Here is a 55,685-nt window from a genome sequence, read left to right as displayed (position 1 = left end):
GATGCCGCGCTCGCTGCTCGGGCGGATGTTGCTGCTGACGTTGCTCGCGGTGCTGTTCGCGCAGACCTTGTCGAGCGTGATCTGGGTCTCGCAACTGCGCGCTACGCAGCTCGAAGGCCTGGTCACCAGCGCCCGCAGCCTTGCCCATTCGATGACCGCCAGCGTCAGTTACTTCCGCTCGTTGCCGGTGGCTTATCGGCCGTTGGTGCTCGATCAATTGCGCAGCATGGGCGGCACGCGATTCGTGGTGACGCTCAACGACAAGCCACTGGGCATGGATGTGCTACCGGTGACGCCGCGTAAAGCGGCGGTGATGAAAGCGGTCGACGAAGTGCTGCGTCAGACGCTCGGCAATGACACGGATATTTCGGTGACCTTTGTCAGCCCCGAAGATCTGCGGATTTTCAACGCCGGGCTGAAGCTTGATGAGCTGCCGCGCTCTTGGGCGCATTACGCGTTGACTCTGGAACCGGTGAACCCACCCGTGCTGGTCACGCAGATTCAAATGGCCCCGGGCGAATGGCTGTACATCGCCTCGCTGTTGCCGGAGCCGTACACCAGTCTTGAAGAGCAAGGCCTGCCATCGCAGCAGGTGTGGTTCATCGTTCTCACCAGCGGATTCTTGCTGCTGTTCATCGGCCTGCTGGTGCATTGGCAGAGCCGGCCGCTCAAGCGTCTGGCGCGGGCGGCGCGGGATTTGTCGCTGGGTGCCGACGTCGAGCCAGTGGCCGAGGGCGGCGGCAGTGAAGTGGTGGAAGTGGGCCGCGCCTTCAACACCATGCGCGAGCGCATCAGCCGTTACCTGACCGAGCGCAGCCAGTTGTTCAGCGCGATCTCCCATGACCTGCGCACGCCGATTACCCGATTGCGCTTGCGCGTCGAATTGCTTGAAGACGAACAGCTGCAGGCCAAGTTCGGCCGTGATCTGGATGAGTTGGAACTGCTGGTCAAAGGCGCGCTGCAATGTGTGAAGGACACCGACATCCACGAGAACATCGAGCCGGTGGACTTGAACCACGTGCTCGACTGTCTGGTGGAGCCGTATCTGGCGCCGCACGGCAATGGCCGCGTGACGCAGCAGGGCAAGGCGCTGGCGGCTTATCCGGGCAAACCGCTGGCGTTGAAGCGCTGCATCGGTAACCTGATCGACAATGCGTTGAAGTACGGGCAAAACGCGCATTTGCACATCGACGACGATGAGCGCGCGTTTGTTCTGCACGTCGACGATGAAGGGCCGGGTGTTCCAGAGCAGCGGCTGGAGCAAGTGTTCGAACCGCACTTCCGTCTGGCGGGGCAGCAGCAGGGTTATGGCTTGGGGTTGGGCATCGCGCGCAATATTGCCCACAGCCATGGTGGGGAAGTGACGCTGCAGAATCTGCGTGAGGGTGGGTTGCGGGTGACCCTGCAATTGCCGCGTTCGGCGGATTGAGTCAAAGGCTTTTCCTCACCCTAGCCCTCTCCCAGGGGGAGAGGGGACCGATCGCGTTGTTCATTCGAATTGCGCCGACCTGATGCATTGAGTCGATTATGGATTCGGTACAGCTCTTTCAGGTCGGCGCAACTCTTCAGCATTCTGCGATCGGCCCCCTCTCCCTACGGGCGGTCCGACGTTTCGGGAGGGCTGGGGTGAGGGTCGCTCTTTGTCACCGCTCAGTGACAAACCCCGCCCCCTTCGTTACAAGACCTCCCCAGCCCGTTGTTTAGACTCCCCCGCAGTCATAACAACAAAAAAGGCCACCCATGGATCTCTTCCAACCCGGCTTCAGCAGTTGGCTGAACGCCCCTGCCCACCAGCAATGGCTCGCCGCCGAAGGCCTGCGCCTGCTGGATTTCGCCAAGGCATCGAAACTGCCTGAAGGCTTCGGCAACCTCGACGAACGCGGCCGTCTGCCAGCGAACGCACAAGCCGAAACGATGAACACCGCGCGCATGACCCACAGCTTCGCCATGGCTCACATTCAGGGCCTGCCGGGTTTCGCCGAGCTGGTCGATCACGGCATCGCCGCCCTGCGCGGGCCGTTGCGTGACGCCCTGCACGGTGGCTGGTTTGCGGTCGCCGAACACCGCGATGACAACACCGGCAAGAACGCCTACCTGCATGCCTTTGTCGCACTCGCCGCCAGCTCTGCGGTGGTCGCACAACGTCCTGGCGCCCAGGCGTTGCTGGATGACGCCGTCGACATCATCGACACGTATTTCTGGAGCGAAGAAGAGGGCGCCATGCGCGAATTCTTCAATCGCGACTGGAGCGAAGAAGAAGCCTATCGCGGCGCCAACAGCAACATGCACGCGACCGAAGCGTTCCTTGCGCTGGCCGATGTCACTGAAGATCCGCGCTGGTTGATTCGCGCGCAACGCATCGTCGAACGCGTCATTCACGGGCACGCCGCCGCCAACGGTTACATGGTCATCGAGCACTTCGACCGCGACTGGCAGCCACTACGCGAATACAACCACGACAATCCCGCTGACGGCTTCCGCCCTTACGGCACCACGCCGGGCCACGGTTTCGAATGGGCGCGGCTGCTGCTGCACCTCGAAGCTGCGCGGGTGCAAGCCGGCATGCTCACGCCCGGTTGGCTCGCCACCGATGCGCAAAAACTGTTCGAGAACAATTGCCGCAACGGTTGGGATGTCGATGGTCTGCCGGGCATCGTCTACACCCTCGACTGGGACAACAAAGCCGTCGTTCGCCATCGCCTGCATTGGACGCACGCCGAGGCCAGTGCCGCTGCCAGCGCCTTGCTCAAACGCACCGGCGATGCGCAATACGAAACCTGGTACCGGCTGTTCTGGGAATTCTGCGAAGTGAATTTCATCGACCGTTGCAACGGTAGCTGGCATCACGAACTCAACCCGCAAAACCTGCCAAGTGCCGATATCTGGCCGGGCAAACCCGATCTGTATCACGCCTGGCAAGCCGTGCTGATCCCTCGTCTACCCTTGTCACCGAGTATGGCAACGGCTCTGGCGCAGTTGTCCCAGAGCGTTGTCATGTGACCAATCATGTAACCATGTAGTGACATTCGCGCGTCCCTTCGTTACCTGCGAAGGGAAACGTCCTGTTTAAACTCCTGTGCAGCGCAAGCACCAGACTTGCATGCATAACAACAAGAAAGGTACATCTCAGATGAATGCGATTTCTCGCCTCGCTACTGTCATTTCTGTCGCCTCCCTGTTCCCGCTCGCAATTCTGCCTCTCAGTGTTTCTGCTGCCGAATCCAAAGGTTCGGTCGAAGTCGTGCATTGGTGGACGTCCGGTGGCGAAAAAGCTGCCGTTGATGTGCTCAAGGCCCAAGTCGAAAAAGACGGTTTCACCTGGAAAGACGGCGCTGTCGCCGGTGGTGGCGGTGCAACGGCCATGACCGTGCTGAAAAGCCGTGCCGTTGCCGGCAACCCGCCTGGCGTAGCCCAGATCAAAGGCCCGGACATCCAGGAATGGGCGTCGACCGGTCTGCTCGACACTGACGTGTTGAAAGACGTCGCCAAGTCGGAAAAGTGGGACAGCCTGCTCGACAAGAAAGTCTCCGATACTGTGAAGTACGACGGTGATTACGTGGCCGTGCCGGTGAATATTCACCGCGTGAACTGGCTGTGGATCAACCCGGAAGTGTTCAAGAAAGCCGGGATCACCAAGAACCCGACCACCCTCGAAGAATTCTACGCCGCTGGCGACAAGCTGAAGGCTGCGGGCTTCATTCCGCTGGCTCACGGCGGTCAGCCTTGGCAGGACAGCACCGTGTTCGAAGCCGTGGTGCTTTCGGTCATGGGTGTCGATGGTTACAAGAAAGCCCTGGTTGATCTGGACAACGCCGCGCTGACCGGCCCGGAAATGGTCAAGGCACTGACCGAGCTGAAGAAAGTCGCGACCTACATGGACGCCGATGGCAAAGGTCAGGACTGGAACCTGGAAGCGGCCAAGGTCATCAACGGCAAGGCCGGCATGCAGATCATGGGTGACTGGGCCAAGTCCGAATGGACCGCCGCCAAGAAAGTCGCCGGCAAGGATTACGAGTGCGTAGCCTTCCCGGGCACCGACAAGGCGTTCACCTACAACATCGACTCGCTGGCCGTGTTCAAGCAGAAGGACGCAGGCACTGCGGCCGGTCAGCAGGACATCGCCAAAGTCGTGCTGGGTGAAAACTTCCAGAAAGTCTTCAGCATCAACAAAGGCTCGATCCCGGTGCGCAACGACATGTTGAACAACATGGACAAGCTCGGTTTCGACTCCTGCGCACAGACTGCTGCCAAAGACTTCCTGGCGGACGCCAAGTCCGGCGGCTTGCAGCCAAGCATGGCGCACAACATGGCGACCACGCTGGCGGTGCAAGGCGCGTTCTTTGATGTGGTGACCAACTACATCAACGACCCGAAAGCCGACCCGGCCGACACCGCCAAGAAACTGGGCGCAGCGATCAAGTCGTCCAAATAAGCGTCGGTAGCGCAGGCTTCTCCTGTGGGAGCGAGCCTGCTCGCGAAGGCGTCGTGTCAGTTGCTCCATCCGTCGACTGACACACCGTTTTCGCGAGCAGGCTCGCTCCCACAAGGGATCTCACTGTAGTTTTTATTCCCTGTACTGGATTTCCCCATGAGTTCTGTTGCTGTGTTCAGCAAGGCCTCGCCGTTCGATGCATTGCAACGCTGGCTGCCAAAACTGGTGCTGGCGCCGAGCATGTTCATCGTGCTGGTGGGCTTCTATGGCTACATCCTGTGGACGTTCGTGCTGTCGTTCACCACCTCGACGTTCCTGCCCAACTACAAATGGGCCGGTCTGGCGCAATACGCGCGGTTGTTCGACAACGATCGCTGGTGGGTCGCGAGCAAGAACCTCGCAGTGTTCGGCGGCATGTTCATCGGTATTACCTTGGTGATTGGCGTGTTGCTGGCGGTGTTCCTCGACCAGCGCATCCGTCGCGAAGGCTTTATCCGCACCATTTACCTGTACCCGATGGCGCTCTCGATGATCGTTACCGGTACCGCCTGGAAATGGCTGCTCAACCCGGGCATGGGCCTGGACAAATTGTTGCGTGACTGGGGCTGGGAAGGCTTCCGTCTCGATTGGCTGATCGACCCGGATCGCGTGGTTTACTGCCTGGTGATCGCCGCTGTCTGGCAAGCCTCGGGCTTCATCATGGCGATGTTCCTCGCCGGCCTGCGTGGCGTTGATCAATCGATTATCCGCGCTGCACAGATCGATGGCGCGAGCATGCCGACGATCTACTGGAAAGTGGTGCTGCCAAGCCTGCGTCCGGTGTTCTTCAGTGCAGTGATGATTCTGGCGCACATCGCGATCAAGAGCTTCGACCTGGTCGCGGCGATGACCGCTGGTGGCCCGGGTTATTCCTCCGACCTGCCGGCGATGTTCATGTATTCCTTCACCTTCAGTCGCGGCCAGATGGGCATGGGCTCGGCCAGTGCGATTCTGATGCTCGGCGCGATCCTCGCGATCATCGTGCCTTACCTGTATTCCGAGCTGAGGACCAAGCGCAATGACTAGTCTCGCCGCCAAACCTGCTATCAGCCTGAGTCGCATCGCGATCTACGCGGTGCTGATCATCGCCGTACTGCTTTATCTGGTGCCGCTGGTGGTCATGTTGCTGACCAGCTTCAAGACCCCGGAAGACATCAGCACCGGCAACCTGCTGAGCTGGCCGACCGTGGTCAGCGGCATCGGCTGGGTCAAGGCCTGGGCCACGGTTGACGGTTACTTCTGGAACTCGATCAAGATCACCGTTCCGGCCGTAATCATCTCCACCGCCATCGGTGCATTGAACGGTTATGTGCTGTCGTTCTGGCGCTTCCGTGGTTCGCAGTTGTTCTTCGGTCTGCTGTTGTTCGGCTGCTTCCTGCCGTTCCAGACCGTGCTGCTGCCGGCCTCGTTCACCCTCGGCAAGATGGGCCTGGCGAGCACCACCACCGGTCTGGTGTTTATCCACGTGGTTTACGGTCTGGCGTTCACCACGCTGTTCTTCCGTAACTATTACGTGAGCATTCCGGATGCGCTGGTGAAAGCCGCACGCCTCGACGGCGCAGGTTTCTTCACGATTTTCCGCCGCATCATTCTGCCGATGTCGACGCCGATCATCATGGTTTGCCTGATCTGGCAGTTCACCCAGATCTGGAACGACTTCCTGTTCGGTGTGGTGTTCTCCAGCGGTGATTCGCAACCGATCACGGTGGCGCTGAACAACCTGGTCAACACCAGCACCGGCGCCAAGGAATACAACGTTGATATGGCAGCGGCGATGATCGCCGGCCTGCCGACCCTGCTGGTCTATGTGGTCGCAGGCAAGTATTTCGTGCGCGGGCTGACAGCCGGCGCAGTCAAGGGGTAATCATGGCAACGCTCGAACTTCGCAACGTCAACAAGACCTACGGTGCCGGCCTGCCGGACACCCTGAAGAACATCGAACTGTCGATCAAGGACGGTGAATTCCTGATCCTCGTCGGCCCGTCGGGCTGCGGCAAGTCGACCCTGATGAACTGCATCGCCGGTCTGGAAACCATCACCGGCGGCGCGATCATGATCGGCGATCAGGACGTCAGCGGCATGAGCCCGAAGGATCGCGACATCGCCATGGTGTTCCAGTCCTACGCGCTGTACCCGACCATGAGCGTGCGCGAGAACATCGAATTCGGCCTGAAGATCCGCAAGATGCCGCAGTCGGCGATCGACGAAGAGGTCGCGCGCGTCGCCAAGCTGTTGCAGATCGAACACCTGCTGAACCGTAAGCCGGGTCAACTCTCCGGTGGTCAGCAACAGCGTGTAGCGATGGGCCGTGCCCTGGCGCGGCGACCGAAGATTTATCTGTTCGACGAACCGTTGTCCAACCTCGACGCCAAGCTGCGCGTCGAGATGCGCACCGAAATGAAACTGATGCACCAGCGCCTGAAAACCACCACGGTCTACGTGACCCACGACCAGATCGAAGCAATGACCCTGGGCGACAAGGTGGCGGTGATGAAGGACGGCATCATTCAGCAGTTCGGCACGCCAAAAGAGATCTATAACGACCCGGCCAACCTGTTCGTGGCGAGCTTCATCGGTTCGCCGCCGATGAACTTCATCCCGCTGCGTCTGCAGCGCAAGGACGGTCGTCTGCTGGCGCTGCTCGACAGCGGTCAGGCGCGTTGCGAGTTACCGATGAGCATGCAGGACGCCGGGCTCGAAGATCGCGAAGTGATCCTCGGTCTGCGTCCTGAACAGATCGTTTTGGCGAACGGCGAGGGCAATGGCTTGCCGAGCATTCGCGCCGAAGTACAGGTGACCGAACCGACCGGTCCGGACACCCTGGTGTTCGTCAACCTCAATGACACCAAAGTCTGCTGCCGTCTGGCGCCGGATGTGGCGCCGCAGGTGGGCGAGAACCTGACACTGCAATTCGATCCATCGAAAGTGCTGTTGTTTGATGCCAACACCGGTGAGCGCCTCGGCACTGCCGGTCAACCACAGACCGATGCGCGGTCTGCGAACGTCGCCCAGTTCAAGGGGCGCTGAGGAACAAATGTGGGAGCGAGCCTGCTCGCGAAAGCGGTCTGACATCCAGCATTGATGTCCCCTGTTACACCGCATTCGCGAGCAGGCTCGCTCCCACAAAGGAGCACGCGGTGGATTGCCTGTAATCCATCGCACTGTATGTAAACCGCGTTAGATAAAAACAGTTAATAACAATAAAGACGAGGATGTAGGGATGAAAAAGAAACACGTCAATGCCCGGTTGATCTGCCAAGTGTCGGCTGCGGCGGCCTTGGTGCTGGCCGGTAACGCCATGGCGGCGGATGCCTTCAGTTCCGATTCGAAATGGATGACCGGCGACTGGGGTGGCGAGCGTACCAAGCTGATCGAGCAGGGTATCGACATCAAGGCTGACTACGTTGGGGAAGTCGGTGGCAACCTGCACGGTGGCTACAACGACGACAAGACTGCGCGTTACGCTGACCAGTTCGGTCTGGGCGTGGCACTCGATCTGCAAAAGCTGTGGGGCTGGGATAACACTCAGGCGAAGATCCAGCTGACCAACCGTAACGGTTACAACATCTCCAACGACCGCGTTGGCGATCCGCGTGCCGGCACCTTGAGTTCGTCGCAAGAAGTTTACGGCCGTGGCCACATGGTGCGTCTGACCCAGTTGTGGATTCAGCACCAGTTCTTCGACAACAAACTCGACGTCAAGGCCGGTTACTTCGGTGAAGGCGAAGACTTCAACACCTTCCCGTGCGACTTCCAGAACCTCGCGTTCTGCGGTTCGCAAGTGGGTAACTGGGCGACCAACATCTGGTACAACTGGCCGGTCAGCCAGGCCGCGATCCGTGTGAAGTACAACATCAACGACGAGCTTTACGCGCAGATCGGTGCGTACAACCAGAACCCGTCGCAGTTGGAACACGGCAACGGCTTCAAGCTCAGTGGCAGCGGCACCAAAGGTACCGTTCTTCCGGTCGAGCTGGTCTGGTCGCCGAAGGTCAACAGCCTGCCAGGCGAATACCGTGTGGGTTACTACAAGAGCACGGCCGATGCCGACGACGTTCGTGAAGACGTCAACGGTTTCGACGCAGCCACCACTGGTGATGCCTACAAAACCCACAGCAGCAAAAGCGGCTACTGGTTTGTGGCGCAACAGCAACTCACCAGCCACAACGGTGATGCTTCTCGCGGTCTGAATATTGCCGCCAACGCCACGTTCCACGACAAGGACACCAACTTCATCGACAACTACCAGTCGGTGATGTTTGTCTACAAAGGCCCGTTCGACGCGCGTCCGAAGGATGACGTCGGTATTGGCGCGGCGCGTATCCACGTTAACGATGACGTGAAGAAAAACGCCGAACTGCTGAACGCTTCCAACGGGGTTTCGGACTACGACAATCCGGTGTTCTCGCCGATTCGTGAAACCGAATACAACTACGAGATCAACTACGGCTTCCACGTCACCAACTGGCTGACCGTACGTCCTAACCTGCAATACATCACTCACCCGGGTGGTGTGGATGAAGTGGACAACGCTTTGGTCGCTGGCCTGAAAATTCAGTCTACGTTCTAACGCGTCTGCGATAAGCTCCTCTCTATGTGCGCATATTTGCGGACAGCCCAGGCTGTCCGCTTTTTTTTGGGGGCTGGCGCAGCCCGTAACAGATGAATTCGGAACCGTGGCAAATGCATGAGCATCCGCTACAACGCTTCTTCAAATCCTTGCGTGAACAACCGGTGTTCGCCTGGGAGCGCTATCAGATGCGCGACGTGTTGGTGATCGATCACCCGCTGTGTCAGGCGGTGTTCAGTCGTCAGGGCGCACAGTTGCTGCACTTTCAGCCGCGTGGGCAAAAGCCGTGGTTGTGGTGCGCGGCGAAGTGGCCGCACGTGGGTGCCATTCGCGGTGGCGTGCCGGTGTGCTGGCCGTGGTATGGCCGTCATCCCAGCGAAAACGCCTGGCCATCGCATGGTTGGGCGCGCTTGCTCGACTGGAAGTTGCTCGACAGCAGCAGCGCCGAAGACGGCGTGCGCCTGCATTGGCAATTGCAGCTGTGCGACTGGCAGGTCGACCTGCACGCGCATTTGGGCGAACGCATGGAATTACGCCTGAGTACCGAGCATCAGGACGACATGCCATGCCAGTTGAGCCAGGCTTTGCACGCTTACTGGCGTATTGGTGATGTCGGTGAGATAGCGCTGTCTGGGCTTGAAGGGGCGCAGGGCTATGACCAGTTGAACCGGCAGATTTGTCAGCAGGAAGGCGAGTTGCGAGTGGATGGCGGCTGTCAGCGGGTGTTCCAGCATGACGGTGAATTGCAACTGAAAGATCACGCCTGGCAGCGCGAGTTGTGCATTGATACCGGTGACAGTGCGGATACGGTGGTCTGGCATCCGGGCGCGCGGCCGTTGTTGGGCGTGACGTGGGATGAGATTTCGGAGTTTGTCTGCGTGGAAGCGGCGGCGGGTGGGACTGACAGCCTGCATTTAGCGCCGGGGGAGAAGGCGCATTTGAGTTTGCAGGCGTGGGCGGCGGCTTGAGTGTGTCAAGTACACCGCTACCCTCACCCTAGCCCTCTCCCAGAGGGAGAGGGGACTGATTGCGGGATATTGGAGAGTTTCACCGAAATGAAAGATCGGCTGTGAATCCATAATCGACTCGGTCTCTCAGGTCGATGCATGACGGAAGACACGTCGGTCGGCCCCCTCTCCCTCCGGGAGAGGGCTGGGGTGAGGGTGCTTTTGATCTTTAGTTGAATTCATCCCCAACCGGATACCGGCTCGCATTCAAACTCTCTTTGATCTTGCGCAGATGCGGCTGGAAATCCACCCCGCGACGCAAGGTCATCCCCGTCGCCAACACATCCAGCACGGTCAACTGAATGATCCGCGATGTCATCGGCATATAGATGTCAGTGTCTTCCGGCAACGGAATATTCAGGCTCAAGGTACTCGCCTTGGCCAGCGGCGAATTCTCCGCCGTCAAACCCAACACCGAAGCACCGTTCTCCCGAGCAATACGCGCCACTTCGACCAGCTCACGCGTACGCCCGGTGTAGGAAATGATCACGAACAACTCACCGGTGTGCGCCACCGAGGCAATCATCCGCTGCATCAACACATCGGCATGCGCGGTCACCGCCAGGTTGAAGCGGAAGAACTTGTGCTGCGCATCCAGTGCCACCGGTGCCGAAGCGCCGAGGCCGAAGAAGTGGATCTGCCGCGCCTGAATCAACAGGTCGACGGCGCGGCTGATCAGGTTCGGGTCCAGCGCCTGACAAGCACTGTCCAGCGAGGCAATGGCACTGCCGAAAATCTTTTGCGTGTACGCCTCTGGATTGTCGTCGGCCTCGACCGCGCGGCTGACATACGCCGCGCCACTGGCCAGACTCTGCGCCAGTTGCAGTTTGAGTTCGGGATAGCCGCTGACACCGAACGAACGGCAGAAACGGTTGACCGTCGGTTCGCTCACCGAGGCTGCCTGGGCGAGGGCGGCGATGCTGAAGCGGGTGGCCTGCTGCGGGTTGAGCAGGATCACCTCGGCGACTTTGCGTTCGGCCTTGTTCAGGTCTTCAAGGCGACTCTGGATCTGTTCCAGTAAATTTCGCACGCGGTCCATATGGAATTCCTAATTCACCTGCGCAAAGGTGCGCCGGGCTATGCAAATTGGGCCTTTGATATGGCCCGTAACGGTGGCCTATCCTACTGATGCGTCCGAGCGACCACCACTCGGAATCTGTATTTTGCGAAAATGTTGTGGTTATTACTACATTTTCCCTTGAGTGATGCCTTGAAAAAAGGTATTTGTAGCTTAACTTGATAAAAGAACAAACATCATGCCTTCGATTACGGTTGAACCGTGCACCTTTGCCTTGTTCGGCGCGCTTGGCGATCTAGCCCTGCGCAAGCTGTTTCCTGCCCTTTATCACCTCGATGGCGCCGATCTGTTGCACGAGGACACGCGCATCATCGCGTTGGCCCGTGAAGAAGGTTCCGAGCAACAGCACATGGCGTTCATCGCCGCCGAACTGCGTCGTTATGTGGGCAAAGAGCTGGACGAGGCCGTCGCTGAGCGTTTTCTCGCACGCCTGACCTACCTGCACGTCGACTTCCTCAAATCCGAAGATTACGTGGCGCTGGCCGAACTGGCTGGCAGCACGCAACGCATGATTGCCTACTTCGCCACCCCTGCGGCGGTGTACGGCGCGATCTGCGAGAACCTGGCGAAAGTCGGTCTGGCGGAAAACACCCGCGTGGTGCTGGAAAAACCGATCGGCTCTGACCTCGAATCGTCGCGCAAAGTGAATGACGCCGTGGCGCAGTTCTTCCCGGAGAACCGCACCTACCGCATCGATCACTATCTGGGCAAAGAAACCGTTCAGAACCTGATCGCCCTGCGTTTCGCCAACAGCCTGTTCGAAACCCAGTGGAACCAGAATTACATCTCCCACGTGGAAATCACCGTGGCCGAGAAGGTTGGTATCGAAGGCCGCTGGGGCTACTTCGACAAGGCCGGCCAGTTGCGCGACATGATCCAGAATCACCTGTTACAGCTGCTGTGCCTGATTGCCATGGACCCGCCGGCCGACCTCTCCGCCGACAGCATCCGCGACGAAAAGGTAAAAGTGCTCAAGGCCCTGGCGCCGATCAGTCCGGAAGGCCTGACCACGCAGGTCGTGCGTGGCCAGTACATTGCCGGCCACAGCGAAGGCAAATCCGTACCGGGTTACCTCGAAGAGCCGAATTCCAATACCCAGAGCGACACCGAAACCTTCGTCGCTTTGCGTGCCGATATCCGCAACTGGCGCTGGGCCGGCGTGCCGTTCTACCTGCGCACCGGCAAACGCATGCCGCAAAAACTGTCGCAGATCGTCATCCACTTCAAGGAACCGTCGCACTACATCTTCGCCCCTGAGCAGCGTTTGCAGATCAGCAACAAACTGATCATTCGTCTGCAACCGGACGAAGGCATTTCCTTGCGCGTGATGACCAAAGAGCAGGGCCTGGACAAAGGCATGCAACTGCGCAGCGGCCCGCTGCAACTGAATTTCTCCGACACCTGGCGTAGCGCGCGGATTCCCGATGCCTACGAGCGGTTGTTGCTGGAAGTGATGAACGGCAATCAGAACCTGTTTGTCCGTAAAGATGAAATCGAAGCCGCGTGGAAGTGGTGTGACCAACTGATCGCCGGGTGGAAAAAATCCGGTGACGCGCCCAAGCCGTATGCGGCGGGGTCGTGGGGGCCGATGAGCTCCATTGCATTGATCACGCGGGACGGGAGGTCGTGGTATGGCGATATCTGATGTGCAACTGCCTGCGGGCGTGAATGCCCACGAATTCAAAAGCCCGGTGTTGTTGGCCGAAGGTCTGGCGCTGAACGTGGCCAAGCAATTGAGCGAAGCCATTGCTGCACGCGGCAACGCGGTGCTGGTGGTGTCTGGCGGTCGTAGCCCGGTGGCGTTTTTCCAGCACCTGGCCAAGCAGGAACTGGACTGGTCGAAGGTCGTCGTGACCCTCGCCGACGAGCGCTGGGTACCGGTTGAACATGCCGACAGTAATGCCGGTCTGCTCAAGCAGTATCTGCTCAAAGGCCCGGCGGCCAAGGCGCAGTTCCTCAGCCTGTATAGCGCGGCGGCCAACGTCGAGCAGGCTGCTGAACAGGCTGATCGCTTGCTTGCCGAATTGCCGCCGATTGACGTGCTGGTATTGGGCATGGGTGATGACGGCCACACGGCGTCGCTGTTCCCCGACAGCCCGAACCTCGCCGAAGCGCTGCAGGCTGATGGCACGCGTCGTTGCTGGCCGATGCTGGCGCCAAGCGTGCCGCGTCAGCGTCTGACCATGAGCCGTGCGCTGCTGGCCTCGGCCAAACACAAGATTCTGTCGATTTCCGGTCAGTCGAAACTGACCACCCTGAATGCCGCACTGGCATCCGACGTCGCCGCCATGCCGGTGCGCGCGTTTCTGCAACCTACGTTAGAGATTTACTGGTGCCCATGAGCCAAGGAACAGCCGCTATGACAACCCCATCCCCGACCGTTTCCATGGCGGACAAAGTTGCCCTGATCGATAGCCTCTGCGCCAAGGCGCGGATCCTGCCGGTGATCACCATCGCTCGCGAACAGGACGTGCTGCCACTGGCTGACGCTCTGGCTGCCGGTGGCCTCACCGCGCTGGAAGTGACCCTGCGTTCGCAGTTTGGCCTCAAGGCCATCCAGATCCTGCGCGACCAGCGTCCGGAATTGATGACCGGTGCCGGCACCGTGCTCGATCGCAACATGCTCGCGGCTGCCGAAGCCGCTGGCTCGCAGTTCATCGTCACCCCAGGCATCACCCGTGACCTGCTCGAAGCCAGTGTCGACAGCCCGATTCCGCTGTTGCCGGGCATCAGCAACGCCTCCGGCATCATGGAAGGCTACGGTCTGGGTTATCGCCGCTTCAAGCTGTTCCCGGCTGAAGTCAGCGGTGGCGTGGCGGCAATCAAAGCCCTCGGCGGTCCGTTCGGCGAAGTGAAATTCTGCCCGACTGGCGGCGTCGGCCCGGCCAACATCAAGAGCTACATGGCGCTGAAAAACGTCATGTGCGTGGGCGGTAGCTGGATGCTTGATCCGGAGTGGATTAAGAACGGCGACTGGGCCCGTATTCAGGAATGCACCGCTGAGGCACTGGCGCTGCTGGACTGATTGTTACCAGACACTTCGTTGTGTGTTCTACGGCTTTACGGTGCGCTTGGTCGGTGCACCGTTTTTTTTTGCCTTGAAGAAAGTGTCAGGACATCACGCGATACATAGTTACCGCACAGCCGCGTTTGCGTGGCGCTAATCTGCGTTCATCTTACGGAAGAGAGAACGCCTCATGGACGACCATCAATCTTTAGCTTTATCAGACAACGCTCTGCACCCACGGCAGTTGCCCGTGGTTGGCAGTTTCGATTGGCACAACAGCCAGGGCAAGGTGCGCAACATCAGCGCGGGCATCGAAGGCTTGCCTCTTCTATTGCGGCTGGCCCTGGTCGATGCCATGACCGGCGAGCCGGTCAGTGGCGCCGTGGTCCGCATCGAGCAGCACATTGGCACCGACACACTGTGCGGCAGTCAGTCGACCGACAGTAAAGGCATCGTTCGTTTCACCAGCCTTTATCCGGATCGGCAAGCTGCCTTTTCATGCATCGCTCTGAGCGTCGCCATCGCCAATGACGATCAACAGCCGCAGCTGTACCAAGAGGCCTGGGCGGGGCGCCTGCATCTGCCCTGTGCCTGCAATTGCACAGCCACTGATAACGATGCCGTTCGGCTGGCGTTGCGGCCGATCACAGACGATGGCCCGGAGGACGGCTACTTCGGCAACCTGACGATCGGCGTCGACACCTTTGCACTGTCATCGCAGATCGGCGTGGCGGGCTATGACAAATACCTGATCACGGTGTTTTAGCGCAGCTCGTTCAGCGCCCGCACCAGTAACTGCATGTCGGCAGCGGTGGTGGTCAGCCCCGGTGTAATGCGGATGCTCGGCCCGCTGGCTGCGCCATGGCGCACCACGGTGAACAGGTTGTAGTCGTTGAGCAGATGTTCGGCCATCGCCTGTTGATCGTCGTGCCGAGTGAAGCGCATGGATGTGATGCCGCAATACAGCCGAGGGTCGTCTGGCGTCATCACTTCGATGCCCGGCAAGTGCCGCACCGCGCTGACCCAGAGGTTGCGCAGATAATTGAGGCGAGCACCTTTGGCCGGAGCGCCGCCGAGGGAACGGTGCTCTTCGAACACCAGCGGCAAAGTCATCAGCGCCGGAATGTTGGGCGTGCTGTACGAAGTGCGCGCACGGATGTCATTGCCCGGGTAATGCATTTCGCCCATGTCCGGATCAATGTCGGCCAGGCGGTGTGGCGCGATATAGAGGAAGCCGAGGGTGAGCGGTGCGCCGATCCATTTGTGCAGGTTGTATCCGGCGAAAGCGATGCCGAGGGCATCAAGATCGAACTCGATCTGACCGAGTGCATGGGCGCCGTCGAGGATGACATCGACGCCATGCTCTTTGGCCAGCGCGGCGATGGCTTGCACTGGCATGACCAGACCGGTGCGGTGAGTGACGTGAGTCAGGGCCATCAGCTTGATTTGCGGATGACCGACGAAGGCTTCGCGGTAAGTCTCCACCAGGCTGTCGTAGCTCGCCGGGTGCGCGTGAGCAATCTCGATCACCTCGGCGCCGCGCTGCCTGGCGAGCCAGCGCATGGCGCCTTTGACCGTGTCGTATTCCAGATCGCTGATCAGCACCTGATCGCCCGGTTGCAAGCGGTTGTAGTTGCGAATCAGCGACTGCAGACCTTCGGTGGCATTGCGGGTGAACGCCACACTCTGCGCACGCACGCCAATCAACTCGGCCAGTTGTGCGCGGATATCGAGGTTGTCGTGCTGCTCGAAACGCTGGCGCACGTACACCGAATTGCTGGTGTTGATCAGCTCGATGTTGCGCTGGTATTCCTCGATCACCGTGCGCGACATGCGCCCGAAATAACCGTTTTCCAGGTTCACGGGACCGGGTTGAACGTCGTAGCGATCGGCGAACGTTCGCCAAAAGGCTTCGTCACGGGCGCGGCGGGTGTTATCGGGCATGGTCGGCTGACTCTAGAGAGGAGGGCGCTTCAGTGGCGCGGGGCAGGTTTGCCGTGTTTGGCGCGCAGCGGTTCGAGCAGGTCCGAGAGGCCGTTATGGTCGATCTCCTGCATCAGCGCGAGCAAGCCACCGAGTTCGCCGTGAGGGAAACCTTCGCGGGCAAACCAGTTCAGGTATGGGCCTGGCAGGTCGGCAATGATCCGGCCCTTGTACTTGCCGAAGGGCATTTCGCGGGTGATCAGCAGTTCGAGTTTTTCGGGATTCATCAGTGAGATCGTCTGGCTTCAAATCAGCTTGGAAAATACAGGCATTCTGCATGCAGGCCAAATGACAGATCATGCAAATAACCGTGATGCAGATAGTTCACTTATCTTTAACTGGCTGATTTATAAGTGTTTTTTAAAAATAAAAAAGCTGGCATGCACACTGCAATATCCCTTGCATCTTCAACCAATCGCAAGGAATTGAAAAATGACCGACATGAATAAAGAAGCCATCTCTGTACTCAATGACCTGATTGAAACCAGCAAGGACGGTCAGGAAGGGTTCAAGACTTGCGCTGAAGACATCAAGCACCCAGAACTGAAAACCCTGTTTGTAACTCGCTCCGCTGATTGCGCCACCGCTGCAGCAGAACTGCAAGCCGAAGTTCGCAAGCTGGGCGGCGATCCGGAAACTTCCACCAGCGTCAGCGGTGACCTGCACCGTCGCTGGGTCGACGTCAAAGCCATGTTCACCGGCAAAGACGAAGAGGCTGTGCTGAACGAAGCAGAGCGCGGTGAAGACCATGCGCTGAAGGCTTACAAAGAAGCCCTCGAGAAAATCAGCAAGCATAATCTGGTGGGTATTCGTGATCTGGTTGAACGCCAATACCACGGCGTACAACGCAACCACGACCAGGTGAAAGCCCTGCGTAACCAGGCTCGCGCTCGTTCGTAAGCGTTTGCCGGTTATAAAAAACGCCAGCTAGTCTGGCGTTTTTTTGTGTCTGGGGGAAAGCCAAAGCAAGAGCCCCTCACCCTAGCCCTCTCCCGGAGGGAGAGGGAACTGATCGTGGTGTTCTTTCGAGGTACGCCGACCTGAAATATCCAGTCGAACTCAAGATCTGAAAACCACGGAGATCGGCTCCCTTTCCCCCTCGCCCCTCTGGGGGGAGAGGGCTGGGGTGAGGGGGAAGCTCTCACTGACACCCCACCAATCAATCAGCCAATGCTGATCGGCGGCAAAGTCGGCAACGTCACCGTCTGCTGCTTACGCGGCGCCAGAATCTCAGCCTCGCCATCCACCACCAGCTCATCACGCTGGTTGAATACACGAGTGGCAATGCGCACGCGAAACTTCGGCAGCTTCTCGAGAATTTCCAGGCGCACGGTCAGCGTGTCACCGATCTTCACCGGTTTCTGAAAGCTCATCTGCTGACCGATATAAATAGTGCCCGGCCCAGGCAGCTCGCAGGCAACGGCGGCACTGATCAGCGCGCCACTGAACATACCGTGGGCGATACGCTCCTTGAACATGCTGGCGGCAGCGAACTCGGCGTCCAGGTGCACCGGGTTGTGGTCGCCCGACATCGCGGCGAACAGCTGGATGTCGCGCTCTTCGACGGTCTTGCTGTAGCTGGCGGTCTGGCCGACTTCGAGGGCTTCGTAAGGGATGTTGGTAACCTGGGTCATCGGTCTCGATTCCTGTGACGGATTCAGTGAATCCACAAAAAATTATTCGCTGCGATGAGGGCGCGGATGGCTCAAGGCCTGATCGATCCAGGCCAGCACATCAGCGATCACTTCGTCGCGGTTGGTTTCGTTGAACAATTCGTGCCGTGCCTGCGGGTAGATCTTCAGTTGCAGGTGCTGGCTGCCGGCGGTGCGCAAGGCATTGGCCAGATCTGTCAGACGCTTGCCTTCACTCACCGGATCACATTCGCCGCCGATTACCAGCAGTGGCAGGCCCGGGTCGATCTGCGCGAGATTGGACGCTTTGCTGATCTGCTGCAAGCCGCCGAGCAGGTCGATCCACAGTTGATTGGTGCAGCGAAAGCCACACAGTGGGTCGTTGGCGTACAGGTCGACCTCGGCCGGGTCGCGGCTCAGCCAGTCGAACGGTGTGCGCGCCGGTTTGAACTTGTTATTGAACGAGCCGAACGACAGCCACTCGATCAGCGCACTGCGACCCTTGCCACCCTGACGCAGTTTTTCCAGGCGAGCGATCTGCCGCGCAGCGCGGTACAGCGCAACGGGCTGAAAGTTGGAACCACTGAGAATCGCTCCATGCAGGCTGGCGCTGTGATGCAGCAAATAACCTTGGGCGATATAGCTGCCCATGCTGTGTCCCAGCAGGATGATCGGCACGCCGGGGTGCTGCTGGCCGATGTGCTGATTGAGGCTGGCCAGATCGCCGAGCACTTTGCACCAGCCGTCGTTATCGGCGAAGTGGCCGAGGGTACCGTGATTGGCGGTTTTGCCATGTCCGCGTAAATCCGGCGCGTACACGCCATATCCTTTGTCGCAAAACGTGTCGGCCAGTCGCGCGTAGCGGCCGCTGTGTTCGGCCATGCCATGGGCCAGCAGGATTACCGCTTTCAACGGCGCCGCCGGCAGCCATTGATTGACGAACAGGCGGCTGCGGTCACTCGCGTCCAGCCATAGGGTGTCGTGGATCATGGCGATTCCTTTGCTCAGAGTCGGATCATTGTATAGCGCGTCTGATCAGCTCACGCCACGGCAGGAAGATTCACACGATCAATGACGGCTTTGGCCATATTTGCCTCAATGGCCATAACTGCTAGTGTCCGTGAAGCTCCGCTTTTTCAGAAATGACAGAAAGCGGCCCGGATCGGCTCAGGTAAAGAGGACAAGAACAATGCAACCTGATTTCTGGAACGACAAACGCCCGGCCGGCGTACCGCTGGACATCGACATGGGCGAGTTCAAGTCGGTGATCGAGGTGTTCGAGCGTTCCTGCAAGAAGTTCGCTGATCGCCCGGCGTTCAGCAATATGGGGATCACCCTGACTTACGCTGAACTTGAGCGGCAGAGCGCCGCCTTCGCCGGTTACCTGCAGGCGCATACCGATCTGGCTCCGGGGGATCGCATCGCCGTGCAGATGCCCAACATCCTGCATTACCCGATTGCCGTGTTCGGTGCACTGCGTGCCGGGCTGATCGTGGTCAACACCAATCCGCTGTATACCGCACGGGAGATGCGCCACCAGTTCAAGGATTCCGGCGCGCGGGCGCTGGTGTACCTGAACATGTTCGGCCAGAAGGTCCAGGAAGTGCTGGCCGATACCGACATTCAGTACCTGATCGAAGCGAAGATGGGCGACCTGATGCCCACCGCCAAGGGCTGGCTGGTCAACACCGTGGTCAGCAAAGTGAAGAAAATGGTCCCGGCGTATTCGTTGCCGCAGGCGATCTCCTTCAAAAGCGCACTGCGCATGGGCCGTGGCCTGGGGATCAAGCCGCTGAAGGTCAGCCTCGACGACATCGCCGTGCTGCAATACACCGGTGGCACCACCGGGCTGGCGAAAGGCGCGATGCTCACCCACGGCAATCTGGTGGCGAACATGCAGCAAGTGCGCGCCTGTCTCGCGCAACTCGGCCCGGACGGTCAGCCGCTGCTGCGCGAAGGCCAGGAAGTGATGATCGCACCGCTGCCGCTGTATCACATCTATGCCTTCACCGCGAACTGCATGTGCATGATGGTTTCCGGCAACCACAACGTGCTGATCACCAACCCGCGCGATATTGCCGGCTTCATCAAGGAGCTGAAGAACTGGCGCTTCTCCGCGCTGTTGGGCCTGAACACCTTGTTCGTGGCGCTGATGGATCACCCGGATTTCAAGACCCTCGATTTCTCCAGCCTGAAGCTCACCAACTCCGGCGGTACCGCGCTGGTCAAAGCCACCGCCGAGCGCTGGGAACAGATGACCGGTTGCCGCATCACCGAGGGTTACGGCCTGACCGAAACCTCACCAGTGGCCTGCACCAACCCGTACGGCGACCAGTCGCGGCTGGGCACGGTCGGCTTGCCGGTGCCGGGCACCTTGCTCAAAGTCATCAACGATGACGGTGTCGAACAGCCGATGGGCGAGCGCGGCGAGTTGTGCATCAAGGGCCCGCAGATCATGAAAGGTTATTGGCACAAGCCTGAAGCCACTGCCGAAGTGCTGGATGCCGAGGGCTGGTTCAAGTCCGGTGACATCGCGGTGATCGATCCGGACGGTTTCGTGCGCATCGTCGATCGCAAGAAGGACATGATCATCGTCTCCGGTTTCAACGTTTATCCGAATGAAATCGAAGATGTGGTCATGGCCCATCCGAAAGTCGCCAACTGCGCGGTGATCGGCGTACCGGACGAGCGTTCGGGCGAGGCGGTGAAGCTGTTTGTGGTGGCGCGGGAAACCGGGGTCAGCCTCGAAGAGCTCAAGGCCTACTGCAAAGAGAATTTCACCGCGTACAAAGTGCCGAAACACATTGTGTTGCGTGAGTCATTGCCGATGACGCCTGTCGGGAAAATTCTGCGGCGTGAGTTGCGCGATATCGCGTAGCCCTTAACCGCTGCGCTTCGCGCATTCGCGAGCAGGCTCGCTCCCACAGGGAAAGATGTGATCCTCGTGGGAGCGAGCTTGCTCGCGAATTTTTTTGGCCGATGTCCCCGAAAACCGGGGCTTCAAAGGTGTTCTAGGATTTTTGCTCTAAAATGACTGCTAGATAGTCTTGAGTCATGATAATGACTGTAGGGGCCGCTTTTGGCTCTAGTCGACCCTTGGCAAAGCTGCTACTCTCGGCGCGCTTTGTGACTTCTCGGCCTATGTAAAAGCCAGATTCACCAATACCAAACACACACCAATAATAATCGCATCAAATGCGGTGAAGAATTCGCGTTGCTGAGGAGTGGGCTTCCATGATCGAAGACTTTTGGAAGGATAAATACCCGGCTGGAATTGCTGCCGACATCAATCCGGACGAGTATCCGAACATTCAGGCAGTGTTGAAGCAATCCTGCCAACGCTTCGCCAACAAACCGGCTTTCAGCAACCTGGGCAAGACAATCACTTACGGTGAATTGTACGAATTGTCCGGTGCGTTTGCCGCGTATCTGCAACAGCATACCGATTTGCAGCCCGGCGATCGAATCGCCGTGCAACTGCCCAACGTTCTGCAGTACCCGGTGGCCGTCTTCGGTGCGATTCGCGCCGGGCTGATCGTGGTCAACACCAACCCGCTGTACACCGCGCGGGAAATGGAACACCAATTCAACGACTCCGGCGCCAAAGCCCTTGTTTGCCTGGCGAACATGGCGCATCTGGCTGAAACCGTGGTGCCGAAAACTGGCGTCAAACACGTCATCGTCACCGAAGTCGCCGACCTGCTGCCACCGATCAAGCGCCTGCTGATCAACAGCGTCATCAAGTACGTGAAGAAAATGGTCCCGGCCTATCACTTGCCCAAAGCCGTCAAGTTCAATGACGTGCTGAGCAAGGGCCAAGGCCAACCGGTGGCCGAAGCCAATCCCGACAGCGGCGACGTTGCGGTGCTGCAATACACCGGCGGCACCACCGGCGTGGCCAAAGGCGCGATGCTGACCCATCGCAACCTCGTCGCCAACATGCTGCAGTGCAAGGCGCTGATGGGTTCCAACCTCAACGAAGGTTGCGAGATCCTGATCACGCCGCTACCGCTGTACCACATCTATGCGTTCACCTTTCATTGCATGGCGATGATGCTGATCGGCAACCACAACATCCTCATCAGCAACCCGCGCGACCTGCCGGCGATGGTCAAGGAACTGTCGAAGTGGAAGTTCAGCGGTTTCGTCGGCCTCAATACGCTGTTCGTCGCGCTGTGCAACAACGAAGGTTTCCGCAAGCTGGATTTCTCGGCGCTGAAAGTTACGTTGTCCGGCGGCATGGCCTTGCAACTGGCCGCTGCCGAGCGCTGGAAAGCGGTCACCGGTTGCGCGATCTGCGAAGGTTACGGCATGACCGAAACCAGCCCGGTGGCCACGGTCAACCCGATCCAGAACATCCAGATCGGCACCATCGGTATTCCGGTGCCATCGACCCTGTGTAAAGTCATCGATGATGCCGGTGTCGAGCAGCCGCTGGGTGAAATCGGCGAACTGTGCGTCAAGGGCCCGCAAGTGATGAAAGGCTACTGGCAGCGTCAGGAAGCCACCGATGAAATGCTCGACAGCGAAGGCTGGCTGAAGACCGGTGACATCGCGCTGATCCAGCCGGACGGCTACATGCGCATCGTTGATCGCAAGAAAGACATGATTCTGGTCTCCGGTTTCAACGTCTACCCGAACGAACTGGAAGACGTGTTGGCGACCCTGCCGGGTGTGTTGCAGTGCGCGGCCATCGGCGTGCCGGACGAGAAGTCGGGCGAGGCGATCAAGATTTTCATCGTCGCCAAACCGGGTGTCACGCTGACCAAGGAAACCGTGATGGAGCACATGCGCGCCAACGTCACGGGTTACAAGGTGCCGCGTTCGGTGGAGTTCCGCGATGCGTTGCCGACCACCAACGTCGGCAAGATCCTGCGCCGCGAGTTGCGTGATGAAGAGCTGAAGAAGATCAAGGCCAGGTCCGCCGCCTAAAACACCAAGCCCCGCAGATGCGGGGCTTTTTGTTGGGTGCGGGGCAGGGCTTGGATTTCGCGTTGAGCCTACCCCTCACCTGATCTGGTCAAACGATACTGGACACGGTTATAGGGTTTAGGTCATTTCTCATGCTGCCAAGGCTGCCAAGGCTGCCAAGGCTGCCAAGGCTGCCAAGGCTGCCAAGGCTGCCAAGGCTGCCAAGGCTGCCAAGGCTTCCATTGCTACCGGAGTCCGATATCCGTTGTGACTGTGCAGCCTGATCCGGTTGTAATAATGGGTCAGGTAGCGCAACACATCGGTACTGGCCTCGTCTTCGTTTCGATAGCCAGCCTTGGGTATCCATTCAGATTTCAAACTGCCAAAAAAACGCTCCATCGGGGCGTTATCCCAGCAGTTTCCTCGTCGACTCATGCTTTGTTTTATGCGCATGTCCGCCAGCGTTTCACGAAACACTTTACTGCTGTAATGACAGCCCTGATCCGAATGGAACATTAAGTTTTCAGGGCGTCCTCGCGACTCGAAAGCCATCTTTAACGCTCGACAGGTCAGAGCGGAATCCGGACTTCTGGACATCGCCCAGCCGACGATGCGTCGGGCATGCAGGTCTAGTACCGCAGCCAGATAAACCCAGTAAGTACCGGCCCAAATGTAAGTCACGTCGCCACACCACACTTGATTGGGTGCCTCAACGTTGAATTTACGCTCCAGATGATTGGGGGCGTATTGAGCCTCCGCGCCGCTAGGTTTGTAACGATGCCTGCGCCGTTGCTGGCTCTTCAATCCGATCTCGCGCATCAGGCTGCGAGCCATGTAACGACCTACTGACTCCTTTTCGTTACACAACGCCTTTGACAGGCTGCGCGCGCCCATTGAGCCGCGACTTTGCTCATGTAATTCAGCAGCCTTGATCTTTAGGCGATCGCGCTCGACATTCACTTTTGTCCGCTGTTTCAGACGCTCGTAATAACTGCTGCGGCTAATACCAAATACGCCACACAACTCGGATCTTGGATATTGCTCGCTTAACTCCTCGACCAGCCTTACCGATCGAGGGAATCCGACATCAAGAGAGCTGTAGCCTTTTTTAAAATTTCCTTCTCGCGCTCAATCCGTCGAATTGTTGCTTCCAGTTCCTGGATGCGTTGTTGGTCAACGGTCATGGCCTTGGACTTCTCAGGCGTCTTGCCGCTGCGCTCCGCACGCAGTTGCTCAACCCAGCGGCGCAGAGCTGTAGGGCCCACGCCCATTGCTTCGCAGGCTTCACTCACCGAATAGTCTTTATCCAAAACCAGGCAAGCCGCATCCCGTTTGAAATCCGTCGAAAAATATCGTCTGGTCAAATCACACCTCGTCGTTGGGCGTAGATTAACGCCCTTTAGGGGTGTCCAGAATCATTAAGCCAGATCAACCCCAGCCCTCTCCCGAGGGAGAGGGAGCCGAACGGGGGCTGTTCAGAACCTGAGTTCGACTCGATATCTCAAGTCGGGCGTACCTCGTCCAGACACTTCGGTCAGTCCGTCACCCAAGGAGAAAGGGAGCAGATCTTCACGCTGTTCAGAACCCGAATTCGACTCGATATCTCAGGTCGGTGTAGCTCATCCAGACACCTCGGTCAGTTCCCTCTCCCAATGGGTAAGGGAGCAGATCTTCATGCTGTTCAGAACCTGAGTTCGACTCGATATCTCAGGTCGGTGCAGCTCATCCAGACACCTCGGTCAGTTCCCTCTCCCTTGGGAGAGGGCTAGGGTGAGGGGAAGGGGGCTGCACAAATCCTACTGACGAAACGGCGCGAAATTCACGTTAGTCCCCGCCGGACGCATGTCCTGCAGATACGAATCCTTGTCCGCACTCAGTTCCAGGCTCAACGCCGCCTTGCGCTTGCCTTCGTTGCGAATCACCAGCCCCTCCAGCTTTTCACGCAGAAATACCGTCGGCACTTTCAGGTGCAGCAATTCGTCTGTGGCCGGCGTGTGCATCAGCAGGTGAATCCACTCGTACTGACCGATGGCCAGACGCGACACCGGCAGGTCGAACCACCAGATGTTGCGGTTACGGTTCAGTTCGGCGAAGTGGCAGTTGTTGGTGCCGAGCACGGCGCCGCCCAGTTCCTTGTTGCGACGGGCAATGGCCTGCGTTTTATCGAGTTTCATAACATTCCTGCGGGATCGGTTCCTGGCGCTTGACGCCCATATGTTGCGCATTCTCGGGGCTACGCACGCAAACATAAAGCCCAACCTGCACGCCGCGACGAAATGAGCCGCTGAAAATAAATGAAACTTGGCGCAAACCCGGCCAGTCAATCATTACGTACTGACTTTTCCCCCTAATTGCACCAAGGAGAAACACCATGAGTAGCACAGGCGATAAAGTAAAAGGCATGGCCAACGAAGCAGTCGGCAACATCAAGCAAGGCGTCGGCAAAGCCACCGACAACACCAAGCTGCAAGCCGAAGGCAAGATTCAAGAGAAAAAAGGTGAGGCCCAGCAAGCGGTCGGCAAAGCCAAGGACGCGGTCAAAAAAGGCGTCGACAAGGCGTAATTCAGCCTTGAACGAAATACATGAACGGCCATCCAAGGATGGCCGTTTTTGTGTCAAAAGCCTGCAGCAACCCGACGAGGTTCGCCAAACAGGCTACCGTGATGTAAAAAACGGCCCCTGAGTCGCCACGACTTCAACCTGTATTGCGGCGAAAGGAGACGCGAATGATTTTTCCGGACATGAAAGGTCTGCCCCTGCACCGGGTGATGGTGCGCACGGTCACTGAATTCGTCGACGACGAGATGTCGACCTATGCCTCGGCACTGGCCTACCAGATGCTGTTCTCGCTGTTCCCGTTCATTCTGTTCCTGATCGCCCTGATCGGTTTCCTGCACCTGCCGGACTTTTTCTCCTGGCTGCGCCTGCAATCGGAACTGGTCCTGCCACCGCAGGCGCTGGAGCAGGTCAACCCGGTGATCGACCAGTTACAGCAGTCAAAGGGTGGCCTGCTTTCCGTCGGTATCGTTATCGCCCTGTACACCGCCTCCGCGGGCGTGCGCTTGATGATGAGCGCGATGAACGCCGCGTATGACGTGGTCGAAGGCCGGCCGATCTGGAAGCGTTTTCCGCTGTCGATTGTCTACACCGTCGGCATTGCCGGCATGCTCCTGGTGGCCGCTGCGCTGATGGTGCTCGGGCCGCAGGTGATGGGCTGGATCGCCGCGCAGGTGGGGCTGGAAGACTTCATCGTCACCGTGTGGACCATCGCGCGTTGGCCGGTGATCGTGATTCTGATGATGGTCGCGGTGGCACTGATCTACTACGTCATGCCTGACGTCAAACAGGAATTCCGCTTCATCACCCCCGGTTCGGTATTGGCCGTGGTGGTGTGGATCATCGCCTCGTTGGGTTTCGCCTTCTACGTGAAGACCTTCGCCAACTACAACGCGATGTATGGCAGCATCGGGGCGATCATCGTGCTGTTGCTGTACTTCTACATTTCCGCTGCGGTGCTGTTGCTCGGCGCCGAGATGAATGCGGTGATCGAGCACATGTCCAGCGAGGGCAAGGATGCGGGTGAGAAAGTCCCCGGCGAACTCGATGAACATCCCAAACAACACGTCTCGGGCCTGGGCCGCGATCATTCGCTCAAGCCGGACACTGACGAAGTCTGATCATGATCCGTGAAATTCTGAAAATGGGCGACGAGCGCCTGCTGCGCATTGCCCCGCCCGTGCCGGTCGAGATGTTCGACAGCCCCGAGCTGTGGCAACTGATCGACGACATGTTCCAGACCATGGAAAGCGTCGGTGGCGTTGGCCTGGCGGCGCCGCAGATCGGTGTCGATCTGCAACTGGTGATCTTTGGTTTTGAACACAGCGAACGTTACCCGGACGCTGAAGCGGTGCCGCAGACGATCCTGATCAATCCGCTGATCACGCCGTTGAGTCCGTTGATGGAGGAGGGCTTCGAAGGGTGTCTGTCGGTGCCGGGTTTGCGTGGTGCGGTGGATCGTTATCAGCAGATTCGCTATGAAGGGTTTGATCCGAAGGGCGAGCCGATTGTGCGTATCGCGTCAGGTTTCCACGCACGGGTTGTGCAGCACGAATGCGATCACCTGATCGGCCGGTTGTACCCGTCGCGGATCACCGATTTCAGCAAGTTCGGTTTTACCGAAGTGATGTTCCCGGATCTTGATCCCACAGCTGACGATTGATCCCCGAGAACATCACGCCCCCCTGTAGGAGTGAGCCTGCTCGCGATAGCGGTCTGTCAGTGACATTTTCGGTGACTGACACACCGCTATCGCGAGCAGGCTCACTCCTACAGGGTTTTGTTAGGCGGAGGGGGCCAGCTCCATCGCAATCATCGGCTTGCTCCGCGCATACCGGCTCAAGCGCTCCGCCATCGCCTGGGGCAGGGCCGGGTCGAACGTGAACCCGCGTCGCTCATAAAAACCGCGCAAATCCGGATGGCAGAACAGCCACACCGGCTCGCTCACATCCTGCACCGCCGCTGCAATCAGCTTTGCGGCAACGCCCTGTTCACGACACCCCGGATCAACGAACAACCCGGTCAACCAATGCCCGCCGGACACTGGCCGCAAGCACAACGCGCCCACAATCTCTCCGCGCCGCGCCACCCATAACTGTGCCTCGCGAACCGCTTTCATCGAGGACTGGTGGCTGCGGTAAAACTTGTTCATCAACGGCCATAACGACTCGTCGAGCAGGCTGTATTGGGTGTCGGGCATGGGATCGGACTGTCGGCGTGAAAAGCGCCGATTATAAAAGAACGCACGGCTCTGGATAGGTGTATACCTGACCTTACATCCCCTGTGAGTGGAGTACGCATCATGTCCAAAGGTATGGATTCAAAGAAAGCCGCGAAGAAGAAACCGGCCAAGACCGCGATTGAAAAACGCGCGGAGAAGAAAGCCAAGAAAGTCGACATCTTCGGTCACTGATCACGCCTTTCGGGAGCCCGGTTCTCGGGCTCCTGCCTGCATCCGAAAATAATCTGCAAGATTGCACTGCGTCGTTGCACAGAAGGGGACGATCCCCGTTCCGAGCAACGCCATGCCCCATTACTTCGACGCCGCCCATCGTCAGCAGGTCGAAACCCTGCGCCAACGTTTCACCGCCCGTACCGAGTGGCCGACCTGGCTGTTGCTGATTGGCGTCTATGGCGGTTGGTTTGCCATTGTTCTCAATAGTCACTGGCTGGGCCGTGCCTTGAGCACCTTGGTGCTGATTCCGCTGTTGTTTTTTTAGTGCTGCAACTTTTGCCTTCGCGAGCAGGCTCGCTCCCACAGGAGAAACGCATCCCAATGTGGGAGCGAGCTTGCTCGCGAAAGCGTCCGCTCCGGCAGCATTTCTCCCCGCGCTGAACCGATTCTTGTGCAAAAAGTGCCAGATACTGGCCGACTAGTGGCCTTGCGCAGGTCTTTGCACTGGCTATGCTTCCCGTAACTAACTATGTCGACCGTCATGTCAAAACATGGCTGAAATGCAGGGTTAGTCCGTGAATTCATGCTGCCAGAGTGCGCAACCCAAGGCACCGACACTGAACCAACAAGGAGCGTCGCTTACATGGAAGTTCTTCAACGCGTTAGGGCTGGCCCGCGTGCGGGCTATCAAGAGAAGGATGTCTTGATTAGAGCGTCGCTGCATGGACGCTCCGATTGATCATCATTTATCACCTGACAACTTCCTCCCGTGGAGGAATGCGTGTGCCTGTTCTGTGGAACGTAGTGGTGGATCGTGAAAGAACTGAACTTTCATCAAATCAAAAGTCCGCGCGGAAGGTGATACAACCATGTTCAACCTACATCACAAGGCTGACCTGCAGGAAATCGAGCGCTTCAGCTGCGCCCTGACCGAGGCCAATGCGAAGTTGGCCGCGATCAGCCGTTCAATGGCAATGATCGAGTTCAGCCCTGACGGCATCGTTCTGGATGCCAATGAAAACTTCTGCAAGACCATGGGCTACAGCGCCGATGAAGTGCGTGGCAAACATCACCGGGTGTTTTGTGAAGAGGCTTTCTATCGCAGCGAGGAGTACGCCAAATTGTGGCGTGACCTGGCTCGCGGTGAGCCGATCAGCGGCACTTTCCTGCGCTTGAACAAGGCCGGCAGGGAAGTTTGGCTCGAAGCCAGTTACATGCCGGTGTATGGCCCGGACAAACAGGTCCAGAGCGTGATCAAAGTGGCCGCCGACATCACCGCCCGAGTGAATAAAGAACACGAAGAAGAAAGCATGCTGGCGGCGATCAGCCGCTCGATGGCGGTGATCGAGTTCACCCCGGAAGGTAATGTCATCGCCGCCAACGACAACTTTCTGAAGACCATGCAGTACTCGCTCAACGAAATCGTCGGCCATCATCACAGTCTGTTCTGCCATCGCGCCGAAGCCGAGTCCGCGCAGTACAAGGCATTCTGGGCCTCGCTCAACCGCGGCGAATATCACTCGCACCGTTTCGAGCGCAAGAACAAGTCGGGGCAGATGGTTTATCTCGAAGCTTCGTACAACCCGTTGTTCGACGCCAAGGGCCGCTTGTACAAAGTGGTCAAGTTCGCCAGCGACATCACCCATCAGATGACCACGCTGCAGAACGCTGCTGAATCGGCCCACAGCACCTCGGTACAAAACGACGCCTGCGCGCAAAAAGGCTCACAGGTCGTGCAGCAAACCGTGCAGATCATTCAGGACATCTCCCGCGACCTCAACGAAGCGGCGGCGAGTATCGATGCGGTGAGCAAGCAATCGGACATCATCGGCACCATCGTCCAGACCATTCGCGGCATTGCCGATCAGACCAACTTGCTGGCGCTCAATGCCGCCATTGAAGCGGCGCGGGCCGGTGAGCATGGGCGCGGTTTTGCGGTGGTTGCGGATGAGGTGCGCAGTCTGGCGGCGCGAACCAGTCAGGCAACCTTGGAAATTGTCGAGGTAGTGCGCAAGAACCATGATCTGTCACTGAGCGCGGTGTCGAGTATGCAGTCAAGCCTGAGTCGCACCGGGATAGGTGTGGAGCTGGCGAATGAAGCGGGGGAGGTAATTCTGGAGATTCAGCAGGGATCGCGGCATGTGGTGGATGCTATCAGTCAGTTCAATGAGACGTTGCAGTTGAATTGAAGATGCCAAGTAACAGCCCTTCGAAATTGAGGGGCTGTTACCTGTAGGCATCAAGAAGACAGCCGACCTATTTTCGCAAATTGAAGTTTCCACGGACGTCTGCGAATTGGCTGTTGTCCAGCGATCTGGCGGTGAACTTGAAACTGCCCTTTACGGTGCCATTAACCAAATCTACTTCATCGATTGTGACCGAACCGCCCTCAGAAATTGAATCCCAGGAAGCACCCTGAAAGTTTTTCGGGTTGTAGTTGCCACCGACGGCTCCTTTTTCGAAGGCGTAAGTCTTGTTTGCCTCGATTTTTTTAGCGATATAGATATCAATCCCCTGAGCGGTGAGGACTTCACTCGCCCACCCGGCTATGTATGAATGGTCAGAACTTAAATCCATTACGAGCCGGCTGGTAGCAACCAGCACTTCGCCATTGCCGTTCTCATTCACGTATAGGGCAAAGTGTCCGCTGGCGTTGATAGCTGCATTTTTCATTTTATTGATCATGACTTTCTTCCTTGTCGATAGTAGGTGGGAGCACGTCGACGCTAGGACGCGCTCGAGGTCATACTTCGGCAAGCAGAATCCGCTGTCTACTGTCAGAAATTACAGGTAAAGGGGCTGATTACCGGTTAACCGATGAAAGGCGCAAAGCCCCAAACGGAAAAAAGGCCCTCGTGGGGCCTTCTTTCAATGTTATGAAACTTAGAGCGCAGCGAGAAACTTGCCCGCCTGCTTGTCGCTGTCCTTCACATCGTTGTCTTTTTCCGCCTGCGCCAACTTCATTTTGTCCTGCAAGCGCTCGGCGATCTCTTTGCCGATGGCCAGTTGTTTCTCCGGCGGCATGGCTTTGATGTCGTCTTCGGTCAGCCCCATGGACTGCAGGATACTGTCGCGCAGACGCTGTTCCGGCGTCTTGCTCATGTAGTCCTTGAACTCGTCAGTGGCGGATGCCGCCGAGGCTGTGGTGGCGTCGGTCGATTGCAGGTTCACGCGGGTCTTGGCGAACGCTTCGTCGACGTTATCGCTGATGCGTGTGGCTTCGCTGACTTGCTGGGTGGCGATCTGCGTGGCCGAGTCCTGCACCTTGGCAGTGGCTTCGGCGGTTTGCGCCTGGGTCTGGTTTTGCAGGGTTTGCAGCATGGCGCCGTGCAGACCACCTTGCAGACCGGCTGCGGCGATGGACGTCGCATCGTCATTCAGCGCTTTGGGCAGATGAATGATTTGCTGTTGTTTGGCACTGATCAACATGATGTGCGGACCTGTAGGTAATTGCTGACTCGCGTATCGGAGCAATTACCGTGCCTTTTGAATAAATCCTTTTATTTCAACAACTTGATCATCAGTCAGGTATTCGTGGCGGTCATCCCTTGCCGATAAGTGGCAGAGGATGACCGTTGTCCCATCAGCGATGAGCGATGTTCTCCAGCGCCAGATTGCGCGTGCGCGGGCCGAACCAGCCGATGGTCAGCATCACGATCAGCATGCTGCTGACGATAAACGCCAATACCCCCGGCGTACCGAAATTGTCGAGAAACAAGCCGATCAACAAGCTGCTGAACACTGTCGACAAGCGACTGAACGAATAACAGAAACCCACGGCGCGCGCGCGGATGTTGGTCGGGAACAGTTCGCTCTGGTACGAGTGATAGCTGAAACTCAGCCAGGCATTGCAGAAGGTGATCATCACCCCGCAGAAGATCAGCCCGAATGCGCTGGTCTGCAGGGCGAACAAGGTGCCGAAGGTCATCGCGCCGAGGGCCGAGCCGACGATCTGCCATTTGTTTTCGAAGCGGTTGGCGAACTTCACGAACAGCAGCGGCCCGAGCGGGTAGGCGAGGGTGATGATGAAGGCGTACATCAAACTGTGGGTGACGCTGACGCCTTGGCCGGACAGCAGCGCCGGCAGCCAGTTGCCGAAACCGAAGAAACCGATTGCCTGGAAGATGTGGAAGACGATCAGCATCAACGCGCGGCGACGATACGGCGGCTGCCAGATATCGGCAAAACGGCCCTTGCCTTCGACGTCGACGGGCACGGCTTCGGGGGCGTCCAGCGGTTTGCCGTAGTCCTTCTGGCAACGGGTTTCAATGTGGTCGAGAATCCGGTTGGCTTCCTCAAAGCGGCCATGCTGCGCGAGCCAGCGCGGCGACTCCGGCAGACGTTTGCGCAGCCACCAGATAAACAGCGCAAACACCGCGCTGGCCAGCACCACCCAACGCCAGCCGGAGACCCCGAACGGCGCTTGCGGCACCAGCCACCACGACATCAATGCCACCGCCGGCACCGACAGGAACTGCACGAAAAACGCGAAGGCAAAGGCTGAGCTGCGCATGCGTTTCGGCACCAGTTCAGAAAGGTAGGCATCAATGGTGACCAGCTCGATGCCCAGGCCGATGCCAACCAGAAAGCGCATGCAGATGATACCCAGCGCCGAACTCTGAATCCCCATCAACACCGTCGCCACCGTGTACCAGACCAGCGCGAAGGTGAAGATCGCACGGCGGCCGAAACGATCCGCCAATGGGCTGAGCAGACTGGCGCCGAGGAACAGGCCGAGAAACGTTGCCGAGGCAAACTCTGCCTGATCAGAGAAACCGAACACGCCCTGATTGCCAGTGGCAAAGATCCCGTCGCGGATCAGTCCGGGGCTGATGTAAGCGGTCTGGAACAGGTCGTAGAGTTCGAAAAACCCACCGATCGACAGCAGCGCCACCAGCCGCCATATCGTCGCGACCGCCGGAAGGCGATCGATGCGGGCTGACACCTGAGCGGCGCGTATCGGGTCGATGCCGTCGCTTTGCGCGGTGGCGGGGGCGTGTGCAGTCATGGGCTGGTCCATTTTTTATTGATGGAAAAGCTTAGCCTGCTATCGGAGTTCACGGATTGTGAATATCGGCGGATTAAACAGATAAACCGCTGAATTCTCGCAATATCTGCTTACGAATTAACGATTTATGCCGCAGCCGCCGAATCTGGTAGCGCCGAGGCTGGCAGCCCGAAAATCCGGTCAAACAGCCAATTGAAGGCAAACGTGTAGCAGGGGATGAAAATGATCAGCGCCAGATCGAGCAGAAACGCCTGCACCAGACTGATGTTCATCCACCAGGCAATCAACGGAATCAGGAACACGATCAGCGTCAGTTGAAAGCCCACCGCGTGAGCGATACGGCGTTTCACTGTGCGCGTGCGCGATACCTGGCGACTTTCCCAGCGCTCGAACAGCGAGGTGTAAATGAAATTCCAGGTCACGGCGATGGTGGTGATGATCACCGCCAGTGGCCCGGTGCTGCCCGGTGAGGTGCCGGACAATAACGCCAGACCGAGGGCGGAGAAAGTCATGCCGATCACTTCGTAGAGCGACACGTAGACCAGTTTGCGTTTGACGCCTTGCATGGGGAGTTGCCTCTTTCTTGCCGTTTGTCGCCAGCGGGACTGGCGAAGGCGGCGAAAGATAGCTTCAATAGGGCTGACAGAAAAAGTCAGTAGCTTTCAGTTTTGTTGATAGGTGTGCAAATTGAATTTCAACAGTGACAGCATCGAGCTGTTTCTTGCCGTAATCGAACGCGGCTCGTTTTCGGCGGCGGCGCGTGCGTTGGGCAAAGTCCCGTCGGCCGTAAGTATGGGGATCGGCAACCTTGAGGCGGAACTCGGTTATCTGCTGTTCGACCGCAGCCATCGCGAACCGCAACCCACGGCGATGGCGCTGTCGCTGGTGCCACACGCGCGGCTGATTGCCGAGCAACTCAAGCAGTTGCAAGTGCATGCGGTGGAACTGTCGTTGGGGCTGGAGAGCAAGTTGTCGATCGGCGTAGTCGCGGACATCGACCGGCGCCGTTTGCTGGCGGCGATCAAGCTGATCGCCGAGCGGCATCCGCTGCTCGATATCGAAGTGCTGACCGCGCCGCAGGACGACGTGCTGGCGATGCTGCACAGCGGCCGCGTCAGCCTGTGCCTGGCGTTCGCCGGATTGAGCATGAATGTACTGGAGCGTTTTCAGTTTGTCGGCAGCGAACGGATGATCGCCACCCTGGCGGCGGACAGTCCGTTGTTGCAGGGGCAGGATCTGTTTCTCGAGGATCTGGTGCATGTACGGCAAATCATCGTCGCCAGTCGTGACTTGCCAATCAGCGAAACACGGCCGTTGGTGGCGGAGTCGTATTGGCGCACGGACAATCTCGAGACGGCCATGGAAATGGTCGAGGCAGGATTGGGTTGGGGTAATTTCCCGCTGTCGGTGGTGCAGTCGTGGATTGAGTCCGGGCGACTGAAACGGCTGAATTTCCGCAACATCGAAAATGGTCTGGTGATGCCGGTGCATGCGGTATGGCTCAAGAGCCAGCCCTTACAAAAGGGCGCACTGGCTCTGGTTGATCTGCTCAGCCACTAGCGACTGTGGAGATCCAATGTGGGAGCGAGCCTGCTCGCTCCCACAGGGATTGTGTTTCAACCTTGAATCTGTGGGAAGTCAGGTGCTTTCGCGAATCTTCAGTTCAAAGCCCATGTCTTCCACCGGACGCGCCACGCTGTTACCGGCCATCAACGTCAGCATCTGCTCCGCCGCGCGCCTGCCAATCGCTTCACGCGGGGTGTTGATGCTGCTCAGGCGCGGCACCATGTGTTCGGACATTGGCAAGTCGTTGAAACCGAGAATCGCTACCTGCTCAGGAATCTTGATGCCGTTGCGCAGCGCCTCCAGCAACGCACCCTGCGCCAGGTCATCGTTACCGAAGAAGATCGCATCAACGTCCGGATGCGCCGCGAGCAATTGCAAAAACAACTCCCCGCCCAAGCCCACCGATGAAGAACGAGGCGTCAGTACTTCCAGATCCGGGTCGTAACGTCCGGCCTTTTGCAACGCTTTGCGAAAGCCTTCACCGCGCAACAAGGTGCGCTGATCAAGTTGCGCACCGATGTAAGCCAGACGCTTGCGCCCACGCGAAAGCAAATGTTCGGCCGCCGTTTCACCGGCACTCAGTTGCGAGAACCCTACGCAATTCACTCCGGCAGCGCTGTCCAGTTCCATCATGTAAACGCAGGGAATGTTGCTCGCCTCGATCATCCGTCGTGAACTTTCCGTGCGATCAAACCCGGTCAGCAAAAATCCACGCGGCTGATAGGCCATGTAGTTGCGCAGCAGGTTTTCTTCTTCATCGCGTGAATAGTGGAAGTTGCCGATCAGCACTTCGAAGCCTTTGGGCGTCAGTACCCGATGAATGGCTTCCAGCGTATCGATGAACAGCAAGTTGGATAACGAAGGCACTAGAACCACCACCGAATGGCTCTGCGCCGAGGCCAATGCGCGGGCGGCAGGGTTGACCACGTAGTTGAGTTCGAGCGCGGCTTTCTGGACTTTTTCCACAAGGTCAGTGGCCACGGTGCTGACACCGCGCAAGGCCCGGGAGGCAGTAATCGGGCTGACACCGGCCAGACGGGCAACTTCATTCAGGGTGGGACGGCCGGTGGTGCGAGTGTTTTTATCGTTTTTAGGGGAGGTCATCGGGCGGCTTGCCAAACAAAAATCAAGGCACTAAGGTAGCGCTGTCCTGATGCAGCTGTAAATGCGTAAGCGAGGTCCTGCCTGATCTTCGCTTTTTGGCGTTGGGAACAAACCTGCTGCAACCCAAAAAAACGACAAGAAGGCGTCGGCAACTTCTGCCTGTGCACTAGAGTCATAGCTAGCAAAGGTAGCGCTGTCTGCGCGCTGAGGTGTTATATGAGTCATCCCATCACCGCCCTGGTCATCATGGGCGTTGCCGGTTGCGGCAAGACGTGCGTCAGCGAGGCCCTGTGCCAATTGAGCGGCGCCACTGCCATTGAAGGCGATACTTTCCATCCGGCCGCGAACATCGAAAAGATGAGCGCGGGGATTCCCCTGAACGACGACGACCGTGCCGGCTGGCTCGACAGCCTGTGCGATGAACTGCGTCGCGTCGACGCGCTGGGCAAACGCCCGGTGCTGACCTGCTCGGCCCTTAAACACAGTTATCGCGAAGTGTTGCGCAGCGCCTTGCCGGGCCTGGGTTTCGTGTTTCTTGAATTGACCCCTGAAGTTGCCGCTGAACGTGTGTCCCACCGTCCGGGCCACTTCATGCCCGCGACGTTGATCGAAAGCCAGTTCGCCACCCTCGAATCGCCGATAGGTGAGCCGTTGACGTTGGCGTTGAATGCTTCGATCCACAGTGTTGAAGAACTGGCGTCCCAGGCTCACGTCTGGTGGCAGGCCCACGGTCTGAAACAGGCGGTATGAGTGTGTTGAAAGAGATAGCGCTGTCCTTCCGACTTCTGTTTAACCCGCTTTAATAACAACAACAATCCAGGAGACACCCCCAATGTTTGGCATGTCCCACGACGCCTACCTGCTGCTCGATGCAGTGGTCACGGTAATCGGCCTGATTATCCTGATCACCAAATTCAAGATTCACCCGTTCATTTCCCTGACCATCGCCGCCGCGTTCCTCGGCCTGACGTCGGGCATGCCGATCGGCACCATCATCAAAGCGTTCCAGGACGGCTTCGGTGGCGTGCTCGGCTTTGTCGGCATCATCCTTGCGCTGGGCACCATGCTCGGCAAAATGATGGCCGAGTCGGGCGGGGCGGATCAGATCGCCCAGACCCTGATCCGGGCGTTCGGCAAAGACAAAGTCCAGTGGGCGATGATGTTCGCCGCATTCCTTGTCGGCATCCCGCTGTTCTTCGAAATCGGCTTCGTGCTGCTGATTCCGTTGGTGTTCATCGTTGCGCGCCGCACCGGCGTGTCGATCATCAAGATCGGTATCCCGCTGCTCGCCGGTCTGTCCGCCGTGCACGGTCTGGTGCCACCGCACCCGGGCCCGCTGCTGGCCATCGGCGTGTTTGGCGCTGACATCGGCAAGACCATTCTCTACGGTCTGATCGTTGCGCTGCCGACCGCGATCATTGCCGGTCCGATCTTCGGTACGTTTATCGCCAAGCACATTCCGGGTCACCCGAATCAGGAACTGGTCGATCAACTGGCCCGCGAAAACGACGACTCGGCCACGCTGCCGAGCTTCAGCATCACCCTGATCACCGTGCTGCTGCCGGTGTTCCTGATGCTGCTGAAAACCTTCGCTGACGTGGCGTTGCCGGACGGTCACTTCTTCCGCACCTGGATGGACATGATCGGTCACCCGATCTCGGCACTGCTGCTGGCGTTGCTGCTGTCGCTGTACACCTTCGGCCACAAACAGGGCATCGGTTCCCAGCAGATGCTCAAGTGGCTCGACGCGAGCCTGGCGCCAACCGCCGCGATCATTCTGATCATCGGTGCCGGCGGTGGTTTCAAGCAGATGCTGGTGACCAGCGGCGTGGGCGACGTGATCGGCCACATGGCGGTCAGCGCGCAGATCTCGCCGATCCTGCTGGCGTGGCTGGTGGCAGCGGTGATTCGTATCGCGACCGGTTCGGCAACTGTGGCGACCATTACTGGCGCGGGCATTGTCGTGCCGGTGGTGGGGATGATTCCGGGCGTTAACCGTGAGCTGTTGGTACTGGCCACCGGCGCCGGTTCGCTGATCCTGTCCCACGTGAACGACGCCGGTTTCTGGCTGGTGAAGCAGTACTTCAACATGACCGTGGCCGAGACGTTCAAGACCTGGACGGCGATGGAAACCATCCTGTCCATCGTTGCGTTGGGCTTTATCCTGCTGCTGTCGCTGTTCGTTTAAGCAGCTTCACGCAGGCACAAAAAAACCGCAGCGATGCGGTTTTTTTGTGGGTGATGATTTCTTCGCTACACACAAAACCAATGTGGGAGCGAGCTTGCTCGCGAAAGCGGTGGGTCAGTCAGCATTGATTTAGCTGACACGACGCCTTCGCGAGCAAGCTCGCTCCCACAGGGGATAGGTGTCAGGCGGAAGTTTTTGGACTCAGGCCATCCGCCCGGAACATGCCGCGAATCCCGCGCACCGCCTGACGTATGCGGTCCTGGTTTTCGATCAGCGCAAAGCGCACGTGATCGTCGCCATACTCACCAAAACCCACCCCCGGCGAGACGCAGACCTTGGCCTCGGCCAGCAGTTTCTTGGCAAACTCCAGCGAACCCAGATGCGCGTACTGCTCAGGAATCTTCGCCCAGACGTACATCGACGCCTTCGGATTCTCAACCATCCAGCCCAGCTCATGCAGGCCTTTGACCAGCACGTTGCGGCGCTGGCGATACTGCTCTGCGATGTCGCGCACACACTGCTGATCGCCTTCCAGCGCGGCAATCGCCGCGACTTGCAGCGGGGTGAAGGTGCCGTAGTCGTGGTAGCTCTTGATCCGCGCCAGAGCGTTGACCAGTTCCGGATTACCGACCATGAAACCGATGCGCCAGCCGGCCATGTTGTAGCTCTTGGACAGGGTGAAAAACTCCACAGCAATGTCCTTGGCGCCCGGCACTTGCATGATCGACGGGGCTTTCCAGCCGTCGTAGACGATGTCGGCGTACGCCAGATCGTGAATTACCAGCACGTCGTACTGCTTGGCGAGGGCGATCACCCGTTCGAAGAAGTCCAGTTCCACGCACTGTGCGGTCGGATTCGATGGGAAGCCGAGGATCATCATTTTCGGTTTCGGAATCGAGCCGCGAATGGCCCGTTCCAGTTCGTCGAAGAAGTCCACGCCAGGCACCAGCGGCACCGAACGCACCTGGGCACCGGCAATCACCGCACCGTAGATGTGAATCGGGTAGCTCGGGTTTGGCACCAATACGGTGTCGCCCTGATCCAGGGTTGCCAGCATCAAATGCGCCAGGCCTTCCTTGGAACCGATGGTGACAATGGCTTCGCTTTCCGGGTCGATGTCGACCTCGTAGCGTTGCTTGTACCAGTTGGAAATCGCCCGGCGCAGGCGCGGAATGCCCTTGGATGTGGAGTAACCGTGGGTGTCTTCGCGTTGGGCAACCTGGACGAGTTTTTCGACTATATGCGGCGGCGTGGCGCCGTCGGGGTTGCCCATGCTCAAGTCGATGATGTCTTCACCACGACGCCTGGCAGCCATTTTCAGCTCGGCGGTGATGTTGAAAACGTAAGGGGGGAGTCGATCTATGCGCGCAAAGCGGCGCGGCGAACCTTGTTCAGCCATTGTTGCCTCGGATAACGTAAGCGCCCGGAACCGTCCGAGCGACGCTGGTCACTGCGGTGACCTGTGGCGGAAGATAAGGGCTGTGATGGCATACTGTCCAGCGCGTTTTTCAAACATATTTGCCCAAGGAAATCGGTAGATGGAATTCACCAGCGGCTTCTTGCTGAGCCTTTCGTTGTGCCTGGATATCGGCGTAGCCAACATCGCCATGATCACCCTGGCGATGCAGCGTGGTTACTTTCAGGGCTTTGCGCTGGGCCTCGGTACCTGCGTTGGCGACCTGATTTACGCGGTGCTGGCGCTGGCCGGGATGACGGTTCTGTTGCAGTACGAGACCGTGCGCTGGGTGTTGTGGATTGGTGGTTCGGCGCTGCTGATCTACTTCGCGGCGAAGATGATTTACTCGGCGATTCACCACGAGGCGCAGTTGGCGGCCACGGCGGAAGTGGGGCAGAACTCCCATCGCAAGGAGTTCTTCCGGGGGATATTTCTCGCGATGTCGTCGCCGAGCGCGATTCTCTGGTTCGCGGCGGTAGGCGGCACCTTGATTGCGCGTTCCGGTGGTGGCGGTCCTTTGAGTTCGGCGCTGTTCCTCGGTGGGTTCCTCTGCGCCGGACTGCTGTGGTCGGCGGGTTTGTGCTTCGCTGCGAGCCATGGTGGCAAGCTGCTGGGCGATAAGCTATTGCGCTATTCGTACCTGGCATCTGCAGCGATCTTCTGCTATTTCGCGGTGTACGTGATCGTATCTGGCTACAACGAATTTGTCGGTTCGGGCGCCGTCGAGCAGTTGCACGCGCTGTAAACGTGCGAATCGGCTTTGGCTTTCTATACTCCCAGCCGAACCCCCTTTTTTGTTCCAGGAGTCGAGTCATGGATGAGCAAAAACGCGTCGAAGTGGCTGAACCTCGCTTCGAACATGGACACTTCTTGCTGATTGCAGGTTTTCGCGGTCGATTTACCCAAGACACAGCCAAAGACATCCCGGCGCTGTGGGAAAAGTTCTTGCCGCACCTGGGAAAGATCCAGGGGCAAAAGAACGAAGTGACCTACGGTGTCTGCAGCAATTTCGACGGCAAGGGCGGCTTCGATTACATCGCCGGGGTGGAAATCAGCAAACTCGATGACCTCGACCAGAAGGTCTACCAGTGGGTCGAAGTGCTGCCTCGGCAATACGCGGTGTTCGAGCACAAGGGGCCGCTCGAACAGCTGCCGCAAACCCTGCAATACATCTACAAGACCTGGCTGCCGACCTCGCACTACGTAGAGCTCAATGCCCCGGAACTGGAGCGCTATAGCGCCGATTTCAATCCGCGGCTGCACACCGGCAAACTGGAAATCTGCGTGCCGGTCGATACCAAGGGCTGAACCAACAGACATGAGGCGGATCACTGATCCGCCTCATGGTTTTCAACCGCGTTTACTCTTGCCCAACCGTCGCGCCCGCAACAGGTCGATGCCCAGAGTGATAAAGCCGAACGTACTGATGCCCAACACCATCAACAGGCCGATTTCAACGCTGCTCATAAACGGTTTCCCCCAAGGGTGATCAGAGACACACCTGAGAAATAGCCCGCCGCGAACCCGAAGAAAAGCACTTATACGCAGGCTTTACGCCGCCCTTGCGCATCGATATGCAGGCCTTATTCCTTTATGCTTTCGGCACTTTCTTCTGCCGATTTCCGAGCCGCCATGAACACCGTTATCCGCAACGTCACCGCCGCCGACCTGGACCGCTGCTACGCCATCGAAACCGTTGCCTACGAAGGTGACGAAGCGGCCACCCGCGAGAAGATCGCCACGCGCATTGCCACCTGGCCGGAAGGTTTTGTCGTTGCCGAGGTGGACGGTGAGGTCGCAGGCTTCGTCAACTCCGGCGCGGCGTTTGATGTGCAGATGTCGGACGAGGCGTTCAAGGAACTGATCGGCCACGACCCGAAAGGGCCAAACGTGGTGATCATGTCGGTGGTGGTGCACCCGGATTATCAGGGGCAGGGTTTGGCCAAACGTTTGATGGGCGAGTTCATTGAACGTATGCGCGGGATGGATAAGGCGACCATTCATTTGATGTGCAAGGAAAAGCATATCCCGTTGTATGCCGGGTTTGGCTTTGCCTACATCAAACCGTCTGAGTCCGACCACGGCGGCATGGCGTGGCACGAGATGATCCTTACCCTCTAAAACCAGCCCGATACTGATCGTTCCCACGCTCCGCGTGGGAATGCCTCCTGTGACGCTCTGCGTCACGACTTTGGGACGCAGAGCGTCCCCAGCTGCATTCCCACGCAGAGCGTGGGAACGATCATTTACGGGAGTGTCAGTAGAGGGTGTCGGTTACGCGTTTCGGCGCTTCGCGGTCGTAGGTATCAGCGTCGAACTGGCCGTCATTCAGACGTTTGTGGAAGGCGCCAGCAGAGGGCAGGGCCGAGCGCGGCAGATGGGTTTCCGGGTTCCATGCGTCGGAGCGGACGAAGGCTTTCGAGCAATGAAAGAACGCCGCTTCCACCGTCACCAGCAACACCGTTTTCGCCGGTTTGCCGTTCACCGCAAAGTTTTCCAGCAACTGCGGCTCAGCACTAATCACCGCCGTGCCATTGACCCGCAACGTCTCGCCAATCCCCGGAATAATGAACAACAACGACACCCGCGAATCGTGCAGCACATTGCGCAGGGTATCGATGCGGTTGTTACCTGGGCGATCGGGCAACGCCAGCGTGCGTTCGTCAATGATCCGCACAAACCCGGCTTTGTCACCGCGCGGCGAATTATCCAGGCCATCGGTGCCCACCGAGCTGACAATCACCAGCGGCGACAGGCGCACCATTGCCTGATAATCGTCGTTGAGAAAACCGATCTGCTTGCGCACCGCCCGCTCGTGGGGCAGTCCGTAAATCGCTTCCAGTGCTTCGATTGAGTCGATCATCGTGCATCCCTCGATGACTTAGAAAACCAGGCCCATGCGCCGTTCGTAACCGATCCGGCCCTTGTACGCTTCGCCGCTGTCGACATAGCCGTGTTTGGCATACAGCGCGATGGCTGCGTCGTTATCCGCGTCCACCGACAATTCCAGTCCCTTGATCTCCGGCCACGCCTGACGCGCAACGTCGGGCAACGCTTGCAGACAGGCCTTGCCGTAGCCCTTGCCCTGGGCGCGGCGATCGACCTGCAGCGCATGCAAGGTGGCGCTGTGTTCATCGGCCCAGGCCGGCAACACTGGCGGGCGCTTGAGCAACAGAAACGCCACGGGTACTTCATCCGCCAGCAGCGCAAAACCCTTCACACCCGGCCCGGGTTTCGACAGCAGGGTGTGCAAAGCCCCATGGATATCGCCGGAGAACTTGATCTGCTCGGCATGGATTTCAATCGCCTCGACTTGCTCACGCTGCAAGGCGTTAAGGCTGTCGTACGGCACGAGTTGGGCTGACACGGGAATTTCCTTTTTCCTACAAAGATGAGCCTCGGATTCTAGCGATTTTGTCTTCTGCGGAAATTTTTTGTTTCGCCTGTCGATCAGCTCAAGTGCCGAACGACTAAGGGTGTCTTCACAACAAAAACACGGAGAACACCATGAGCGCACAAACCGAGATCCAGACTCTGATCAACACCTACCGCGAAGCCGTCATGAAAAAGGACGTGGAGAAAGTCATGGCGTTGTACGCCGACGACATCGTCTCTTTCGACGCGATCAAGGCCCTGCAATTCAAGGGTAAAGCCGCCTACCGCGCGCACTGGGTCGAGTGCATGGAAATGTGCCCCGGCCCGCACGTTTTCGAGTTCCACGAAGTCGCCATCGAAAGTGCTGACAACATTGCCTTCGCCCACTGGGTGGCCAACTGCGGCGGCACCAATGACAAAGGCGAAACCCAGAGCTGCTGGATGCGCGTCACCGCTTGCTATCGGCAGGTTGACGGGGCGTGGAAAATCGTCCACGAACACTGGTCGGCGCCGTTCGATCCGATGAGCGGCGCGACCCTGTTCGATGTGACTCCCTGATCTTCAGCCATAGTTGAACCGTCCGATTCAGGAGAACGCCATGAAGTATTTATGCCTGGTCTATAGCGATGAGCGCCTGCTGCATTCGTCGCCCGACAGCCCGGAAGACGCCGAGTGCTGGGCCTACGCCGAGTCGATTCAGGGCAGCGGGCGGATGGTTGCCGCCGAGGCGCTGGAGTCGGTGCAGACCGCCACCACGGTGCGGATGCGCAACGGCAAACTGTCGATCACCGACGGCCCGTTCGCCGAAACCAAGGAGCAATTGGCCGGTTTCTACCTGATCGACGCCAAGGACCTCAACGAAGCGATTCAGGTTGCCGGCAATATTCCGGCCGCGCGGGTGGGCAGCGTGGAAGTACGACCGGTGCGGCAATTGAATGTCTGAGGTCAAGGCGCGGGTCGAGCAGGTCTACCGCGAAGAGTCGCGGCGGATCCTGGCGACGCTGATTCGCTTGCTGGGTGATTTCGACCTCGCCGAAGAAGCCTTGCACGAGGCGTTCTTCGTCGCGGTCGAACGCTGGCAGCGCGACGGCGTGCCGGACAACCCGCGCACCTGGCTGGTGTCCACCGGGCGCTTCAAGGCCATCGATGTGTTGCGCAGGCGTGCGCGGTTCAAGGCTTCGCAGCCGCTGTTGCTGGCGCAACTGGAAGAACTGGAACAGGCCGACTGGAGTGGCGAAGACGTGGAAGACGATCGCCTGCGGCTGATCTTCACCTGCTGCCACCCGGCGCTGGCGGCGGATGCGCAAGTGCCGCTGACCTTGCGCGAAGTCTGCGACCTGACCACCGAGGAAATCGCCCGCGCCTTTCTCTCCGCGCCGGCAGCGATTGCCCAGCGCATCGTGCGCGCCAAAGCGAAGATTCGTGACGCGAAAATTCCCTATCAAGTACCGAGCCTGAGCGAACTGCCCGAGCGCCTCGATAGCGTGTTGCGGGTGATTTATCTGGTGTTCAACGAAGGGTATTCGGCGTCGTGCGGGGCCGAGTTGATCCGTGAAGATCTGACCCGCGAGGCGATACGGCTTGGGCGACTGTTGATGGAATTGCTGCCGGAGCCGGAGGTGATGGGTCTGCTGGCGATGATGCTGTTGCACGAGTCGCGACGGTCGGCGCGCACTTCGCCGAGTGGTGAACTGGTGCTATTGGATGATCAGGACCGTTCACTGTGGGATGCCGGGTTGATTGCTGAGGGATGTGCGCTGGTCGAGCATGCGCTGACCACGCGGCGCTTTGGGCCATATTGTTTGCAGGCGGCGATTGCGGCGGTTCATGCTGAGGCGCCGTCGGCGGGGGAGACGGATTGGGAGCAGATCGTTGGTTTGTATGACGTGCTGTTGCGTGCGGTGCCTTCACCGGTGATCGAGTTGAACCGGGCGGTGGCGGTGGCCAAGCGGGATGGGGCGCTGAACGGTTTGAATCTGATTGAAGGGATTTTGGGTCGCGGCGAGTTGCAGGATTACCACTTGGCGCATTCGGCGCGGGCGGAGTTTTGTCGGCAGTTGGGTAGGGTGGAAGAAGCGCGGGCTGCGTATTTGCGGGCCTTGGAGCTGACCCGGCAAGAGCCGGAGCGGCGTTTTATCGAAGGGCGGCTTTCGGCGCTGGAATTGCCCTCACCCTAGCCCTCTCCCAGGGGGAGAGGGGACTGATTGGGGGATGCTGTAGAAGTACGCCGACTTGAACGCTCAGCGGTGAATCCATAATCGACCCAAATTTCACGACCATATATAACGCAGCAATCAATCCATAATCGACTCGATCTCTCAGGTCGATGTATGACGCAACACAATGCGGTCGGCCCCCTCTCCCCCCGGGAGAGGGCTGGGGTGAGGGGCTTTTGAGCTCATATCCAATGAATCCATAATCGACTCGGTCTCTCAGGTCGATGTATGACGCAAGACACCTCGGTCGGCCCCCTCTCCCTCCGGGAGAGGGCTGGGGTGAGGGGCTTTTGGCTTCATGCCGGCTAGCGATTAGGCGCGCCGCTATTCCAGCATCTTGCTCAACAACCAGCTCCCCGCCGGCCCTGGCGGATACAGCCGCGACCACAACGCATCAACAAACACCGGCTTAGGCCAGCCGCGCACCTTCAACTCCACCAACAAATCATTGCCAAAACGCTGCGCCAGCCAACGCGGCAACGGCGCCCAGCCAAAACCTTTCTCGGCCATTTCCAGCAACATCAGATAACTCGGCGCCGACCACACCCGACCTTTGCCGCGACTGTCGTAAGGATTGACGATGGTCGCCAGGCGCAATTCACGGTGCTGTTCCAGGACGTGTTGATCAACGTGATCAAGCTTGGCCAGCGCGTGATCGCGATTGACGAACAAGGCGATTTCCGTGCGCTCGGCCACCGTCGACGTTGCCAGGTCCGGTGGGTAGTTCTCTTGCATCTCGGCGAAGGCCAGATGCGCACGACCGCGCTGCACCAGTTCGATCAGGTCATCGCATTCGGCGATCAGGCATTCCAGCTCCAGATCCGGATAACGCTGCTCAAACCCGACCAGCGCCGCTTCAAAACGGTACGACTGATAAGTGTCGGAAATCGCCACGGTCAGCTTCGGCTCGACGCCTTGGGACAACTGCCGCGCAGTCATTTCCAGACGACTGCTGGCCGCCAGAATCGCCTCGGCGCGTTGCAGCATCACATGCCCGGCCGGCGTCAGGGTTGGTTTGCGGCTGCTGCGATCGAACAGCACCAGATCCAGATCGATCTCAAGGCTGGCCACCGCCGCGCTGATGGTCGACTGACTGCGCCCCAGTTTGCGCGCCGCTGCCGAAAACGAGCCTTGGGTCGCCGCCTGGACAAACGCCAGCAGCACTTCCTGCGAGATCATCAACTATCGCCTTGATCGATGGTTATTGGTTATGAAGTATCGGTATCAAGATAGATCATGGCAACCCTCTTCACTCAAGGAGTCAGGCCATGACTGCCCACAAATCGATCACTGAACGTATTTTCCAGGCCGTTGGTTTCGAACTGCTGGCCATCCTGATCTGCACCCCGTTGCTGGCGTGGATCATGCAAAAACCGATGCTTGAAATGGGCGCGGTGACCGTGTTGATCGCGTTGCTGGCGCTGGGCTGGAACGTGGTGTTCAACCGTTTCTTCGACCGGATGCTGGAACGCATGAACGTCGCGCACAACGCTTGGATACGTGTGGTGCACGCGCTGCTGTTCGAAGGCGGCTTGATCGTGATGGGCGTGCCGCTGATTGCCTGGTGGCTGTCGGTCAGCCTGTGGCAGGCGTTTTTGCTCGACATCGGCGTGTTGCTGTTTTTCCTGCCGTACACCTATGTTTATCACTGGGGTTATGACGTGGTACGTGAGCGCTTCATGACCCGTAACGCTTGCCAAGGCTAACACCACCCCCGTGTAGGAGCTGCCGAAGGCTGCGATCTTTTACTGTTGATTTTCAAGGGCAACATCAAAAGATCGCAGCCTTCGGCAGCTCCTACCAGGGAAAGTATTTCAGCGTTGGTTAGAGGAACATGCCGCCGGATGCCTCGACCCGCTGACCATTGATCCACTGCGCCCCCGGCGACAGCAACAACGCCAATGCCCCGCCAATGTCATCCGGCTGCCCGGCACGGCCCAATGCGGTGTTGCTGGCGACCATTGCATTCAGCGCCGAGTTGTCTCTTACGGCGCCACCGCCGAAGTCAGTTTCGATGGCGCCCGGGGCGAGAATGTTCACGCCGATCTGCCGGGCCCCCAGCTCTTTGGCCTGATAACGGGTCAGCACTTCCATCGCGCCTTTCATTGCCGCATAGGCGCCGTAACCCGGCAGACTGAAACGGGTCAGGCCGCTGGAAATATTGATGATCCGCCCGCCATCGTTGATCAGCGGCAGCAACTGCTGGGTCAGGAAGAATGGCCCTTTCAACTGAATGTTCATCAGCAAATCAAACTGCTCCGGGGTGGTCTCGGCAAACAACGCATGCACGCCGATCCCGGCATTGTTGATCAGGAAATCAAAACGCTGACGGTCAAACGTCTGCTGCAACGCCTGCTCAACACGTGTACCGAAATCGGCAAAGCTTTCGCTGCGGCCGACGTCCAGTTGCAGCATCACGGCTTTCGCGCCGAGTGCCTGCAGTTCGGTTACCAGCGCCTGGGCTTCATCGGCGCGGCTGTTGTAGGTGCCGACGATGTCGATGCCCTGAGCGGCGAGGTGCAGGGCTGCGTTTTTGCCCAAGCCGCGACTGGCGCCGGTGATCAAAGCGATTTTGCGATTCATGGAGGCTTCCTCGATTGCGGTGAGTGGTGATGGGCTCAGTTTATTTGTCCGCCAAGGGGTGATAAACAGGTTGAAAACGGAATCACTGATCGGCTCAGCCGAACAATCCATAGGTGCCTTATGAACAAACTGGAACTGCTGCGCACCTTCGTCCGGGTCAGCGAACTGTCGAGTTTTACCCTCGCGGGCGAGAGCCTTGGCTTGCCGCGCTCGACCGTGTCCGAACATGTGCAAGCGCTGGAAACCCTGCTCGGCACGCGTCTGCTGCAACGCACCACACGCAAGGTGCAGGCGACGCAGGACGGGCTGGTGTTGTACGAGCGCAGCAAGGACCTGCTCTCGCACATGGACGAGATCGAGGGCTTGTTCCGCCAGGACGAGGCGTCGCTGACCGGGCGCATTCGGGTCGACATGCCGAACATTCTCGCGCGGCGTCTGATCATGCCGCGCCTGCCGCAATTCATGGCGCGTCATCCGAACCTGGAGCTGGAAATCAGCAGCACCGATCGCCGCGTGGACTTGCTTAGCGAAGGCTTCGATTGCGTGGTGAGGATTGGCGCGCAGCCGGATCAATCGGTGGTCGCGCGACATCTCGGTGACTTCCCCATGGTCAACTGCGCCAGCCCCGCCTACCTTGAGCGCTACGGTGTGCCGCAAACCCTTGAGGATCTGGCGCAGCATCGACTGGTGCATTACGTCGGCGTGCTCGGTTCGCGTTCGGAAGGTTTTGTGTACGAGGAGGGCGGGCAGGTTAAACGCTTGCCGATGGCTGGCAGCATTACGGTCAACAGCACTGACGCTTACGAGTCGGCATGCCTGGGCGGTTTTGGTCTGACGCAGGTGCCGCGCACCGGCATGCAACCGCATCTGGAAAACGGCGAACTGGTCACCGTGCTGCCGCAATTCACCGCGCCGGCGATGGGGATTTCGTTGTTGTACGCGCGGCAGCGGCATTTGCCGTTGCGGGTGCGAGTGTTTATGGATTGGCTGGGCGATCTGATTCGCTCCGCGCTCTGAACCTGAATACAAAACCAATGTGGGAGCGAGCTTGCTCGCGAAGACGGCGTGTCAGTCAATTCAGAGTTGACTGATCCACCGCTTTCGCGAGCAAGCTCGCTCCCACAAGGAGAATTGTGCGAATTAGAAGATCTGGGTGAACAGCCAGTAGAGGCTGCCTGACAGCAGAATGGCGGCGGGGAGTGTCAGCACCCACGCCATCAACAGATTGCGGATGGTCTTCATCTGCAACCCGCCACCGTTGGCGACCATGGTCCCGGCTACCCCTGAAGACAACACATGGGTCGTCGACACCGGCAAACCAAACATGTCCGCCGCACCGATGGTGAGCATGGCCACGGTTTCCGCCGACGCACCCTGCGCATACGTCAGGTGGGTCTTGCCGATCTTCTCGCCGACCGTCACCACAATCCGCTTCCAGCCGACCATGGTGCCCAACCCGAGCGCGATGGCCACGGCGATCTTCACCCACAGCGGAATAAACCGTGTGGCGTTGTCGATCTGCTGTTTGAACAGTTGCAGTTTGCTGCTGGTGTCAGCGTCGAAATTGCCGACCTTGTTCTTGTCCATCAGGCGAATGCTTTCGCTGGCCAGGTACATGTCGTTACGCACGTTACCCATGGCTTCGGCCGGGACTTTCGCCAGCGAACCGTAGCCTTTGACTTCTTCGCCAATGTGCCCGGTGAGGGCGGCGAGGGCGGGGATCAGTTGCGGCGTGGCGTCCTTGCTGCGCACGTAATCGGAGAGCACCGCACGCGGATCGGCCGGCGTCGGCAGCGGGGCACTTTTCACCAGCGCTTGCTGGGTGACTTGCGCCACGGCGGCAAACTGCAGCGATTGTTCTTCGGGCATGGTGCGGTTCAAGGCGTAGGCCATCGGCAATGTGCCGACCAGAATCAGCATGATCAGGCCCATGCCTTTCTGGCCGTCATTGGAGCCGTGGGCGAAGGACACGCCGGTGCAGGTCAGAATCAGCAAACCGCGAATCCACCACGGCGGCGGGGTGTTGCCTTTAGGGGCCTTGTACAGCGCGCGATTCTTCACGAATGCACGCAGCGCCAGCAGCAACAGCGCCGCGCAGCCGAACCCCACCAGTGGCGACAGCAGCAAGGCGTAACCGATCTTGGTCGCCTGCGCCCAATCGACACCGCTGGTGCCGTCGCGGCCGTGCATCAAGGCATTGGCCACGCCGACGCCGATGATCGAACCGATCAGCGTGTGCGAAGACGATGCCGGCAAACCGAGCCACCAGGTGCCGAGGTTCCACAGGATCGCCGCGATCAGCAGGGCGAAAATCATCGAGAAACCGGCAGACGAACCGACCTGCAGAATCAACTCCACCGGCAGCAACGCGATGATGCCGAACGCCACCGCGCCGCTCGAAAGCAACACGCCGAGAAAGTTGAAGAACCCCGACCAGACCACTGCCACATTCGGCGGCAGCGAGTGGGTGTAAATCACCGTCGCCACGGCGTTGGCGGTGTCGTGGAAACCGTTGACGAACTCGAAACCCAAGGCAATCAGCAGCGCCACGCCGAGCAGCAGGAACGGCGTCCACGTGGTGACTACCGTGCCGAGTTCGTGCATGTCGTGCATCAGGCTGTAGGCGGTGAACAGCATCCCCATCGCCAGCACCGCGAAAAAGATCACGTAGGTGAACGGGCCGGTTTTCTTGTCGAGGGCTGGCCTGCCACTGGCGGCGGAGGCGGGGCTGGCGGTCAGGGAGGGAGTAGCCATGAGCGGACAATCCTGAGCGAGGGAAGGAATGTCGCCCATGATCGTTGCAGAATGTTACAGAGAGACTGCGCCATGTCAGTGTTTGGGGTTTTAGCTCCACCGCTGATCCGAAGACTGAAGAAGATCCCTGTGGGAGCGAGCTTGCTCGCGAAAGCGGTGTGTCATCCGACAATGATGGAGCCTGACACTCCGTCTTCGCGAGCAAGCTCGCTCCCACATTGGGCCTGCGGTGGCAATGCGTTTTGTGGTCAGTAATCGCCTCTTTTACGAAACGCCCAACGCCCGGCAATCACGGTAAACGTCGCCACCAGTGCAACCAGAATCCAGAACCCTTCCGGATCTTGCGACAACGGCACCCCGCCCACATTCATTCCGAAAAAACCGGCAATTATGTTGATCGGCAGCGCCAGTACCGTCACCACGGTCAGGGTGAAAAGCGTGCGGTTGCTCTGTTCGTTGAGGTTGGCGGCGATCTCTTCCTGCAACAGTTTGATCCGCTCACCCAGCGCAGTGAGGTCGTTGATAATCAGCGCAAACTCCTCGGTGGATTTGCGCAGCTCCTTGACGTCCTCCTTTTGCAACCAGGACGGCGGCCGGTTGAGCAGACGCAACAGCGAACCCGGCTCCAGCGCCAGCAGCCGTTGCAGCCGCACCAGCACACGGCGATTGGCACCGAGTTCGGCACGGTTGGTCGACAGCCGCGAGGAGAGCAATTCGTCCTCGACCTGATCGACGCTCATGCTGGTCTTGCGCACGATCTGCGTGAGTACTTCGCCCTGATCGCGCAGCAGATGCACGAGCAATTCCGAGGGCGAACGAAAACGCTCGCCGGCCTTCACCGACGAGCGCAATTTATCCACCGAGTGCAGCGGTTGCAGACGCGCACTGACGATCAGTTTGCTGCGCACACAGACCCACAGCGTCGACACGTCCGAGGAGACCATGCTGCTGAGGTTGAACACCACATCGTTGACCACCGCCAGCAACGCCGAGTCGACATGCTCGATGCGCGTCGACCGCGAACCTTCGTGCAACGCTTCGAAAAACTCCTCGGGCAATTGCAGATGACTTTTCATCCAGCGCTCGCACGCCGCGTGCGCCAGATTGAGGTGCAGCCAAAGGAATTCGCCCGTGTCGTTATCGTCCTGCAAGCAGCGCAACGCTGTCGCCGAGTCGACTTCGCGGCCACGTTCGCCGGGCAGGAAACGAAAGCCGTAGAGCAGGCCAAACAGATCGGGATCGCGATGGCTGATATCGAGGCTGTGGTTCATGAAGGCTCGCTGCGAGGAGGGTGCGTCGGTCGCGCAAATGGCAGGTTCACTGAGCCGCATCATCGCAATGTCACATGACGTTTGTGTGACAGCAAAGTGACGCCAAATCAGCGACTTACCGGCGGTCGGAATTTCTTCAAGAAACGCTCTGGTGCGCCGATCACGCTTGGGTTACGTTGCGCGCGCTTGGCCATGAGCCAAGGCGTGCCGACAGGGATGTCCGGCAAAATTTCACGCCTTATCGGGCGTGCCTCATCCTTGTCCTGAGTGTCTTTCGATGCTGCAAAAATCCCTGAGAGCGCAAATTCTCGCCCTGCTGAGCGGCAGCCTGCTGGCGATGCTGTTGATCGCCCTGGCCTGTTTTCACTTTCTGTCCAACGGCGTGCAGAGTTACAGCCAGTTGATCGCCGGTCCCTTGCACACTTCGCAATTGATCGACGAGGCCAACCTGCAATTCAAGGTGCAGGTGCAGGAATGGAAAAACGTTCTGCTGCGCGGTAAGCAACCGGCGGATCTGGCTAAATATTGGGGCCAGTTCGAGGATCGTCAGCGCGATGTGCAGAACATTCTCGGTGAACTGGCCAGCCAGAAAGGCATCGAGCCGGCGCTGAAAACCCGCATCGAACGTCTGCGTGAAGAACATCGTCTGCTCGGCGCTGCCTACCAGAAGGGCCGCGATGCCTACGTGGCTGCCGGTGGTGATCCGACGGCTGGTGATGCGGCGGTCAAAGGCGTCGACCGCGCCGCCAGCGATCAGATGAGCGAGCTGGTCGCCGAGTTGCGCAAGCAAGGCACCGCGCAGTCGGCGCTGATCAGTGCCGAGGCTGATCGCACCGTGTGGCTGGGGCTGCTGGTGATGCTCGCGTCGGGTCTGCTGATCGGCTTGTTGAGCCTGTGGCTGGTCAACCGTAACCTGGTCGAACCGATTCGCAAACTGATCGATTACGTGACCCAGTTGAGTCGCGGCAAACTCGCCGAGCGCGTGGTCAGCGACCGCCAGGATGAGCTGGGCAACCTCGCCGCAGCGGCCAACACCTTGCGTGATTTCCTCGCCGAAACCTTCACCCGTCTGCAGCGCAGTGCCAGCGATCTGGACAGCGCCAGCGGCGAGTTGAACGCGATCGCCACGACCATGGCTGGCGGCACCAATGAGCAGTTCAACCGCACCGATCAGGTGGCCACGGCGATGAACGAAATGTCCGCCACCGCCCAGGAAGTGGCGCGTCACGCCGCTGATGCTGCGCGTGCGGCCGACGATGCCGACCAGTCCGCCCAGCAGGGTGAAAAGGTCATGCAGAGCACCATCCACTCGATCACCCAGATGCGCGGTGAAATCGCCAACACCGCCACGGTGATCCGTCGTCTGGAAGCCGACAGCGGCCGCATCGGCAAAGTGCTGGAAGTGATTCGCGGCATCGCCGAACAGACCAACCTATTGGCATTGAACGCGGCCATCGAAGCAGCGCGCGCCGGTGAGGCCGGGCGTGGTTTTGCCGTGGTCGCCGATGAAGTACGCAACCTCGCACAACGCACCGCCGAGTCGATCATCGAGATCAACCAGATCATCCAGAGCGTGCAGACCGGCGCGGTGGACGCGGCGCAAGCCATCGACAGCGGCCAGACGCGCAGTGATGAAAGCGTCGAGCAGGTGACCCAGGCCGGCGCGATGCTGGAGCGCATCACCCACGCGGTGGAAGCGATCCGCGACATGAATCGTCAGATTGCTACCGCCGCCGAAGAGCAGACCTCGGTGGCCGAGGACATCTCGCGCAACCTCACCGAGATCACCTCGATCGCCAGCACCAACCTCGACAACGTGCAGCGCACCGAAAGCGCGAGTCAGAACCTGCACAGTCTGTCGGGGGAGCTGAACGAAGTCACCGCGCGTCTGAGTGCCTGACGCAAACGACCGTGTACCGGTTCGGATACCGAGTCGGTACACAGTCGATCTCAAATTGAGGCGGCCGTGGTCGATGACCGGTTATCTATAACCGGCATTGGAGTATTTCCATGGTCAGCATCACTTCTGTTTCGATCAATCAGACTCTCAGCACACCCACCAGCAAAACGTCGATTAGCGACGTTGCTGACGACACGTCTACCTCAGCAACCGCCAGCACGGGCGCGACTGCCGATAGCGGTAAAGTCGCCGCCGGTGGTGGGGCCGCTCCGGCGGGTGACAGCAGCTCCAGCAGCAGTGAAGAATCGGATTCGGTGAAAGAACTGCGCAAGCAGATTGCCGAGTTGCAGAAGCAATTGCAGGAGGAGCAGCAAGCGCTGCAAGCGGCCCAGGCGAAGCAGGAAAGTTCGGATGCCAAAACCGCCGAAGTAGCTGCCGCACAAGCGCAGATCACCGCCACCTCGGCCTCCCTGTCCACCGCCACAGCTTCATTGTTGCAGGCGTTGCAGGACTCCGACTCGAGCACTTCGGGCTCGTTGGTCAGCACCTCGGTGTGATGCCTTTTCCCCTCACCCTAGCCCTCTCCCGGAGGGAGAGGGGACTGACCGTGGTGATTATGCGAGCTACGCCGACCTGAAATATCGAGGCGCACTCAGGCCTTGAATAGCCCCCGATCGGCTCCCTTTCCCCTTACCCTAGCCCTCTCCCAGAGGGAGAGGGGACTGACCGTGGTGATTATGCGAGCTACGCCGATCTGAGATTTCGAGGCGCACTCAGGCCTTGAATAACCCCCCGATCGGCTCCCTTTCCCCTCACCCTAGCCCTCTCCCGGAGGGAGAGGGGACTGACCGGGGTGATTATTTGCGTTACGCCGACCTGAAATATCGAGTCGAACTCAGGTCTTGAATAACCCCCGATCGGCTCCCTTTCCCCTCGCCCCCTTGGGGGAGAGGGCTGGGGTGAGGGGGAGAAAATCTCACTGACAACACATCAACCGGGCCAAACACCAGACACAAAAAAGCCGCACGATCTCTCAATCGTGCGGCTTGCTTTATACGCGGTATCAAGTGTCTTGCTTGTTGCTCAACACCTTGCCAGTGGTCGCATCAAAGTCCACATCGAACTCTTTGCCATCAGCAGTTTTCAATTCAACTTCATACTCATAACCGTTGAAGTGGTTATCCAGGTCAGTGTCAGTAATAGTTGCACCCGGATACAGTTTCAGCGCATCGGCATTCATCGATTCCAGCGACTTGATCTTGCCTTCCTTGACCAGTTGCGGGATCTGGTCGACGCGGACATCAGCCAGGGCCACGCCAGCAGTGAGGGTCAGGGCAGCGGCGGTAAACAGGGCAGTCAAAGTTTTCATCGGTTCATTCCTTGGGTGACTCGTTTAAGTGGCCTCAGGTTAACCAGCGCAACTTAACTCACCCTTAAAACCCTGCACCCAAACAAAACGGGCAAGCCATGCACCTGCACAGAACCTGTGAGAGCGTGGCTTGCCCGTGATGAAGGCGCCTGGATTTCAGATCAGAAACCGTTGTTCTTCAACACCTGATCAACCGTGCCAGCCGCCGGGCGTTTGTAGAACTTCAACAATTCGCTGGCGCGGTTGGTGAAGATGCCGTCGACACCAGCCGCCATGACTTTCTCGAAGTCCACCGGCTCATCAACGGTGTAGACGTGCACCAGCATGCCCTGATCGTGGGTGTACTGGTTCATCCACGGTTGCACCAGATCCGAATAGCTCTGATCGCCGCCCTTGGTCAGCTTCGCCGACGGGCCGGTACCGATGGCACCTTGCGACTTGGCGTAGTCCACCCATTGCTTGAATTCGGCTTCGGACTTCGGCTCTTGTTTGCCGTAGAAAACGTTTTTGTCTTTCTCGCCGGACTCGGCAAAGGTCACTTTCGATTTCGGCTCGATGCTGCCTTCGCCGACCCACAGCAGGAGGATCTTCGGCACTTGCGGCATTTCTTTTTCCAGCAGGGCAAGGCTGTTCTTCTCGAACGTCTGCAGGATCACCTTGCCTTTACCCTGACCCACGCCCAGCGCACTTTTCGCCAGTTTCGAACCGGCCGGGCTCAGCCAGCCGCGATCCTGCAGTTTTTCCTTGAGGTCTTTCTCGATCCCGGGAAACAGCTGCGGCTCTTTGGTCTCGATGTACAGGCCCGGCTTGTGTTGCGGATTGGCCTGGGCAATGTCGATGATTTCATCGAGGGTGAGAATTTTCAGCCCGGCATAAGTAGGGCGCGCGCGGTCGGGGTAGGCCTGGTTGTACCAGCTGCCAGCGTCGAGGGTTTTCAGTTCGGCCATGGTAAACGCGGTGGCCGAGGCGTCCTTGCGCTCCGGAAATTTGCTGGCGACGTCGGTGGTGCGTTGCAGGTTGTTGTCGTGCAGGGCGAACAGCACGCCGTCCTTGCTGCGCTGCAGGTCCATTTCCAGGTAATCGGCGCCGAGGTCGCGGGCCAGTTTGTAGGACGCTGCGGTGGATTCCGGTGCATCGAAGGACGCGCCACGGTGAGCAATCACGGCCGGGTGCGGGATGCCGTTGGCGGCAGCGATCGCTTTCGGGTCGGTTTGGCTGGCAGCGTGTGCCTGACCAAGACCGAGCAGCAGGCTCAGGACCAGAGCGCTTTTGGTGAAAGTGGCGG

The 55,685-nt window shown here is 58.8% G+C and carries 54 protein-coding genes and 2 pseudogenes (2 of these 56 cut by a window edge); 34 read left to right on the top strand and 22 right to left on the bottom strand.

The annotated features are described in order from the left end of the window. The 8 genes from BMY54_RS06340 to BMY54_RS06305 all read left to right on the top strand — a co-directional run. Positions 1-1,429 carry the 3' portion of an ATP-binding protein gene (locus BMY54_RS06340; RefSeq protein ID WP_093430464.1) on the top strand. It extends 41 nt beyond the left edge of the window, so 1,429 of the gene's 1,470 nt are visible here — the last part of the coding sequence; its start codon lies beyond the left edge, outside the window; the stop codon is at positions 1,427-1,429. A gap of 311 nt (positions 1,430-1,740) precedes the next feature. Further along, positions 1,741-3,000 carry a D-mannose isomerase gene (locus tag BMY54_RS06335; protein ID WP_093430463.1) on the top strand — a complete coding sequence of 420 codons (1,260 nt, stop codon included), beginning with the start codon at positions 1,741-1,743 and terminating at the stop codon, positions 2,998-3,000. Positions 3,001-3,130: 130 nt separating this feature from the next. Continuing rightward, complete coding sequence (locus BMY54_RS06330) at positions 3,131-4,432, top strand: ABC transporter substrate-binding protein (protein WP_016983700.1); 1,302 nt, start codon at positions 3,131-3,133, stop codon at positions 4,430-4,432. 156 nt (positions 4,433-4,588) lie between these two features. Then, a complete protein-coding gene (locus BMY54_RS06325) occupies positions 4,589-5,497 on the top strand; it encodes a carbohydrate ABC transporter permease (protein ID WP_007917874.1) in 909 nt (302 codons plus the stop codon). Continuing rightward, positions 5,490-6,335 (top strand): carbohydrate ABC transporter permease, encoded by an 846-nt coding sequence (locus tag BMY54_RS06320; RefSeq protein WP_093430462.1) that lies wholly within the window; start codon positions 5,490-5,492, stop codon positions 6,333-6,335. Before BMY54_RS06325 ends, BMY54_RS06320 begins: the two co-directional genes overlap by 8 nt. A 2-nt stretch (positions 6,336-6,337) precedes the next feature. Next, a complete protein-coding gene (locus tag BMY54_RS06315) occupies positions 6,338-7,498 on the top strand; it encodes an ABC transporter ATP-binding protein (protein ID WP_038369188.1) in 1,161 nt (386 codons plus the stop codon). Between the two features lie 193 nt (positions 7,499-7,691). Then, positions 7,692-9,041 carry a carbohydrate porin gene (locus tag BMY54_RS06310; RefSeq protein ID WP_093430461.1) on the top strand — a complete coding sequence of 450 codons (1,350 nt, stop codon included), beginning with the start codon at positions 7,692-7,694 and terminating at the stop codon, positions 9,039-9,041. Positions 9,042-9,154: 113 nt separating this feature from the next. After that, on the top strand, positions 9,155-10,009 hold the full coding sequence (locus BMY54_RS06305) for a D-hexose-6-phosphate mutarotase (RefSeq protein ID WP_093430701.1): 855 nt from the start codon (positions 9,155-9,157) through the stop codon (positions 10,007-10,009). A 208-nt stretch (positions 10,010-10,217) separates the two neighbouring features. On the opposite strand, the gene BMY54_RS06300 is transcribed toward BMY54_RS06305, so the two are convergent. Further along, positions 10,218-11,078, bottom strand: a complete 861-nt coding sequence (locus BMY54_RS06300; protein ID WP_171057240.1) for a MurR/RpiR family transcriptional regulator — start codon at positions 11,076-11,078, stop codon at positions 10,218-10,220. 226 nt (positions 11,079-11,304) lie between these two features. Here BMY54_RS06300 and zwf point away from each other — a divergent pair, with 226 nt between their 5' ends. The 4 genes from zwf to BMY54_RS06280 all read left to right on the top strand — a co-directional run bounded on the left by zwf (position 11,305) and on the right by BMY54_RS06280 (position 14,899). After that, the gene (zwf, locus tag BMY54_RS06295) at positions 11,305-12,771 is read left to right on the top strand and encodes a glucose-6-phosphate dehydrogenase (protein WP_064119140.1); all 1,467 of its coding nucleotides are present in this window, start codon (positions 11,305-11,307) and stop codon (positions 12,769-12,771) included. Next, positions 12,758-13,468, top strand: coding sequence for a 6-phosphogluconolactonase (pgl, locus tag BMY54_RS06290; RefSeq protein WP_034153386.1), 711 nt, complete (start codon positions 12,758-12,760; stop codon positions 13,466-13,468). Before zwf ends, pgl begins: the two co-directional genes overlap by 14 nt. A gap of 17 nt (positions 13,469-13,485) precedes the next feature. Next, positions 13,486-14,151 (top strand): bifunctional 4-hydroxy-2-oxoglutarate aldolase/2-dehydro-3-deoxy-phosphogluconate aldolase, encoded by a 666-nt coding sequence (locus tag BMY54_RS06285; RefSeq protein ID WP_008082815.1) that lies wholly within the window; start codon positions 13,486-13,488, stop codon positions 14,149-14,151. A 172-nt stretch (positions 14,152-14,323) separates the two neighbouring features. Then, positions 14,324-14,899, top strand: a complete 576-nt coding sequence (locus BMY54_RS06280; RefSeq protein ID WP_093430460.1) for a peptidase associated/transthyretin-like domain-containing protein — start codon at positions 14,324-14,326, stop codon at positions 14,897-14,899. On the opposite strand, the gene BMY54_RS06275 is transcribed toward BMY54_RS06280, so the two are convergent. Both BMY54_RS06275 and BMY54_RS06270 read right to left on the bottom strand, forming a co-directional pair. Further along, a complete protein-coding gene (locus tag BMY54_RS06275; protein ID WP_093430459.1) occupies positions 14,896-16,077 on the bottom strand; it encodes an aminotransferase class V-fold PLP-dependent enzyme in 1,182 nt (393 codons plus the stop codon). The two genes, BMY54_RS06280 and BMY54_RS06275, sit on opposite strands and share 4 nt — an antisense overlap. Positions 16,078-16,106: 29 nt before the next feature. Next, entirely contained in the window at positions 16,107-16,343 is a 237-nt protein-coding gene (locus BMY54_RS06270) for a DUF3820 family protein (protein ID WP_003227425.1), read from the bottom strand. Positions 16,344-16,548: 205 nt separating this feature from the next. On the opposite strand from BMY54_RS06270, the gene BMY54_RS06265 reads away from it, so the two are divergent. Further along, a complete protein-coding gene (locus BMY54_RS06265) occupies positions 16,549-17,016 on the top strand; it encodes a ferritin-like domain-containing protein (protein ID WP_016983691.1) in 468 nt (155 codons plus the stop codon). 263 nt (positions 17,017-17,279) lie between these two features. On the opposite strand, the gene BMY54_RS06260 is transcribed toward BMY54_RS06265, so the two are convergent. Continuing rightward, a complete protein-coding gene (locus BMY54_RS06260; RefSeq protein WP_093099066.1) occupies positions 17,280-17,750 on the bottom strand; it encodes a MaoC family dehydratase in 471 nt (156 codons plus the stop codon). A 42-nt stretch (positions 17,751-17,792) separates the two neighbouring features. After that, complete coding sequence (locus tag BMY54_RS06255) at positions 17,793-18,737, bottom strand: alpha/beta hydrolase (protein WP_093430458.1); 945 nt, start codon at positions 18,735-18,737, stop codon at positions 17,793-17,795. A 199-nt stretch (positions 18,738-18,936) separates the two neighbouring features. Between BMY54_RS06255 and fadD2 the strand changes: the two genes are divergently transcribed. Next, positions 18,937-20,625 (top strand): long-chain-fatty-acid--CoA ligase FadD2, encoded by a 1,689-nt coding sequence (fadD2, locus tag BMY54_RS06250; RefSeq protein ID WP_093430457.1) that lies wholly within the window; start codon positions 18,937-18,939, stop codon positions 20,623-20,625. 356 nt (positions 20,626-20,981) lie between these two features. After that, positions 20,982-22,679, top strand: coding sequence for a long-chain-fatty-acid--CoA ligase FadD1 (gene fadD1, locus BMY54_RS06245; protein WP_093430456.1), 1,698 nt, complete (start codon positions 20,982-20,984; stop codon positions 22,677-22,679). Positions 22,680-22,808: 129 nt separating this feature from the next. Here the strand turns inward: fadD1 and BMY54_RS06240 are convergent. Then, a protein-coding gene (locus BMY54_RS06240) for an IS3 family transposase (RefSeq protein ID WP_256573818.1) occupies positions 22,809-24,022 on the bottom strand; the annotation gives its coding sequence in 2 pieces (ribosomal slippage) (positions 22,809-23,770 and positions 23,770-24,022; 1,215 coding nt in all). Between the two features lie 432 nt (positions 24,023-24,454). After that, entirely contained in the window at positions 24,455-24,832 is a 378-nt protein-coding gene (locus tag BMY54_RS06235) for a hypothetical protein (protein WP_007917843.1), read from the bottom strand. Positions 24,833-25,029: 197 nt separating this feature from the next. Here BMY54_RS06235 and BMY54_RS06230 point away from each other — a divergent pair, with 197 nt between their 5' ends. From BMY54_RS06230 to def, 3 genes are all read left to right on the top strand, one after another. Continuing rightward, positions 25,030-25,221, top strand: a complete 192-nt coding sequence (locus tag BMY54_RS06230; protein ID WP_093430455.1) for a CsbD family protein — start codon at positions 25,030-25,032, stop codon at positions 25,219-25,221. Between the two features lie 164 nt (positions 25,222-25,385). Continuing rightward, the gene (locus BMY54_RS06225; RefSeq protein WP_007917840.1) at positions 25,386-26,336 is read left to right on the top strand and encodes a YihY/virulence factor BrkB family protein; all 951 of its coding nucleotides are present in this window, start codon (positions 25,386-25,388) and stop codon (positions 26,334-26,336) included. A gap of 2 nt (positions 26,337-26,338) precedes the next feature. Then, positions 26,339-26,878 carry a peptide deformylase gene (gene def / locus BMY54_RS06220; RefSeq protein ID WP_093430454.1) on the top strand — a complete coding sequence of 180 codons (540 nt, stop codon included), beginning with the start codon at positions 26,339-26,341 and terminating at the stop codon, positions 26,876-26,878. A gap of 120 nt (positions 26,879-26,998) precedes the next feature. On the opposite strand, the gene BMY54_RS06215 is transcribed toward def, so the two are convergent. After that, the gene (locus tag BMY54_RS06215; protein ID WP_093430453.1) at positions 26,999-27,415 is read right to left on the bottom strand and encodes a GNAT family N-acetyltransferase; all 417 of its coding nucleotides are present in this window, start codon (positions 27,413-27,415) and stop codon (positions 26,999-27,001) included. A 325-nt stretch (positions 27,416-27,740) separates the two neighbouring features. Here BMY54_RS06215 and BMY54_RS06210 point away from each other — a divergent pair. The 3 genes and pseudogenes from BMY54_RS06210 to BMY54_RS31240 form a co-directional block, all read left to right on the top strand. Next, positions 27,741-27,926, top strand: a pseudogene (locus tag BMY54_RS06210) (fatty acid desaturase); the annotation flags it as partial. A 553-nt stretch (positions 27,927-28,479) separates the two neighbouring features. Continuing rightward, positions 28,480-29,256, top strand: a pseudogene (locus BMY54_RS31245) (PAS domain-containing protein); the annotation flags it as partial. 3 nt (positions 29,257-29,259) lie between these two features. Beyond that, positions 29,260-29,799: a methyl-accepting chemotaxis protein gene (locus tag BMY54_RS31240; protein WP_256573831.1), complete on the top strand. Its 540-nt coding sequence runs from the start codon at positions 29,260-29,262 to the stop codon at positions 29,797-29,799. A 67-nt stretch (positions 29,800-29,866) separates the two neighbouring features. Here the strand turns inward: BMY54_RS31240 and BMY54_RS06200 are convergent, their stop codons facing one another. The 4 genes from BMY54_RS06200 to BMY54_RS06185 all read right to left on the bottom strand — a co-directional run bounded on the left by BMY54_RS06200 (position 29,867) and on the right by BMY54_RS06185 (position 33,184). Beyond that, complete coding sequence (locus tag BMY54_RS06200; protein WP_093430451.1) at positions 29,867-30,295, bottom strand: hypothetical protein; 429 nt, start codon at positions 30,293-30,295, stop codon at positions 29,867-29,869. A 198-nt stretch (positions 30,296-30,493) separates the two neighbouring features. Next, positions 30,494-31,039 (bottom strand): hypothetical protein, encoded by a 546-nt coding sequence (locus BMY54_RS06195; RefSeq protein ID WP_093430450.1) that lies wholly within the window; start codon positions 31,037-31,039, stop codon positions 30,494-30,496. A gap of 154 nt (positions 31,040-31,193) precedes the next feature. After that, positions 31,194-32,618, bottom strand: coding sequence for an MFS transporter (locus BMY54_RS06190; RefSeq protein WP_093430449.1), 1,425 nt, complete (start codon positions 32,616-32,618; stop codon positions 31,194-31,196). A gap of 125 nt (positions 32,619-32,743) precedes the next feature. Next, a complete protein-coding gene (locus BMY54_RS06185) occupies positions 32,744-33,184 on the bottom strand; it encodes a PACE efflux transporter (protein WP_093430448.1) in 441 nt (146 codons plus the stop codon). Between the two features lie 121 nt (positions 33,185-33,305). On the opposite strand from BMY54_RS06185, the gene BMY54_RS06180 reads away from it, so the two are divergent. Further along, positions 33,306-34,178, top strand: a complete 873-nt coding sequence (locus BMY54_RS06180) for a LysR family transcriptional regulator (protein ID WP_093430447.1) — start codon at positions 33,306-33,308, stop codon at positions 34,176-34,178. 78 nt (positions 34,179-34,256) lie between these two features. Here the strand turns inward: BMY54_RS06180 and BMY54_RS06175 are convergent, their stop codons facing one another. After that, positions 34,257-35,288, bottom strand: a complete 1,032-nt coding sequence (locus BMY54_RS06175) for an HTH-type transcriptional regulator GntR (protein WP_093430446.1) — start codon at positions 35,286-35,288, stop codon at positions 34,257-34,259. A gap of 216 nt (positions 35,289-35,504) precedes the next feature. Between BMY54_RS06175 and BMY54_RS06170 the strand changes: the two genes are divergently transcribed. Then, entirely contained in the window at positions 35,505-36,038 is a 534-nt protein-coding gene (locus BMY54_RS06170; protein ID WP_093430445.1) for a gluconokinase, read from the top strand. 82 nt (positions 36,039-36,120) lie between these two features. Continuing rightward, the gene (locus BMY54_RS06165) at positions 36,121-37,476 is read left to right on the top strand and encodes a GntP family permease (protein WP_093430444.1); all 1,356 of its coding nucleotides are present in this window, start codon (positions 36,121-36,123) and stop codon (positions 37,474-37,476) included. A gap of 181 nt (positions 37,477-37,657) precedes the next feature. Here BMY54_RS06165 and alaC read toward each other — a convergent pair whose 3' ends face one another. After that, the gene (alaC, locus tag BMY54_RS06160) at positions 37,658-38,875 is read right to left on the bottom strand and encodes an alanine transaminase (RefSeq protein WP_093430443.1); all 1,218 of its coding nucleotides are present in this window, start codon (positions 38,873-38,875) and stop codon (positions 37,658-37,660) included. A gap of 139 nt (positions 38,876-39,014) precedes the next feature. Here alaC and BMY54_RS06155 point away from each other — a divergent pair, with 139 nt between their 5' ends. The 3 genes from BMY54_RS06155 to BMY54_RS06145 all read left to right on the top strand — a co-directional run bounded on the left by BMY54_RS06155 (position 39,015) and on the right by BMY54_RS06145 (position 41,053). Beyond that, positions 39,015-39,677, top strand: coding sequence for a LysE family translocator (locus tag BMY54_RS06155; RefSeq protein ID WP_093430442.1), 663 nt, complete (start codon positions 39,015-39,017; stop codon positions 39,675-39,677). A 68-nt stretch (positions 39,678-39,745) separates the two neighbouring features. After that, a complete protein-coding gene (locus tag BMY54_RS06150; protein ID WP_093430441.1) occupies positions 39,746-40,240 on the top strand; it encodes a GyrI-like domain-containing protein in 495 nt (164 codons plus the stop codon). A gap of 324 nt (positions 40,241-40,564) precedes the next feature. Beyond that, positions 40,565-41,053, top strand: coding sequence for a GNAT family N-acetyltransferase (locus BMY54_RS06145; RefSeq protein ID WP_093430440.1), 489 nt, complete (start codon positions 40,565-40,567; stop codon positions 41,051-41,053). A gap of 136 nt (positions 41,054-41,189) precedes the next feature. On the opposite strand, the gene BMY54_RS06140 is transcribed toward BMY54_RS06145, so the two are convergent. Both BMY54_RS06140 and BMY54_RS06135 read right to left on the bottom strand, forming a co-directional pair. Continuing rightward, entirely contained in the window at positions 41,190-41,795 is a 606-nt protein-coding gene (locus BMY54_RS06140) for a pyridoxamine 5'-phosphate oxidase family protein (RefSeq protein ID WP_093430439.1), read from the bottom strand. Positions 41,796-41,813: 18 nt separating this feature from the next. Beyond that, positions 41,814-42,299 (bottom strand): GNAT family N-acetyltransferase, encoded by a 486-nt coding sequence (locus BMY54_RS06135; RefSeq protein WP_093430438.1) that lies wholly within the window; start codon positions 42,297-42,299, stop codon positions 41,814-41,816. A gap of 140 nt (positions 42,300-42,439) precedes the next feature. Here BMY54_RS06135 and BMY54_RS06130 point away from each other — a divergent pair, with 140 nt between their 5' ends. The 3 genes from BMY54_RS06130 to BMY54_RS06120 are packed head-to-tail and all read left to right on the top strand — an operon-like array spanning position 42,440 to position 44,484. Then, positions 42,440-42,865: a YybH family protein gene (locus tag BMY54_RS06130; RefSeq protein WP_093430437.1), complete on the top strand. Its 426-nt coding sequence runs from the start codon at positions 42,440-42,442 to the stop codon at positions 42,863-42,865. Positions 42,866-42,905: 40 nt separating this feature from the next. Then, complete coding sequence (locus BMY54_RS06125) at positions 42,906-43,250, top strand: YciI family protein (protein WP_008081988.1); 345 nt, start codon at positions 42,906-42,908, stop codon at positions 43,248-43,250. Beyond that, a complete protein-coding gene (locus BMY54_RS06120; protein ID WP_093430436.1) occupies positions 43,243-44,484 on the top strand; it encodes an RNA polymerase sigma factor in 1,242 nt (413 codons plus the stop codon). Before BMY54_RS06125 ends, BMY54_RS06120 begins: the two co-directional genes overlap by 8 nt. A gap of 363 nt (positions 44,485-44,847) precedes the next feature. Here BMY54_RS06120 and BMY54_RS06115 read toward each other — a convergent pair whose 3' ends face one another. Further along, complete coding sequence (locus BMY54_RS06115) at positions 44,848-45,702, bottom strand: LysR family transcriptional regulator (RefSeq protein WP_093430435.1); 855 nt, start codon at positions 45,700-45,702, stop codon at positions 44,848-44,850. A gap of 89 nt (positions 45,703-45,791) precedes the next feature. Between BMY54_RS06115 and BMY54_RS06110 the strand changes: the two genes are divergently transcribed. Continuing rightward, the gene (locus BMY54_RS06110) at positions 45,792-46,229 is read left to right on the top strand and encodes a multidrug/biocide efflux PACE transporter (protein ID WP_093430434.1); all 438 of its coding nucleotides are present in this window, start codon (positions 45,792-45,794) and stop codon (positions 46,227-46,229) included. A gap of 118 nt (positions 46,230-46,347) precedes the next feature. On the opposite strand, the gene BMY54_RS06105 is transcribed toward BMY54_RS06110, so the two are convergent. Further along, on the bottom strand, positions 46,348-47,106 hold the full coding sequence (locus BMY54_RS06105; RefSeq protein WP_093430433.1) for an SDR family NAD(P)-dependent oxidoreductase: 759 nt from the start codon (positions 47,104-47,106) through the stop codon (positions 46,348-46,350). Between the two features lie 120 nt (positions 47,107-47,226). Between BMY54_RS06105 and BMY54_RS06100 the strand changes: the two genes are divergently transcribed. Further along, the gene (locus BMY54_RS06100; RefSeq protein ID WP_093430432.1) at positions 47,227-48,123 is read left to right on the top strand and encodes a LysR family transcriptional regulator; all 897 of its coding nucleotides are present in this window, start codon (positions 47,227-47,229) and stop codon (positions 48,121-48,123) included. A gap of 123 nt (positions 48,124-48,246) precedes the next feature. Here BMY54_RS06100 and BMY54_RS06095 read toward each other — a convergent pair whose 3' ends face one another. Together BMY54_RS06095 and BMY54_RS06090 are read right to left on the bottom strand one after the other, a co-directional pair. Further along, a complete protein-coding gene (locus BMY54_RS06095) occupies positions 48,247-49,860 on the bottom strand; it encodes an inorganic phosphate transporter (protein WP_093430431.1) in 1,614 nt (537 codons plus the stop codon). A 248-nt stretch (positions 49,861-50,108) separates the two neighbouring features. Then, complete coding sequence (locus BMY54_RS06090; protein WP_093430430.1) at positions 50,109-51,131, bottom strand: transporter; 1,023 nt, start codon at positions 51,129-51,131, stop codon at positions 50,109-50,111. A 277-nt stretch (positions 51,132-51,408) separates the two neighbouring features. Between BMY54_RS06090 and BMY54_RS06085 the strand changes: the two genes are divergently transcribed. Both BMY54_RS06085 and BMY54_RS06080 read left to right on the top strand, forming a co-directional pair. Then, complete coding sequence (locus tag BMY54_RS06085) at positions 51,409-53,031, top strand: methyl-accepting chemotaxis protein (RefSeq protein WP_093430429.1); 1,623 nt, start codon at positions 51,409-51,411, stop codon at positions 53,029-53,031. Positions 53,032-53,141: 110 nt separating this feature from the next. After that, positions 53,142-53,588, top strand: a complete 447-nt coding sequence (locus BMY54_RS06080) for a hypothetical protein (protein WP_093430428.1) — start codon at positions 53,142-53,144, stop codon at positions 53,586-53,588. 506 nt (positions 53,589-54,094) lie between these two features. Here the strand turns inward: BMY54_RS06080 and BMY54_RS06075 are convergent. Together BMY54_RS06075 and BMY54_RS06070 are read right to left on the bottom strand one after the other, a co-directional pair. Further along, the gene (locus tag BMY54_RS06075; protein ID WP_093430427.1) at positions 54,095-54,400 is read right to left on the bottom strand and encodes a PepSY domain-containing protein; all 306 of its coding nucleotides are present in this window, start codon (positions 54,398-54,400) and stop codon (positions 54,095-54,097) included. A gap of 161 nt (positions 54,401-54,561) precedes the next feature. Next, positions 54,562-55,685, bottom strand: the 3' portion of a protein-coding gene (locus BMY54_RS06070) for a glycerophosphodiester phosphodiesterase (RefSeq protein WP_093430426.1). It continues 4 nt past the right edge of the window; the window shows 1,124 of its 1,128 coding nt (coding positions 5-1,128); its start codon lies off the right edge, out of view — the gene reads right to left on this strand; its stop codon occupies positions 54,562-54,564.

Origin of the sequence: Pseudomonas sp. ok266 (assembly GCF_900110195.1) — a bacterium.
Taxonomy (GTDB): Bacteria; Pseudomonadota; Gammaproteobacteria; order Pseudomonadales; family Pseudomonadaceae; genus Aquipseudomonas; species Aquipseudomonas neuropathica.
This window is presented reverse-complemented; position numbering and strand designations above follow the sequence as displayed.

Bases quoted from the DNA above. Each gene is read 5' to 3' on its own strand.
- BMY54_RS06125 (WP_008081988.1), top strand. From the start codon at position 42,906: ATGAAGTATTTATGCCTGGTCTATAGCGATGAGCGCCTGCTGCATTCG.
- BMY54_RS06185 (WP_093430448.1), bottom strand. From the start codon at position 33,184: ATGCAAGGCGTCAAACGCAAACTGGTCTACGTGTCGCTCTACGAAGTG.
- BMY54_RS06335 (WP_093430463.1), top strand. From the start codon at position 1,741: ATGGATCTCTTCCAACCCGGCTTCAGCAGTTGGCTGAACGCCCCTGCC.
- BMY54_RS06285 (WP_008082815.1), top strand. From the start codon at position 13,486: ATGACAACCCCATCCCCGACCGTTTCCATGGCGGACAAAGTTGCCCTG.
- BMY54_RS06145 (WP_093430440.1), top strand. From the start codon at position 40,565: ATGAACACCGTTATCCGCAACGTCACCGCCGCCGACCTGGACCGCTGC.
- BMY54_RS06100 (WP_093430432.1), top strand. From the start codon at position 47,227: ATGAACAAACTGGAACTGCTGCGCACCTTCGTCCGGGTCAGCGAACTG.
- BMY54_RS06130 (WP_093430437.1), top strand. From the start codon at position 42,440: ATGAGCGCACAAACCGAGATCCAGACTCTGATCAACACCTACCGCGAA.
- BMY54_RS06090 (WP_093430430.1), bottom strand. From the start codon at position 51,131: ATGAACCACAGCCTCGATATCAGCCATCGCGATCCCGATCTGTTTGGC.
- pgl (WP_034153386.1), top strand. From the start codon at position 12,758: ATGGCGATATCTGATGTGCAACTGCCTGCGGGCGTGAATGCCCACGAA.
- BMY54_RS06120 (WP_093430436.1), top strand. From the start codon at position 43,243: ATGTCTGAGGTCAAGGCGCGGGTCGAGCAGGTCTACCGCGAAGAGTCG.
- BMY54_RS06230 (WP_093430455.1), top strand. From the start codon at position 25,030: ATGAGTAGCACAGGCGATAAAGTAAAAGGCATGGCCAACGAAGCAGTC.
- BMY54_RS06215 (WP_093430453.1), bottom strand. From the start codon at position 27,415: ATGCCCGACACCCAATACAGCCTGCTCGACGAGTCGTTATGGCCGTTG.
- BMY54_RS06140 (WP_093430439.1), bottom strand. From the start codon at position 41,795: ATGATCGACTCAATCGAAGCACTGGAAGCGATTTACGGACTGCCCCAC.
- fadD1 (WP_093430456.1), top strand. From the start codon at position 20,982: ATGATCGAAGACTTTTGGAAGGATAAATACCCGGCTGGAATTGCTGCC.
- BMY54_RS06275 (WP_093430459.1), bottom strand. From the start codon at position 16,077: ATGCCCGATAACACCCGCCGCGCCCGTGACGAAGCCTTTTGGCGAACG.
- BMY54_RS06105 (WP_093430433.1), bottom strand. From the start codon at position 47,106: ATGAATCGCAAAATCGCTTTGATCACCGGCGCCAGTCGCGGCTTGGGC.
- BMY54_RS06270 (WP_003227425.1), bottom strand. From the start codon at position 16,343: ATGAATCCCGAAAAACTCGAACTGCTGATCACCCGCGAAATGCCCTTC.
- BMY54_RS06305 (WP_093430701.1), top strand. From the start codon at position 9,155: ATGCATGAGCATCCGCTACAACGCTTCTTCAAATCCTTGCGTGAACAA.
- fadD2 (WP_093430457.1), top strand. From the start codon at position 18,937: ATGCAACCTGATTTCTGGAACGACAAACGCCCGGCCGGCGTACCGCTG.
- BMY54_RS31240 (WP_256573831.1), top strand. From the start codon at position 29,260: ATGACCACGCTGCAGAACGCTGCTGAATCGGCCCACAGCACCTCGGTA.
- BMY54_RS06115 (WP_093430435.1), bottom strand. From the start codon at position 45,702: ATGATCTCGCAGGAAGTGCTGCTGGCGTTTGTCCAGGCGGCGACCCAA.
- BMY54_RS06235 (WP_007917843.1), bottom strand. From the start codon at position 24,832: ATGAAACTCGATAAAACGCAGGCCATTGCCCGTCGCAACAAGGAACTG.
- BMY54_RS06155 (WP_093430442.1), top strand. From the start codon at position 39,015: ATGGAATTCACCAGCGGCTTCTTGCTGAGCCTTTCGTTGTGCCTGGAT.
- BMY54_RS06195 (WP_093430450.1), bottom strand. From the start codon at position 31,039: ATGTTGATCAGTGCCAAACAACAGCAAATCATTCATCTGCCCAAAGCG.
- BMY54_RS06110 (WP_093430434.1), top strand. From the start codon at position 45,792: ATGACTGCCCACAAATCGATCACTGAACGTATTTTCCAGGCCGTTGGT.
- BMY54_RS06330 (WP_016983700.1), top strand. From the start codon at position 3,131: ATGAATGCGATTTCTCGCCTCGCTACTGTCATTTCTGTCGCCTCCCTG.
- BMY54_RS06320 (WP_093430462.1), top strand. From the start codon at position 5,490: ATGACTAGTCTCGCCGCCAAACCTGCTATCAGCCTGAGTCGCATCGCG.
- zwf (WP_064119140.1), top strand. From the start codon at position 11,305: ATGCCTTCGATTACGGTTGAACCGTGCACCTTTGCCTTGTTCGGCGCG.
- BMY54_RS06260 (WP_093099066.1), bottom strand. From the start codon at position 17,750: ATGACCCAGGTTACCAACATCCCTTACGAAGCCCTCGAAGTCGGCCAG.
- BMY54_RS06255 (WP_093430458.1), bottom strand. From the start codon at position 18,737: ATGATCCACGACACCCTATGGCTGGACGCGAGTGACCGCAGCCGCCTG.
- BMY54_RS06150 (WP_093430441.1), top strand. From the start codon at position 39,746: ATGGATGAGCAAAAACGCGTCGAAGTGGCTGAACCTCGCTTCGAACAT.
- BMY54_RS06325 (WP_007917874.1), top strand. From the start codon at position 4,589: ATGAGTTCTGTTGCTGTGTTCAGCAAGGCCTCGCCGTTCGATGCATTG.
- BMY54_RS06280 (WP_093430460.1), top strand. From the start codon at position 14,324: ATGGACGACCATCAATCTTTAGCTTTATCAGACAACGCTCTGCACCCA.
- BMY54_RS06190 (WP_093430449.1), bottom strand. From the start codon at position 32,618: ATGACTGCACACGCCCCCGCCACCGCGCAAAGCGACGGCATCGACCCG.
- BMY54_RS06315 (WP_038369188.1), top strand. From the start codon at position 6,338: ATGGCAACGCTCGAACTTCGCAACGTCAACAAGACCTACGGTGCCGGC.
- BMY54_RS06075 (WP_093430427.1), bottom strand. From the start codon at position 54,400: ATGAAAACTTTGACTGCCCTGTTTACCGCCGCTGCCCTGACCCTCACT.
- BMY54_RS06175 (WP_093430446.1), bottom strand. From the start codon at position 35,288: ATGACCTCCCCTAAAAACGATAAAAACACTCGCACCACCGGCCGTCCC.
- def (WP_093430454.1), top strand. From the start codon at position 26,339: ATGATCCGTGAAATTCTGAAAATGGGCGACGAGCGCCTGCTGCGCATT.
- BMY54_RS06225 (WP_007917840.1), top strand. From the start codon at position 25,386: ATGATTTTTCCGGACATGAAAGGTCTGCCCCTGCACCGGGTGATGGTG.
- BMY54_RS06095 (WP_093430431.1), bottom strand. From the start codon at position 49,860: ATGGCTACTCCCTCCCTGACCGCCAGCCCCGCCTCCGCCGCCAGTGGC.
- BMY54_RS06085 (WP_093430429.1), top strand. From the start codon at position 51,409: ATGCTGCAAAAATCCCTGAGAGCGCAAATTCTCGCCCTGCTGAGCGGC.
- alaC (WP_093430443.1), bottom strand. From the start codon at position 38,875: ATGGCTGAACAAGGTTCGCCGCGCCGCTTTGCGCGCATAGATCGACTC.
- BMY54_RS06265 (WP_016983691.1), top strand. From the start codon at position 16,549: ATGACCGACATGAATAAAGAAGCCATCTCTGTACTCAATGACCTGATT.
- BMY54_RS06200 (WP_093430451.1), bottom strand. From the start codon at position 30,295: ATGATCAATAAAATGAAAAATGCAGCTATCAACGCCAGCGGACACTTT.
- BMY54_RS06080 (WP_093430428.1), top strand. From the start codon at position 53,142: ATGGTCAGCATCACTTCTGTTTCGATCAATCAGACTCTCAGCACACCC.
- BMY54_RS06165 (WP_093430444.1), top strand. From the start codon at position 36,121: ATGTTTGGCATGTCCCACGACGCCTACCTGCTGCTCGATGCAGTGGTC.
- BMY54_RS06310 (WP_093430461.1), top strand. From the start codon at position 7,692: ATGAAAAAGAAACACGTCAATGCCCGGTTGATCTGCCAAGTGTCGGCT.
- BMY54_RS06170 (WP_093430445.1), top strand. From the start codon at position 35,505: ATGAGTCATCCCATCACCGCCCTGGTCATCATGGGCGTTGCCGGTTGC.